At 63.1% G+C, this 56,430-nt stretch carries 53 protein-coding genes and 1 riboswitch (2 of these 54 only partly in view); of the genes, 30 read left to right on the plus strand and 23 right to left on the minus strand.

Annotated elements, in window-relative coordinates; translation table 11 throughout:
* Positions 1–348: the 3' portion of an amino acid ABC transporter ATP-binding protein gene (locus ACIQUB_RS28455; RefSeq protein WP_112435666.1), read on the plus strand. It extends 432 nt beyond the left edge of the window; 348 of the gene's 780 nt are visible here — the last part of the coding sequence; its start codon lies beyond the left edge, outside the window; the stop codon is at positions 346–348.
* Between the two features lie 105 nt (positions 349–453).
* A complete protein-coding gene (locus ACIQUB_RS28460; protein WP_018901630.1) occupies positions 454–1,635 on the plus strand; it encodes a M20 aminoacylase family protein in 1,182 nt (393 codons plus the stop codon).
* A 128-nt stretch (positions 1,636–1,763) separates the two neighbouring features.
* Here ACIQUB_RS28460 and ACIQUB_RS28465 read toward each other — a convergent pair whose 3' ends face one another.
* From ACIQUB_RS28465 to ACIQUB_RS28485, 5 genes are all read right to left on the minus strand, one after another.
* Complete coding sequence (locus tag ACIQUB_RS28465; RefSeq protein WP_018901631.1) at positions 1,764–2,201, minus strand: helix-turn-helix domain-containing protein; 438 nt, start codon at positions 2,199–2,201, stop codon at positions 1,764–1,766.
* Positions 2,202–2,368: 167 nt separating this feature from the next.
* The gene (locus ACIQUB_RS28470) at positions 2,369–2,653 is read right to left on the minus strand and encodes a membrane lipoprotein lipid attachment site-containing protein (protein WP_402934486.1); all 285 of its coding nucleotides are present in this window, start codon (positions 2,651–2,653) and stop codon (positions 2,369–2,371) included.
* Positions 2,654–2,792: 139 nt separating this feature from the next.
* On the minus strand, positions 2,793–3,953 hold the full coding sequence (locus tag ACIQUB_RS28475) for a fumarylacetoacetate hydrolase family protein (RefSeq protein ID WP_402934489.1): 1,161 nt from the start codon (positions 3,951–3,953) through the stop codon (positions 2,793–2,795).
* A 198-nt stretch (positions 3,954–4,151) separates the two neighbouring features.
* Complete coding sequence (locus ACIQUB_RS28480; protein ID WP_402934491.1) at positions 4,152–5,996, minus strand: IlvD/Edd family dehydratase; 1,845 nt, start codon at positions 5,994–5,996, stop codon at positions 4,152–4,154.
* Between the two features lie 132 nt (positions 5,997–6,128).
* Complete coding sequence (locus tag ACIQUB_RS28485) at positions 6,129–7,040, minus strand: helix-turn-helix domain-containing protein (RefSeq protein ID WP_402934494.1); 912 nt, start codon at positions 7,038–7,040, stop codon at positions 6,129–6,131.
* Positions 7,041–7,126: 86 nt separating this feature from the next.
* Between ACIQUB_RS28485 and ACIQUB_RS28490 the strand changes: the two genes are divergently transcribed.
* The 6 genes from ACIQUB_RS28490 (at position 7,127) to ACIQUB_RS28515 (ending at position 13,878) form a co-directional block, all read left to right on the plus strand.
* Positions 7,127–8,401: an ABC transporter substrate-binding protein gene (locus ACIQUB_RS28490; protein ID WP_112435662.1), complete on the plus strand. Its 1,275-nt coding sequence runs from the start codon at positions 7,127–7,129 to the stop codon at positions 8,399–8,401.
* A gap of 67 nt (positions 8,402–8,468) precedes the next feature.
* A complete protein-coding gene (locus ACIQUB_RS28495; RefSeq protein ID WP_402934499.1) occupies positions 8,469–9,329 on the plus strand; it encodes a carbohydrate ABC transporter permease in 861 nt (286 codons plus the stop codon).
* On the plus strand, positions 9,326–10,162 hold the full coding sequence (locus ACIQUB_RS28500; RefSeq protein ID WP_018901638.1) for a carbohydrate ABC transporter permease: 837 nt from the start codon (positions 9,326–9,328) through the stop codon (positions 10,160–10,162). Before ACIQUB_RS28495 ends, ACIQUB_RS28500 begins: the two co-directional genes overlap by 4 nt.
* A 14-nt stretch (positions 10,163–10,176) precedes the next feature.
* Entirely contained in the window at positions 10,177–11,262 is a 1,086-nt protein-coding gene (locus ACIQUB_RS28505) for an ABC transporter ATP-binding protein (protein ID WP_402934503.1), read from the plus strand.
* A gap of 56 nt (positions 11,263–11,318) precedes the next feature.
* Entirely contained in the window at positions 11,319–13,322 is a 2,004-nt protein-coding gene (locus tag ACIQUB_RS28510) for an aldo/keto reductase (protein ID WP_402934506.1), read from the plus strand.
* 202 nt (positions 13,323–13,524) lie between these two features.
* Positions 13,525–13,878: a DUF2147 domain-containing protein gene (locus ACIQUB_RS28515; RefSeq protein WP_402934509.1), complete on the plus strand. Its 354-nt coding sequence runs from the start codon at positions 13,525–13,527 to the stop codon at positions 13,876–13,878.
* Between the two features lie 2 nt (positions 13,879–13,880).
* Here ACIQUB_RS28515 and ACIQUB_RS28520 read toward each other — a convergent pair whose 3' ends face one another.
* A complete protein-coding gene (locus ACIQUB_RS28520; RefSeq protein WP_402934512.1) occupies positions 13,881–14,246 on the minus strand; it encodes a hypothetical protein in 366 nt (121 codons plus the stop codon).
* Positions 14,247–14,323: 77 nt separating this feature from the next.
* Here ACIQUB_RS28520 and ACIQUB_RS28525 point away from each other — a divergent pair, with 77 nt between their 5' ends.
* From ACIQUB_RS28525 to ACIQUB_RS28550, 6 genes are all read left to right on the plus strand, one after another.
* On the plus strand, positions 14,324–16,948 hold the full coding sequence (locus ACIQUB_RS28525) for an autotransporter domain-containing protein (RefSeq protein ID WP_402934515.1): 2,625 nt from the start codon (positions 14,324–14,326) through the stop codon (positions 16,946–16,948).
* 201 nt (positions 16,949–17,149) lie between these two features.
* Positions 17,150–18,181, plus strand: coding sequence for a Gfo/Idh/MocA family protein (locus ACIQUB_RS28530; RefSeq protein WP_402934518.1), 1,032 nt, complete (start codon positions 17,150–17,152; stop codon positions 18,179–18,181).
* A 1-nt stretch (position 18,182) separates the two neighbouring features.
* Positions 18,183–19,262, plus strand: coding sequence for a Gfo/Idh/MocA family protein (locus tag ACIQUB_RS28535; protein ID WP_402934521.1), 1,080 nt, complete (start codon positions 18,183–18,185; stop codon positions 19,260–19,262).
* Positions 19,263–19,404: 142 nt separating this feature from the next.
* Positions 19,405–19,668, plus strand: a complete 264-nt coding sequence (locus tag ACIQUB_RS28540; RefSeq protein WP_402934524.1) for a DUF2934 domain-containing protein — start codon at positions 19,405–19,407, stop codon at positions 19,666–19,668.
* Between the two features lie 179 nt (positions 19,669–19,847).
* Complete coding sequence (locus ACIQUB_RS28545) at positions 19,848–20,864, plus strand: diguanylate cyclase domain-containing protein (protein WP_402934527.1); 1,017 nt, start codon at positions 19,848–19,850, stop codon at positions 20,862–20,864.
* Positions 20,865–20,979: 115 nt separating this feature from the next.
* Positions 20,980–21,510 carry a hypothetical protein gene (locus ACIQUB_RS28550; RefSeq protein ID WP_402934530.1) on the plus strand — a complete coding sequence of 177 codons (531 nt, stop codon included), beginning with the start codon at positions 20,980–20,982 and terminating at the stop codon, positions 21,508–21,510.
* 25 nt (positions 21,511–21,535) lie between these two features.
* Here ACIQUB_RS28550 and ACIQUB_RS28555 read toward each other — a convergent pair whose 3' ends face one another.
* The 9 genes from ACIQUB_RS28555 to hutI form a co-directional block, all read right to left on the minus strand.
* Positions 21,536–23,029 carry an FAD/NAD(P)-binding protein gene (locus ACIQUB_RS28555; RefSeq protein ID WP_402934533.1) on the minus strand — a complete coding sequence of 498 codons (1,494 nt, stop codon included), beginning with the start codon at positions 23,027–23,029 and terminating at the stop codon, positions 21,536–21,538.
* Positions 23,030–23,116: 87 nt separating this feature from the next.
* Positions 23,117–23,971, minus strand: coding sequence for an ABC transporter permease subunit (locus ACIQUB_RS28560; protein WP_402934535.1), 855 nt, complete (start codon positions 23,969–23,971; stop codon positions 23,117–23,119).
* Positions 23,968–24,759: an ABC transporter ATP-binding protein gene (locus ACIQUB_RS28565; RefSeq protein ID WP_112533824.1), complete on the minus strand. Its 792-nt coding sequence runs from the start codon at positions 24,757–24,759 to the stop codon at positions 23,968–23,970. The genes ACIQUB_RS28560 and ACIQUB_RS28565 overlap by 4 nt, the downstream gene beginning before the upstream one ends.
* Positions 24,760–24,824: 65 nt before the next feature.
* Positions 24,825–25,838 (minus strand): taurine ABC transporter substrate-binding protein, encoded by a 1,014-nt coding sequence (gene tauA, locus ACIQUB_RS28570; protein WP_402934539.1) that lies wholly within the window; start codon positions 25,836–25,838, stop codon positions 24,825–24,827.
* 177 nt (positions 25,839–26,015) lie between these two features.
* A complete protein-coding gene (locus tag ACIQUB_RS28575) occupies positions 26,016–26,600 on the minus strand; it encodes a HutD family protein (protein WP_402934541.1) in 585 nt (194 codons plus the stop codon).
* Between the two features lie 172 nt (positions 26,601–26,772).
* Positions 26,773–28,458 carry a urocanate hydratase gene (gene hutU, locus ACIQUB_RS28580; RefSeq protein ID WP_402934544.1) on the minus strand — a complete coding sequence of 562 codons (1,686 nt, stop codon included), beginning with the start codon at positions 28,456–28,458 and terminating at the stop codon, positions 26,773–26,775.
* A 2-nt stretch (positions 28,459–28,460) separates the two neighbouring features.
* Positions 28,461–29,270, minus strand: a complete 810-nt coding sequence (hutG, locus tag ACIQUB_RS28585) for an N-formylglutamate deformylase (protein WP_402934547.1) — start codon at positions 29,268–29,270, stop codon at positions 28,461–28,463.
* A gap of 205 nt (positions 29,271–29,475) precedes the next feature.
* A complete protein-coding gene (gene hutH / locus ACIQUB_RS28590) occupies positions 29,476–31,011 on the minus strand; it encodes a histidine ammonia-lyase (protein ID WP_402934549.1) in 1,536 nt (511 codons plus the stop codon).
* On the minus strand, positions 31,008–32,270 hold the full coding sequence (hutI, locus tag ACIQUB_RS28595) for an imidazolonepropionase (protein ID WP_402934552.1): 1,263 nt from the start codon (positions 32,268–32,270) through the stop codon (positions 31,008–31,010). Before hutI ends, hutH begins: the two co-directional genes overlap by 4 nt.
* A gap of 122 nt (positions 32,271–32,392) precedes the next feature.
* On the opposite strand from hutI, the gene ACIQUB_RS28600 reads away from it, so the two are divergent.
* Both ACIQUB_RS28600 and hutC read left to right on the plus strand, forming a co-directional pair.
* Positions 32,393–33,754 (plus strand): formimidoylglutamate deiminase, encoded by a 1,362-nt coding sequence (locus ACIQUB_RS28600; protein WP_402934555.1) that lies wholly within the window; start codon positions 32,393–32,395, stop codon positions 33,752–33,754.
* Between the two features lie 70 nt (positions 33,755–33,824).
* Complete coding sequence (gene hutC, locus ACIQUB_RS28605; protein WP_402934558.1) at positions 33,825–34,544, plus strand: histidine utilization repressor; 720 nt, start codon at positions 33,825–33,827, stop codon at positions 34,542–34,544.
* 764 nt (positions 34,545–35,308) lie between these two features.
* Here the strand turns inward: hutC and ACIQUB_RS28610 are convergent.
* Positions 35,309–36,319, minus strand: a complete 1,011-nt coding sequence (locus ACIQUB_RS28610) for an iron ABC transporter substrate-binding protein (RefSeq protein WP_402934561.1) — start codon at positions 36,317–36,319, stop codon at positions 35,309–35,311.
* 298 nt (positions 36,320–36,617) lie between these two features.
* On the opposite strand from ACIQUB_RS28610, the gene ACIQUB_RS28615 reads away from it, so the two are divergent.
* Positions 36,618–37,013 (plus strand): hypothetical protein, encoded by a 396-nt coding sequence (locus tag ACIQUB_RS28615; RefSeq protein WP_113239800.1) that lies wholly within the window; start codon positions 36,618–36,620, stop codon positions 37,011–37,013.
* A 62-nt stretch (positions 37,014–37,075) separates the two neighbouring features.
* Positions 37,076–37,546 (plus strand): hypothetical protein, encoded by a 471-nt coding sequence (locus ACIQUB_RS28620; protein WP_402934564.1) that lies wholly within the window; start codon positions 37,076–37,078, stop codon positions 37,544–37,546.
* Between the two features lie 14 nt (positions 37,547–37,560).
* Here ACIQUB_RS28620 and ACIQUB_RS28625 read toward each other — a convergent pair whose 3' ends face one another.
* Both ACIQUB_RS28625 and ACIQUB_RS28630 read right to left on the minus strand, forming a co-directional pair.
* Positions 37,561–38,235 (minus strand): response regulator, encoded by a 675-nt coding sequence (locus ACIQUB_RS28625; protein ID WP_402934567.1) that lies wholly within the window; start codon positions 38,233–38,235, stop codon positions 37,561–37,563.
* Positions 38,232–39,563, minus strand: coding sequence for a sensor histidine kinase (locus tag ACIQUB_RS28630; RefSeq protein WP_402934570.1), 1,332 nt, complete (start codon positions 39,561–39,563; stop codon positions 38,232–38,234). Before ACIQUB_RS28630 ends, ACIQUB_RS28625 begins: the two co-directional genes overlap by 4 nt.
* A gap of 296 nt (positions 39,564–39,859) precedes the next feature.
* Between ACIQUB_RS28630 and ACIQUB_RS28635 the strand changes: the two genes are divergently transcribed.
* The 4 genes from ACIQUB_RS28635 (at position 39,860) to ACIQUB_RS28650 (ending at position 44,845) form a co-directional block, all read left to right on the plus strand.
* On the plus strand, positions 39,860–40,177 hold the full coding sequence (locus ACIQUB_RS28635) for a hypothetical protein (RefSeq protein ID WP_402934573.1): 318 nt from the start codon (positions 39,860–39,862) through the stop codon (positions 40,175–40,177).
* Between the two features lie 119 nt (positions 40,178–40,296).
* On the plus strand, positions 40,297–42,051 hold the full coding sequence (locus ACIQUB_RS28640; RefSeq protein ID WP_402934576.1) for a peptidoglycan D,D-transpeptidase FtsI family protein: 1,755 nt from the start codon (positions 40,297–40,299) through the stop codon (positions 42,049–42,051).
* Positions 42,052–42,174: 123 nt separating this feature from the next.
* Positions 42,175–43,938 (plus strand): tetratricopeptide repeat protein, encoded by a 1,764-nt coding sequence (locus tag ACIQUB_RS28645; RefSeq protein WP_402934579.1) that lies wholly within the window; start codon positions 42,175–42,177, stop codon positions 43,936–43,938.
* Positions 43,939–44,107: 169 nt separating this feature from the next.
* A riboswitch (yybP-ykoY riboswitch) is annotated at positions 44,108–44,203 on the plus strand.
* Between the two features lie 78 nt (positions 44,204–44,281).
* Positions 44,282–44,845 carry a manganese efflux pump MntP family protein gene (locus ACIQUB_RS28650; RefSeq protein WP_402934582.1) on the plus strand — a complete coding sequence of 188 codons (564 nt, stop codon included), beginning with the start codon at positions 44,282–44,284 and terminating at the stop codon, positions 44,843–44,845.
* A 32-nt stretch (positions 44,846–44,877) separates the two neighbouring features.
* Here ACIQUB_RS28650 and ACIQUB_RS28655 read toward each other — a convergent pair whose 3' ends face one another.
* The 3 genes from ACIQUB_RS28655 to ACIQUB_RS28665 all read right to left on the minus strand — a co-directional run bounded on the left by ACIQUB_RS28655 (position 44,878) and on the right by ACIQUB_RS28665 (position 48,513).
* Positions 44,878–45,840 (minus strand): VOC family protein, encoded by a 963-nt coding sequence (locus ACIQUB_RS28655; protein ID WP_402934585.1) that lies wholly within the window; start codon positions 45,838–45,840, stop codon positions 44,878–44,880.
* A gap of 106 nt (positions 45,841–45,946) precedes the next feature.
* Complete coding sequence (locus ACIQUB_RS28660; protein ID WP_402934588.1) at positions 45,947–47,005, minus strand: Gfo/Idh/MocA family protein; 1,059 nt, start codon at positions 47,003–47,005, stop codon at positions 45,947–45,949.
* A 17-nt stretch (positions 47,006–47,022) separates the two neighbouring features.
* The gene (locus tag ACIQUB_RS28665) at positions 47,023–48,513 is read right to left on the minus strand and encodes a GMC oxidoreductase (RefSeq protein ID WP_402934591.1); all 1,491 of its coding nucleotides are present in this window, start codon (positions 48,511–48,513) and stop codon (positions 47,023–47,025) included.
* Positions 48,514–48,641: 128 nt separating this feature from the next.
* Between ACIQUB_RS28665 and ACIQUB_RS28670 the strand changes: the two genes are divergently transcribed.
* The 3 genes from ACIQUB_RS28670 to ACIQUB_RS28680 all read left to right on the plus strand — a co-directional run bounded on the left by ACIQUB_RS28670 (position 48,642) and on the right by ACIQUB_RS28680 (position 50,282).
* Complete coding sequence (locus ACIQUB_RS28670; RefSeq protein ID WP_402934594.1) at positions 48,642–49,523, plus strand: sugar phosphate isomerase/epimerase family protein; 882 nt, start codon at positions 48,642–48,644, stop codon at positions 49,521–49,523.
* 82 nt (positions 49,524–49,605) lie between these two features.
* The gene (locus ACIQUB_RS28675; RefSeq protein WP_402934597.1) at positions 49,606–49,860 is read left to right on the plus strand and encodes a hypothetical protein; all 255 of its coding nucleotides are present in this window, start codon (positions 49,606–49,608) and stop codon (positions 49,858–49,860) included.
* Positions 49,857–50,282, plus strand: coding sequence for a hypothetical protein (locus ACIQUB_RS28680; RefSeq protein ID WP_402934600.1), 426 nt, complete (start codon positions 49,857–49,859; stop codon positions 50,280–50,282). The genes ACIQUB_RS28675 and ACIQUB_RS28680 overlap by 4 nt, the downstream gene beginning before the upstream one ends.
* 5 nt (positions 50,283–50,287) lie before the next feature.
* On the opposite strand, the gene ACIQUB_RS28685 is transcribed toward ACIQUB_RS28680, so the two are convergent.
* Together ACIQUB_RS28685 and ACIQUB_RS28690 are read right to left on the minus strand one after the other, a co-directional pair.
* Positions 50,288–51,163, minus strand: coding sequence for a sugar phosphate isomerase/epimerase family protein (locus ACIQUB_RS28685; RefSeq protein ID WP_402934602.1), 876 nt, complete (start codon positions 51,161–51,163; stop codon positions 50,288–50,290).
* Between the two features lie 85 nt (positions 51,164–51,248).
* Positions 51,249–52,076 carry a LuxR C-terminal-related transcriptional regulator gene (locus ACIQUB_RS28690; RefSeq protein ID WP_402934605.1) on the minus strand — a complete coding sequence of 276 codons (828 nt, stop codon included), beginning with the start codon at positions 52,074–52,076 and terminating at the stop codon, positions 51,249–51,251.
* 186 nt (positions 52,077–52,262) lie between these two features.
* On the opposite strand from ACIQUB_RS28690, the gene ACIQUB_RS28695 reads away from it, so the two are divergent.
* The 5 genes from ACIQUB_RS28695 to ACIQUB_RS28715 form a co-directional block, all read left to right on the plus strand.
* Positions 52,263–53,360: an ABC transporter ATP-binding protein gene (locus ACIQUB_RS28695; protein WP_402934608.1), complete on the plus strand. Its 1,098-nt coding sequence runs from the start codon at positions 52,263–52,265 to the stop codon at positions 53,358–53,360.
* Positions 53,361–53,383: 23 nt separating this feature from the next.
* On the plus strand, positions 53,384–54,547 hold the full coding sequence (locus ACIQUB_RS28700; protein ID WP_402934611.1) for a PotD/PotF family extracellular solute-binding protein: 1,164 nt from the start codon (positions 53,384–53,386) through the stop codon (positions 54,545–54,547).
* Positions 54,548–54,633: 86 nt separating this feature from the next.
* On the plus strand, positions 54,634–55,500 hold the full coding sequence (locus ACIQUB_RS28705; RefSeq protein WP_113176720.1) for an ABC transporter permease: 867 nt from the start codon (positions 54,634–54,636) through the stop codon (positions 55,498–55,500).
* Positions 55,500–56,327 carry an ABC transporter permease gene (locus ACIQUB_RS28710; protein WP_402934615.1) on the plus strand — a complete coding sequence of 276 codons (828 nt, stop codon included), beginning with the start codon at positions 55,500–55,502 and terminating at the stop codon, positions 56,325–56,327. Before ACIQUB_RS28705 ends, ACIQUB_RS28710 begins: the two co-directional genes overlap by 1 nt.
* Positions 56,324–56,430, plus strand: partial view of an SDR family NAD(P)-dependent oxidoreductase gene (locus tag ACIQUB_RS28715; RefSeq protein WP_402934618.1) — the 5' portion only. It continues 655 nt past the right edge of the window; only the first 107 of its 762 coding nucleotides appear in the window; it begins with the start codon at positions 56,324–56,326; the stop codon falls past the right edge of the window. Before ACIQUB_RS28710 ends, ACIQUB_RS28715 begins: the two co-directional genes overlap by 4 nt.

Consider the following 56,430-nt stretch of genomic DNA (forward strand, 5'->3'; position numbering starts at 1 on the left):
CTGTCGGAGAAGGCGAATGCCTATCCCCGCCAGCTCTCCGGCGGCCAGCAGCAGCGCGTGGCGATCGCCCGGGCGCTCGCGATCAAGCCGAAGCTGATGCTCTTCGACGAGCCGACCTCGGCACTCGATCCCGAACTCGTCGGCGAAGTGCTGTCGACGATGCGCGATCTCGCCAAGCAGGGCCTGACGATGATCGTGGTCACCCATGAGATCGGCTTCGCCCGCGAAGCGGCCGACCGGGTGGTGTTCATGGACGGTGGCGTCGTGGTCGAGCAGGGCAAGCCCGAGGATGTGATCGGCAATCCGCAGCATCCGCGCACGCAGGCCTTCCTGTCGCGCTTTCTCTGACGTCCAGCTCATCCGGCCGAGCGCCGCCCGTGATGCAATCGAAGACCCGGCCGGCCCTGTCATGGGGCCGGTAGCGGACCACGCATGCAAAGAATTGGAACGGACATGACCATCGACAACGATTTCGCCCGCCTTTCGGATTTCGAGCCCATGGACGCCGAACTGCGCGCCATCCGCCAGCATCTGCACGCCCATCCCGAACTGTCGTTCGAAGAGACGGAAACCGCACGCTTCGTCGCCGAAAAGCTCGAGGGCTGGGGCTATGAAGTGACCCGCAACGTCGGCGGCAACGGCGTCGTCGCCCGCATGACGCAGGGCGCCGGCAAAAAGAGCATCGCGATCCGCGCCGACATGGACGCGCTGCCGATCACCGAGCAGACCGGCAAGCCCTACGCCAGCCAGGTTCCCGGCAAGATGCATGCCTGCGGCCACGACGGCCACACGACGGTGCTTCTCGGTGCTGCCGAATATCTGGCGCGCACCCGCAAGTTCAACGGCACGGTCAACCTGATCTTTCAGCCCGCCGAAGAGGCCGGCGGCTTCAGCGGTGCCCAGGCGATGATCGACGACGGTCTGTTCGAGCGCTTCCCGTTCGACGCCATCTTCGGCCTGCACAACCACCCCGGCGCGCCCGAAGGCAGCTGGCTGATGCGCTCGGGTCCGCTGATGGCGGCTGCCGATACGGTCGAGATCAAGATCACGGGCAAGGGCGGCCACGCGTCGCGTCCGCACCTGACGATCGATCCCGTCGTCGTCGCCTGCAATCTCGTCGTCTCGCTGCAGACGGTCATCTCGCGCAACGTCGATCCGACGCAGACAGCTGTCGTCACGGTCGGCGCCATCCATGCCGGCGAAGTGGCCAACGTCATCCCGGAAAGCGCGAGCATGCTTTTGACGGTGCGCTCGTTCGATCCGAAGGTCCGCGAGATCCTCGAGAAGCGCATCCGGGCGCTGACGACGTCGCTCGTCGAAGGCTTCGGCGCCACCGTCGAGATCGACTACGCCTACGGCAACCCCGTCGTCGTCAACTCCGAGAAGGAGACCGAGTTCGCCCGCATGGTGGCCGAGGAACTCGTGGGCGAAGGCAATGTCGCGCTTTGCCCGCTTATCCCGGGCAGCGAGGACTTCTCACATTTCTTGCAGCACAAGCCGGGCAGCTTCCTGCGTCTCGGAAATGGAATGAACTCGGCGATCCTGCACAGCGCCAAATACGACTTCGCCGACGACAGCCTGACGGCGGGTGCGGCAATGTGGGCGCGTCTCACGGAACGCTACCTCGACGAGTAGTCGTCCGACATCGAATTCTCCCAAGAAACGAAGAAGGGGCGCTCGAAATGGGCGCCCCTTCTTTCATCTCATGCAGACTTTTATATCATGCGGGCCGCGGCGCCGATGCGCCGTCGGCCGAAATTCCACTACTGGTTGGACGAGGCGGCGGATTTGTCCGCGGCCACCTGCGTCTGCGCCATCGCTTTCACCAGCGCCACGATCTTTTCGCGCAGCTGCGTGTCCGTGATCTTGATGAACGCCTTGTTGAGCGCGAGCCCTTCCTTGGAATGCAGGAATTCCGCGACCGGATCGGTCGTTGCCGTCAGATCGAGACCGGCGAGCGACAAAGGCTCAGACGGATCCTGCTGAAAGAAGAAACTTGGCGTGGTGTTCAGAACCTCAGCGATACGCTGCAGCCGGCTGGCGCCGATCCGGTTCATTCCCTTTTCGTACTTCTGCACCTGCTGGAATGTCACGCCGATCTGCTCGGCCAACCTTTCCTGGCTTAGTCCCAGCAACTGCCTGCGCATCCTGACTTGGGAACCCACATAGCTATCGATTGCGTTCGGTGTCTTTGCATTCATCCTGTATGTCCTATGCCGGAATCAAAGCGAAACAGTCCCCGGCAAACCGGCCCTATCCAGCAACAACAGTTTGTCTTAGCAAGCGATCAAATTCAACCTCAGGATTATGACGATAAGGTGATCTGTCATTAAAAAGCGTTTAGATACCCTCTATACGTGCGGATAGTTCAATCTCTACCGCCGAACCGGATCGGCCGGACCACACGGTCGACAATCTTCAACGTGCGGTCGGGCTGGATCATGTAGGTCTCCTCGACCTGCTGCCCATACTGGTCGATGAAGTCGTGCGGGAAGGTCGAACCGATCGGCGACTTGGTGAGCTTCGTCCGGGGCTGGCCGCTATAGATGATGCTGCCGGGAATCGGCGTCAGGCCGGGTGCGGAATAGTTCTTTCCGCTCGTGCATCCTGCCAGAAGAACCAGGGCGACAATCCCAACCACAGTCCGTTTCATCGCACCCTCACATCTTCGCTTCGCTTGACCTGTGCATATATGGCCGCGGCCTGGAATGGACAGGCGGTGCTGGCTTATCCCGGATGTTTTTTGATGGCGGCCGCAGACGCCGCCATCAACAGCGACTCGCGCCGCGCGCCTAAAGCAGTCCGCGTTTCGCCAGATTGGTCATCAGCGCGCCGATGCCGAAGGTCCAGGGCGCGCAGTCGTTCGAGCGGCGCACCGTATTGACGAGCGAGCCGAGCCCGGCCGACGAAATCTCCACGACGTCGCCGATCTTGTGGGTAAAACCCTGGTTCGGCGCATCGCGGTCCTGCGTCGGGGCAAACAGCGTTCCGAGAAACAGCATGAAGCCATCGGGATATTGGTGATGCGCGCCGCAGGTCTGGCGGACGAGATCGGTCGGGTCGCGGCTGATCTTCGACATCGAACTCTTGCCATGAAGCACGAAGCCGTCTTCGCCGGTTACCTTCAGGTCAAGCTCGGCGCTGCGCACCGAATCGAGATCGAAGCTGTCGTCGAGCAGGCGGATGAAGGGGCCGATCGAGCAGGAGGCGTTGTTGTCCTTCGCCTTGCCGAGCAGCAGCGCCGAACGCCCCTCGACATCGCGCAGGTTGACGTCGTTGCCGAGCGCCGCGCCCCGGATCTCGCCACGACTATTGACCGCAAGCACGATTTCCGGCTCCGGATTGTTCCAGGTCGAGACCGGGTGCAGGCCGACATCGGCACCCCAGCCGACGGAGGAGAGCACCGGCGCCTTGGTGAAGACTTCCGCATCCGGGCCGATACCGACCTCGAGATATTGCGACCACATGCCTTCCTCGATCAGCGCCTGCTTGACCGTGGCTGCTTCAGGAGATCCGGCCTTCAGATTGTTGAGGCTTCCGCCGATCAGCGTGCTGACGCGCTCGCGGATCGCGGCCGCCCGGTCGGGGTTACCCGCCGCCTTCTCTTCGATCACCCGCTCGATCATCGATTGCGCGAAGGTGACGCCGCAAGCCTTGACCGCCTGCAGATCGACCGGCGCCAGCAGATAGGGGCGCGAGGCATCCGGCTTGCCGGTGCTGTTTGCGGCGATGTCCTCGAGCGTTCCGAGCGACTTGCCGTTAGCCGAGCGGACGAAGGCGACGAGATCGGGCCTCTCCAGAAGCGCGCTCATCGTCGCCACGTCCTTCGAGGTGATGTCGATCAACTGTTGATCGCGGATCGTCACGAGGCTGGGGCCTTCGGCGGCAGGGTTCCAGGCACGGCCAACGAACAGGCCACCCGAGGCGGCGGCGTCGAGAAGGGTATAAGGCATGATAATATTCCGTCACGCGAGCGATGGACGCGCTCTATGAGCCAGGGGATGCGCCGCCCTCCAACCCAGCGGCAGCAAAATCGATCACATTCGCCGACGCCGGGCAAGGCCGGAATGGCGGGGAATGATCGCCTATCCGCGAAAACGCTCATGGGCCGGCGCCTGTCCAGACACCGACCCATGATCGAAAGTCGCCGCTTAGTGGTTATCGCGCGGGATACCCTTGGTCTGGGCGATGCGCTGGTACTTCACCGCCGGCTCCAGCACCGCGCCAGTCTCCATCTGCCCGACATAGGAGCGCTGGATTTCCTGCCACGGCGTCTGGCTTTCCGGATAGACATAGCCGCCGGCGGCGACCAGTTCCGCGCGCCGCTTGGCGATTTCTTCGTCGCTGATCAGGATGTTGGCGGTTCCCTTCTTCAGATCGATGCGCACCTGATCGCCCGTCTGCAGGATCGCAAGACCACCACCGGCGGCCGCTTCCGGCGAGGCGTTGAGGATCGAGGGCGAGCCCGATGTGCCCGACTGGCGACCGTCGCCGACGCAGGGGAGAGACGAGATGCCCTGCTTCAACAGGTAATCCGGCGCGCGCATGTTCACCACTTCGGCAGCACCCGGGTAACCGATCGGGCCGGCGCCGCGCATGAATAGGATGGTCGCGGCGTCGATCGCGAGCGACGGATCGTCGATGCGGTGGTGATAATCCTCCGGCCCGTCAAAGACGACGGCGCGGCCGGTGAAGGCTTCCGGGTCCTCGGGATTGGAGAGATAGCGGTCGCGGAATTCCGGCGAGATGACGCTGGTCTTCATGATCGCCGAGGAGAAGAGGTTGCCCTTCAGCACGCGGAAGCCGGCGCGCTCCTTGAGCGGCCGGTCGAACGGCCGGATGACCTTCTCGTCCTCGATCATCGAAGCCGTGTAGTTCTCGCCGACCGTCTTGCCGTTGACCGTCATCGCGTTGGTGTCGAGGTGGCCATGCTTGATCAGCTCGCCCATGACGGCCGGGACGCCGCCGGCGTGGTAGTAATCCTCGCCCAGATATTCGCCTGCCGGCTGCAGGTTGACGAGCAGCGGGATTTCCTCGCCATGGGTCTGCCAGTCGTCGACCGAGAGTTCGACGCCGACATGGCGGGCAAGGGCGTTCAGGTGGATCGGCGCGTTGGTGGAGCCGCCGATCGCGGAGTTTACCTTGATCGCATTGATGAAGGCTTCCCTGGTCAGGATGTCGGATGGCTTCAGGTCCTCGCGCACCATCTCGACGATGCGCAGGCCGGTCTCGTAGGAGATTTCCTGGCGGTCACGGTAGGGGGCGGGGATGGCTGCGGCGCCCGGCAGCTGCATGCCGAGCGCTTCGGCAAGCGAGTTCATCGTGGTCGCCGTGCCCATCGTGTTGCAATAGCCGGTGGATGGTGCGGAGGAGGCGACGAGCTTGACGAAGCCCTGGTAATCGATCTCGCCGCGCGCCATCATCTCGCGGGCCTTCCAGACGATCGTGCCCGAGCCCGTGCGCTCGCCACGGAACCAGCCGTTCAACATCGGGCCGACGGACAACGCGATCGCGGGGATGTTCACGGTTGCCGCGGCCATGAGACAGGCCGGCGTGGTCTTGTCGCAGCCGATCGTCAGCACGACGCCATCGAGCGGATAGCCGTAAAGCACCTCGACGAGGCCGAGATAGGAGAGGTTGCGGTCGAGGCCGGCGGTCGGGCGCTTGCCGGTTTCCTGGATCGGGTGCACCGGAAACTCGATGGCGATCCCGCCCGCATCGCGGATGCCTTCGCGCACGCGCTTGGCAAGTTCGATGTGATGACGGTTGCAGGGAGACAGGTCCGAACCCGTCTGCGCGATGCCGATGATCGGCCGGCCCGACTGCAGCTCTTCCTGGCTGAGGCCGAAGTTCATGTAGCGCTCGAGATAGAGGGCCGTCATGTCGGGATTGGCCAGATTGTCGAACCAGGCCCTGGAGCGAAGCTGCGGGCCCCCGGTCTGCTCGTTGATTGCAGTGTCACTGGATGAGGGGGGTGTTTTCTCGACCACGATCATTTTCCTTGGTTTTGCTGCGGTATTGTCATGCGATTAGCCGATCGGTACCTCCAAGTATCATCGGCAACATGGCGGATTGTCGGCGCGCGAAACGGCTCAAGTTACTCCGGCAACGTTTACGGCGTTGCCTCCTCAGGCGGGAACGTACTGCGAGATGAAGCGCGAGTCGCGACGGAAATCGGATGGCGACATGCCGGCGATATGGCGGAAGGATTTGTTGAAGGCGCTGATCGAGCCAAATCCGCTATCCATCGCCACCTGCAGCACATTCGCCTCTTCGTTCATCAGCATCGCCTGCGCGCGCGACAGCCTGAGCAGGTTGACGTATTTGCTGAGCGTCATGCCCGTCGTCTTCTTGAAGAGGTTCATCGCATACTTCGGATGCAGGTCCGCGGCGCGGGCGATATCGACCGAATCGATCTCGTGCAGGAAGTTCAGGGCGATGAAGTCGCACATGCGCGCGACGCTACGCGACGATTGCGGATAGGCCTGCTCGACATCATCGGTCGCCGACAAGCCGTTTGGCGCCAACATCGAATAGGGCTCGAGCACGATGCGCTCGATGCGCAGAAGCATCTCCTCCACGGCGTGCTGCGCCTTGGCGGCATCGCCGGATTTCGCATAGGCCACCCAGCGCGGAAAGTTCTCGCTGTCGGCGGCATCGGTGGCGGACGTGAAGAGGATCTCGCCCTTCATCAGCCGGCTCGAAATGTTGATCGGCACGCGCATGCGGAAGAAATAGACCAGCGGCAGATGGCCACCGGCATAGATCGAATCATCGCTGCTCTCGTCCATCTGGTGCGGCTGGCCGCCCCAGAACAGGCACATGTCGCCGGCCTTCATGCTGATGTCGTGGCCGTTCATGCGGTAGTGCACCTCACCACGCATGATGTAGTTCAACTCCACCTGCACATGCCAATGCGGCATGAGCATTGGCGGCGGATGGTTGTGAAACATCTGGAGTGCCGTCGGCAATCCCTCGATGCTGCTCGCTCCCGGCTGATAGACAGCCCTCTGCTCAATCTTACTTTCCGCCAAATCCATATTCCCTTTTTAGGAGACAGCGGCTCCCTTGCGGTTAGTGTAGTCACGTTCGCTAAGGGACGGCAATTGAAAAGGGAGGATTTTCAATGCGCTTCAAACTTATCGGTGCAACCGCTGCTGTTGCACTTCTTGCATCCGGCTCCGCATTCGCGCAGTCCGCCAATCTCACCATCTGGAGCTGGAACGTCGCCGCATCGGCGCTGAAGTCCACGCTCGAGGGCTTCAACAAGCTCCATCCGGATATCAAAGTAACGGTGGAAGACCTTGGAAACCAACAGGTTTTCGACAAGATGCTGGCAGCCTGCGCCGCTGGCGGCGAGGGTCTTCCTGATATCGTCACCGTCGAAAACTTCGAGGCCGAAATCTTCTGGAATCGCTTCCCGGATTGCTTCGCCAACTTGAAGGATCTTGGCTATACGGCTGAAATCCAAGGGAAATTCCCTGAGTTCAAGCGCACCGAGCTTGAAGTGGGCGATGTCGCCTATGCCATGCCGTGGGATTCCGGCCCGGTCGCCGTCTTCTATCGTCGCGACTTCTACGAAAAGGCCGGCGTCGATCCGGCATCGATCAAGACCTGGGACGATTTCATCGCCGCCGGCAAGAAGATATCGGCCGCCAATCCCGGCGTCGTCATGGCCCAGGCCGACTTCAACGGCGACAGCGAATGGTTCCGCATGATCTCCAACGAGCAGGGCTGCGGCTACTTCTCGACCGATGGCCAGAACATCACCATCAACCAGCCCGCTTGCGTCGCCACCCTTGAGAAGGTCAAGGAGATGAAGGACGCCGGCACGCTGACGGCCGCCATCTGGGACGAAAAGATCCAGGCCAACACCGCCGGCAAGGCTGCCAGCCAGATGTATGGCGGCTGGTATGAAGGCACCGTGCGCTCGGGCTCGCCCGATCTCTCCGGCAAGTGGGGCGTTTACATGATGCCGAGCCTGACGCCGGATGGACCGCATGCGGCCAACCTCGGCGGCTCGTCGCTGGCGATTGCCGCCAACTCGGCCAACAAGGAGGCCGCCTGGACCTATGTCGACTACGCACTCGGCACCAATGAAGGCCAGGTCGCGATGTTGAAGTCCTTCGGTCTCGTTCCGTCGCTGCTGTCGGCGGTGCAGGATCCGTTCGTCAACGAGGCGCAGCCCTATTGGGGCGGCCAGAAGGTCTGGGCCGATATTCTCTCGACCCTGCCGAAGATCAAGCCGAGCCGCGGCACGCAGTTCCAGACGGACGCGGACGCGATCTACAAGGCAACGCAGACCAAGTACTTCGCCGGCGGCTATCCCGATGCGAAGACGGCGCTCGACGATGCTGCCAAGCAGATCGAGACCGCTACCGGCCTTCCCATTGCGGAATGAGTGACGATGCCGGGCATCCTGTGGGTGCCCGGCTTCCATCTCTCGCTTCGACTTTGAGGAGAATGAAATGCCGATCCGGAACCGGAGCGCATACTTTTTTCTTGCGCCCTATCTGCTCGTCTTCGCCACTTTCTGGCTATGGCCTATCATCAGTTCGTTTCTGATCTCGTTTCAGAACACGCGCGTAAATCCCTGGAATTTCAGCGCTTCCGTCAATTGGGGACGCCTGATCGGCGATCCCGCCTTCTATAATGCGCTCTATAACACGCTGATCATCCTGGTGATCCAGGTGCCCGTCATGATCGCGCTTGCGACGCTGATGGCCGTGCTATTGAACTCGCCGCTCCTGAAGGCGCGCCCGCTCTATCGCTTTGCCTTCTTCGCGCCCGTCGTCGTCGGCGAGGTGGCCTATGCCGCAGTGTTCCGGCTGATGTTCAGCATCGATTTCGGCATCGTCAACAAGCTGATCACCTCGGTCGGTCTGTCTCCGGTCTCCTGGTTCGACAATGCCAATGCAGCGATGGCGCTCGTCATCATCGCCGTCACCTGGCGCTGGGCGGGCTATAACGCCATCATCCTGCTCGCCGGCCTGCAATCGATCCCCGACGATGTCTATGAGGCGGCGACGCTCGACAAGGTGTCGAAGACCAAGCAGTTCATCCACATCACCCTGCCGCTGTTGAAGCCGATCATCCTGTTCTGCGTCATCCTGTCGGTCATCGGCACGATGCAGCTCTTCGCGGAACCCTTCCTGATCACCAATCGCGGTGGTCCCGGCGGCGGCACCGAGACGCTCGGCCTGCTGCTCTATCGCCAGGGCTTCCTCTCGCTGAACTTCGGCTACGCCTCTGCGATCGCCTACACCATGGCCATCCTCGCCATCACGATCTCGCTGCTCAATCTGTGGGTCGGGAGGGAACAGAAATGAAATCCAAGTCCCAATCCAAGATGCTGCAGACCGTGCTGCTGCATGTCGTGCTGACGCCGCTTGCGATCGTCTGGCTGTTTCCGATCTGGATGATGTTCGTCTTCTCGACCATGCCCGATTACGGCATCTTCAGCCCTGACATCGTGCTCTGGCCGTCGACGAACTTCGTCGAGAACTTCAAGAACCTGCAGGCCGACACAGACTTCGTGCGTGCCATGTTCATCTCGGTCGTGGTCGCCTCGGTCTATACCTTCCTGTCGGTACTCTTGACGTCGATGGCCGGCTGGGCGCTTGCGCGCTATCGCTTCGTCGGAAAGTCGATGGTCGTGGCCATCATTCTCGGCACCATCACGCTGCCCTTCGCCGTCGTCGTCATCCCGCAGTTCATCATGGTGGCGCGCGAGTTCAAGCTCGCCAACACCTGGGTGGCGCTCATCGTCCCGCCGCTGTTCAACTCGCTCGGCGTGTTGTTCATGCGGCAGGCCTTCTCGATGATGCCGGCTGAACTCTTCGATGCCGCGCGTGTCGAAGGGGTCAAGGAGCGGCAGATCTTCCTGCGGATCGCCTTGCCGCTGGCACGCCCGACGATGGCGGCGCTCGCAATCATCCTCTTCCTGGCGTCGTGGAACAACTACCTCTGGCCGCTGCTCATCAATTCCAAGCCCGGAATGATGACCGCGCCGGTGGCGCTCGGATCGCTGATCGGTCTCACCAAGGTTTCATGGGGCGGCATCATGGCCGGCGCCATGCTGCTCACCGCGCCGATCCTCGTGGTCTTCGTGTTCCTGCAACGTCACTTCATCGCCGGCATTTCGGCCGGCGCAGTCAAATAGTCGGGGAACGCCTGATGTCTGAACTTTCTTTGAAAAACGTGGTCAAGCGCTTCGGCGCGCTCGAGATCATCCATGGCGCCGATCTTGACGTGAAGGATGGCGAGTTCGTCGTCTTCGTCGGCCCGTCGGGTTGCGGCAAGTCCACGCTGCTGCGCATGATTGCTGGGCTGGAGGATATCTCTGGCGGCGAGATCAACATCGGCGGCAAGGTCGTCAACGATGTCGAGCCGGCCGATCGCGGCATCGCCATGGTCTTCCAGTCCTATGCGCTCTACCCGCACATGACGGTCGAGGAGAACCTGAGCTTCGGCCTGCGCATGAACGGCAATCCCAAGGCGGATACCGAAAAGCGCGTGAAGCATGCCGCCAACATCCTGCAGATCAACGAGCTGATGCAGCGGCGCCCGAAGCAGCTCTCCGGCGGCCAGCGTCAGCGCGTGGCCATCGGCCGCGCCATCGTGCGCGAGCCGCAGGTCTTCCTGTTCGACGAGCCGCTGTCCAACCTCGATGCGGAGCTGCGCGTGCAGATGCGCGTCGAGATCTCGCGGTTGCACAAGCAGCTGGGCACCACGATGATCTACGTCACCCACGACCAGACGGAGGCGATGACGCTTGCCGACAAGATCGTCGTGCTCCGGTCCGGCAACATCGAGCAGGTGGGCGCGCCGCTCGATCTCTACGACGATCCCGCCAACCAGTTCGTCGCCGGCTTCGTCGGCTCACCGAAGATGAACTTCCTGAAGGCCAAGGTGATCGAGACAGGGGGCGGAACGGCCACCGTCGCCATCGCCGGCGAGCCGGGCGTTCGCCTGACGCTGCCGGTCACCTCGGCGGTCGAGAAGGGCGCTGACGTCACGGTCGGCATCCGGCCGGAGCACTTCAGCGATGCCGGGCAGGGGGATACGGATCTGACTGTCTCCATCGACGTCGCCGAACACCTCGGAAACACCAGCTACATCTACGCCACCACGAAAGGCGGCGAGCAGATGATCATCGAGCGCCCGGAATCACGCACCGCCGCGGAGCGCGACACGCTGACCGTCGGGCTCGCCGCAAAACGCGTCTTCCTGTTCGACAGCGCCGGCAAACGCCTGCGCTGACCTGTTTTCCATCCCAAGACTTGCAACTGACTGACATGAAAGAAGAGGACTTTCCCATGAGCTCAGATCAACCGATCCGCTGGGGTATCATCGGCCCGGGCACCATTGCGCGCACCTTCGCCGATGGCATCGCGCATTCGCGCACCGGCAAGCTCGTCGCCATCGCCACCCGCAATCCCGAAAAGCCGAGTCTCGCTGAAAACTTCCCCGGCGCCCGCATCGTCAAGGGCTACGAGGCGCTGCTTGAAGATAGCGAGATCGACGCCGTCTACATCGCCGTGCCGCACACCGGCCACGCCGAATGGGCGATCAAGGCGATCCGGGCAGGCAAGCATGTACTGGTCGAAAAGCCGATCGCGCTGACAGCCTACGATGCCGACGCCATCTACCATGAAGCCAGGAAGGCCGGCGTTTTCGCGGGCGAGGCCTTCATGTACCGCGTCCATCCGCAGACGGCCAAGATCGTCGAGCTGGTGAAATCGGGCGCGATCGGCGCGCTGCGCATCATCCGCACCAGCTTCGGCTTCAACATGGGCACGTTCCGCCCGGAACACCGGCTGTTTGCCAACGAGACCGCCGGCGGCGGCATTCTCGATGTCGGCGGCTATCCGGTCTCGATGGCGCGGCTGATCGCGGGGGCTGCCGAAGGCAAGCCGTTCCTGGAGCCGGAAAAGGTCGCGGGCGTCGGCCATCTCGGCCAGTCGGGCGTCGATGAGTGGGCGTCCGCCGTGCTGCAGTTCCCCGGCGGCGTCATCGCCGAAGTCTCGTGCTCGATCATGGCGAACCAGGACAACACGCTGCGCATCATCGGCTCGGAAGGCCGCATCGAGGTCAAGGACTTCTGGTTCGCTTCGGGCCACAAGGGCGGCGTCGGCAAGATCGAGCTCTTCAAGGGCAACGAGCAGCAGACGATCGAGGTCAAGGAAGATCGCTGGCTCTATTCCTTCGAAGTCGATGCGGCAGGCGATGCCATCCGCGCCGGCCAGCAGGAATTCACTTCTCCCGGCATGGGCTGGGCCGATTCCATTGGCAATCTGCGCGTGCTCGATCAGTGGCGCGCGTCGATCGGCCTGGAATACAGCGTCGAGAAGGCTGCAAAGCGCGTAAGCAATCTCGCCGGCGACAAGGTCACGCTCGGCAACAGCATTCCCAAGCGCGCCATCCCCGGCATCTCCAAGCCCGCCTCTGTGGTCACGCTCGGCTTCGAGTTCTTCCCGAACTTCGCCGCCGCCTCGCTGACACTCGATGCCTTCTATGAAGCCGGCGGCAATGTCTTCGACACCGCCTTCATCTATGGCGGCGGCAAGACGGAGAGCATCTTCGGCGACTGGCACACCAGCCGCAATGTCAACCGCGAGGAGATCGTGCTGATCGGCAAGGGCGCACACTCGCCGCTGGTCTACCCCGATGTCATCGCCAAGCAGCTCGACCAGTCGCTCAACCGCCTGAAGACTGACTATGTCGACATCTACTTCATGCACCGCGACAACACGGACGTTCCGGTCGGCGAGTTCGTCGATGCCATGGACGCAGAGGTCAAGCGCGGGCGCATCCGCGGCATCTTCGGCGGTTCCAACTGGACCCGCGAGCGCATGGACGAGGCTGCGGCCTATGCTCAGAAGAACGGCAAGCTGGCGCCGGCTGCGCTGTCGAACAACTATTCGCTGGCCGAAATGCTCGACCCCATCTGGGCCGGTTGCGTGACGTCGTCGACCGACGAGTGGAAGACATGGCTCAACGAGCGGCAGGTGCCGAACTTCGCATGGTCCAGCCAGGGGCGTGGCTTCTTCACCGACCGCGCCGGCCGCGACAAGCACGACGACGAGGAAATCGTCCGTTGCTGGTATTCCGACCGCAACTTCGTGCGCCGCGACCGTGCGATCGAGCTCGCGGAAAAGCTTGGCCGCAGCCCGATCCACATCGCGCTCGCCTATGTGATCGCGCAGCCGTTCCCGGTCATTCCGCTGATCGGACCACGCACGATCGCCGAGCTGGAGGACAGCCTTTCGGCGCTCGATATCAAGCTGACACCCGAGCAAGTGAAGTGGCTCGAGGCATAATCCATCGTCTTCCATGATGATGTGAGAAAGCGGGAATTCGGGCGCCGGGTTCCCGCTTTTTTTCTGGCGTTCGCCGCCATTCGACCTATATCGGTCTCAGCGCTCCGACGAAGGGTTGGAGCAGCGCTCGGATGGGCGCAATTTCGCGCGATCGGCCGTTTGGCGACCCCGCGCTTAGGCATGAACGATACAGGAGCATCCCATGAAACCGCTCTTTTCAATCGCAGCGCCCCTGGCGCTCGTGACGCAGCTGGCGTTGACGCCTATGGCGTTAGCGCAGGAGCCGGTGGTCGGTGTTTGGAAGACGCAGGTCGGAACGACGGCGACGATTTCGGAATGCGGCAACGGCTATTGCATCACCATGAAGACCGGCGATCATGCTGGCCAGAAGATCGGCACGTTTACCGGCGAGAACGGCAATTTCACCGGCACGATCATCGAGCCCGACAGCAAGAAGACGTTTGACGGCGTGCTGACCGTCTCCGGTGACACCGTGAAGATGCGCGGCTGCACCATGAAGGTCATCTGCCGCTCGCTGATCTGGACGCGCCTCTAAAATTAGCGGCGCAGGCCCTCGATGACGGCCTGATATTCGTGGGCAAGCGAGATTGCCGCTTTTGCAACCACGGGATTGATCGAATTCCGGTCAATCGCCTTTGAGCATGTCTCGAACAGTCCGCGCAGCTCGCATTCGATCTCGGACAGTTCGGGATATTGCTGCACAAGCACGTGCGGAAGCAGTTTTGCTTTCGTTTTCATGGATTTGGAACCGATCCAGATATCCGGCGACGCAATCGTCGCGTTCAAGATGGCGGTTTCAAGCTGTCCGGTGGCACTCACGATGTCAGTGACCAAAGCCGTCATTCTTCCCTCCAAGCAAAGGAACCCCGAAGACGACGATGCATATCTCGTGCCAAGCGCCAATTGCCGCCCCCGGATCGGCTCGATAGCGTTCCGGGCGCCGATGCGCGGCAGCCTTCGAAATTTACCATCAGGACAAATTGGCATCCCCGCGCTGCGATTTCGGTACGCATCCATTAGACAATTCGCAAATACTTGCTTACGCTGAGATTCTGGGCAGAGGGGACACGTCCATTATCAATCGTTGGCGCTTATCTCGTCATCGCAACACTGGCCACCGCGAGCATATCGCCGGGGCGAATGCCCTCCGTTGCTTCCAAATTCCGCTGGCACTCCTGCTCTGCACCGCCGCCTTCGCTGTCCCGGTCCATTCGCAAGCACAAGAGCGCGTCCCGTACGACGTTGCACCGGGCACCACGCTATCGGGCGGGGCAGGGGGCGCGGGTGGTGCGGCTTCAGGCTCGCCGGGATCTACCGGCGGCGCCGGCGGTGCGGGCGGCCCTGGGTTCCTCGCAACTGTCCCGACCGCAGTCACGATCGGCGCAGGCGCTACGATCACCGGCGGCGCTGGCGGAGCCGGCGGGTCGGGCGGCCTCTTCGGCACGCCTGGGGCGGCGGGCGCGGGCGGTGTCGGCATCATCGGCCGGGACCTGTCGATCATCAACGGTGGCGCGATCAGTGGCGGCTTGAGCGGCGATGGAGCCACGCGCGCGGACGGCTTGCAGACCGGCGGCTCGACCTTTCTCGGATTTTCGACCGGCGCGACGCTGCTTGGCGGCATCCTGATTTCAGACGGCGAACTGGCCGTCGGCGCAAGCAACACGACCATATCCGGCGCGATCAGGGGCGGCGGCGCGCTGACGCTGCAAAGCGGCCTGCTCACCCTTGGCGGAGCGAACAGCTACACCGGAGATACGACGATCAGATCCGCCGCCACCTTGCAGGCGGGCGCGGACAATGTGCTTTCTCCAACGAGCGGCTTTATCGTCAACGGAAGCCTTGACCTCGTGGGACATGTGGCGACGATCGGCTCTCTCTCGGGCGCCGGAAGCGTCGGCACGTCGGGCGGTGCGGCGACGCTGACCATCGATACGGCGGCGTGGCGGCAAGTCGCGTTTATGGGCAGCTTCTCCGCCGGTCCGCTCGGTATCGTCAAGACCGGCGCCGGGACACAGGTCTTTTCGGGAACGGCGGCCTATACCGGTGCGACAATCGTCAATGGCGGTACTCTCGCCATCAACGGCATGGACCTGTCGAGCTCAAGCTCGCTCACCGTGAATTCCAGCGGCACGATCGCCGGCTATGACAGTACCTTGCCGTCGACGACGGTAAACGCGGGCGGCTTCATCTCGCCTGGCAGCACCGGCCACGACATCGGCGTGCTCTCCATCGCGGGCAATCTGCTGCTGGCTCCCGGCTCGACCTATAGGGCGGACATCGGCTATGCGGGTCTTGTGGGGACGAGCGATCTTCTTGACGTCACCGGCGTGGCCACGATCGGCGGTTCGTCGCTCGATCTCGTCGGCTCGTTCTTTCGTCCGGCCCGCTACACGCTGATCACGGCAACCGGCGGCGTTAGTGGCCTCTTCGCCAACACACCACAGCAGCTCCCGCTGGCCGACCTCGCCTTCGCCTACGATGCCTCCAGCGGTTATCTCGACGTGACCTATAACGGCCAGCCCATCACCTCCGCCATCGCGGCGCGGAGCTTCGCGCGGATCGGCACGGGAACCGGCGTGCAGTCATTGGGCTCGGGCAATCCCGTTTTCGACGCCATCGTGGGGCAGGTCTCCACGACCGCCATCGACACGGCCCTCGATCAGCTCTCCGGCCAGAGCTACGCATCCATCCGCTCCTCGATGATCGACGACAGCCGCTTCATCAGAGATACGCTCAACGACCGCCTCTATGGCACTGGCCAGACGGCGCGGAGCGAGGAGCCCGCAAACGGCCTCTGGCTTCAAGGTGTCGGCTCATGGGCGACCCGCGACGCAACCTCGGAAGCATCCGCTCTCGACCGCTCCATCGGCGGCTTCTTCCTCGGCGGCGATGGCGAAATGAGCGATACCGTCAGGATTGGCCTCGCCGGCGGCTACAGCAGATCGTCTTTCGACGATGACGGTCGCAATGCCCGCGCGAACAGTGACGACTGGTACATCGCGTTCTATGCCGGAGCGGACTTCGGCCAGGTCAGGGTTAGAGGTGGTGTTGCCTACACCTGGCACGACCTCGATACGACCCGCAACGTCGTCTTCCCCGGGTTCAGCGAAAGGCTCTCAGCCGATTATTCGGCGGCGACGGCGCAGATTTTCGGCGAGGCCGGATACGCGATCGACCTCGGTCAGGCAACGCTCGAACCATTCGCCGGCGCCGCCTATGTCAACGCGCGCTCCAATGGTTTCAACGAAACTGGCGGGGATGCCGCGCTAGAGGTGGGTGATGGCAACGACAATGTCGGGCTCACCACCTTGGGGCTACGAACCACGTCTGCCTTCTCAATCGAGGACGTTACGGTCGAAGCCAGAGGAATGATCGGCTGGCGCTATGCGTTCGGCGATCTCGCACCGGTCGACGTCGTCGCCTTTTCCGGCGGCTCGTCCTTCGGCGTGACCGGGCTCACAGCAACCAGGAACGCGGCGCTCATCGAGCTCGGCTTTGATGCGCTGGTGTCGGACAATACGAGACTCGGCCTGTCCTATAACGCAGCCTTGTCGCGCGACACCGTTGATCAGGGCGTGAATGCGCGGCTGATGGTGACGTTCTGACGCGGCCATTGCGTCAGTAAATAACTATTTAGATACAAAAGATTTCCATTTAAAAACAATATTATAGCCTGAATTAGAGCAATCCGACCGGATCGTCCGATCTTGACAGCATATCGCTTTCGCTGTCTGTCTTGTCACGAGGAGTGCGGTGAAGCCCGATAGATCTGGGCTTCGCGCTGCAAGTGAGGAGGACGCGTTTCTATGTTGAGATTTGCCGTTGTCGGGATCGACCATGGGCATACCTTCGATCACGTGAAGGGACTGCTGGCCGCCGGCGCCGAATTCGTCGGCTATTGCCCGAAGACATCCGTTCCGGCCATTCGCGAGATGTTCGAGAAGACCTATCCCGATGCCCCGCAGATCGATCGGGAGCAGTTGCTCGCCGATCCCTCGATCGACGTGATCTGCATCGCGGCGATCCCGGCCGACCGCGCCGATCTCGCCATCCGCGCCATGAAATCCGGCAAGGACGTGATGACGGACAAGCCCGGCGTGACGACATCGGCGCAGTTGCAGGCGGTCAAGGATACGGTGGCCGAGACGGGCCGTATCTTCTCGATCTGCTTTTCCGAACGCCATTGCGTGCGCTCGGCCGTCAAGGCCGGCAAGCTCGTCCAATCGGGCGCGATTGGCACGGTCATCCAGACGCTCGGCATGGGGCCGCACCGGCTGCAGCTTCCGACGCGGCCCGACTGGTTCTTCCACCCGGAGAAATTCGGCGGCATCATCGTCGATATCGCCTCGCACCAGGTCGATCAGTTCCTGTTCTACACCGGCTCGACATCGGCCACGGTTGCCGCAAGCTCGATCGGCAATTTCGGCATGCCCGACCGGCCGGCCTTCCAGGATTTCGGCGAGGTGCTTCTGCGCTCCGACAAGGGCTCCGGCTACATCCGCGTCGATTGGTTCACGCCCGAGGCCCTGCCGACATGGGGAGACGGTCGCCTGACGATTCTCGGGACCGAAGGCTATATCGAGCTGCGCAAATACATCGACATCTCCGGCCGTCCCGGCAAGGATCACCTCTTCCTCGTCAACGGCAAGGAGATGACCCACATCGATTGCAGCGACGAGAAGCTCGACTACTTCGAGGCGTTCCTGGCCGACGTGCGCGACCGTACGGAGACGGCGATGCCGCAGGCGCATGTCTACGAAGTTTGCCGGCTGTCGCTCGAGGCGCAGGCAAATGCGGTGAGGATCGGCCAAGGTCAAGCTCCGGTCGGGGGACGCTGAGATGAGCAGGAAGTTTCGCGTCGGCGTGATCGGCGCCGGCATCGCTGCGCGCCATTTGTCTGGCTTCAGCTGGAACAAGGAGCTGTTCGACGTCGTGGTCTTGTGCTCGCTCGACGCCGATCGCGGCAAGGCATTGTGCGAGGAGTTCGGGATCCCTGAGTACACGCAGGATGCCGAGGTGATGATCGCCCGCGCCGATCTCGATATCATCGACATCTGCACGCCGCCGAGCTCCCATTTCGATCTCTGCCGCAAGGCGATCGAGGTGGGCAGGCATGTGATCTGCGAGAAGCCACTGTTCGGCTCGATCGCCGAAGTGGACGAGATGGCCGGCATCGTCGCCAAGGCTAACGGCCCGAAGCTGATGCCGATCTTCCAGTATCGCTATGGCTCCGGTCTTCAGAAGCTGAAGATGCTGATTGAGCTCGGGCTCACCGGCGAGGCGTTCCTCACGACGATCGAGACCCATTGGTGGCGCGGGACCGACTATTACGCGGTGCCCTGGCGCGGCAAATGGGCGACCGAGCTTGGCGGCGGCCTGCTCGGCCACGCCATTCATGCCCATGACATGCTCAACTACATCCACGGCCCCTGCGCCGAGCTCTTCTCCTTCGGAGCGACCTTGGTCAATCCGATCGAGGTCGAGGATACGGCAGCGCTGTCGGTGAAGATGAAGAACGGATCGCTCGCCAGCCTGTCGATGACGCTCGGTTCGCGCGAGGAGATTTCGCGCCTGCGCTTCTGCTTCCGCGATCTGGTGGCGGAAAGCATCATCGAGCCCTACACGATGGGCCGCGATCCCTGGAGCTTCAAGGCGGGCAACGAGGAGCACCAGCGGAAGGTGGACGCGGCGCTCGCCCGCTACGAGGTCAAGGAGGACGGCTATACCCGCCAGTTCGAGCTCTTCCATCAGGCGCTGGTCCGCAACGAAGAACCGCCGGTGACGCTTGCCGACGCCCGCAATTCGCTGGAACTGGTCACCGCCGCCTACCACTCGCAGCGCACCGGACTTCCGACATCCCTGCCGATCCTTTCTGATCATCCCCTATACCGCTCCTGGCTGCCGGAAGACGCGCTTTAGACAGGAGAGACGATCGCGACGAAGCTTAACCGATAATATTGCGACGGGGACGACGAAAGTCGCGCCGAAGTAACGACTTGCTAAGCTCCATTTGTCAGCCTCGGATCTATTGATTTTCATAATCCGTTGTTCGAGGTCTTTCATGTTTTTGAGTAAAGACGATTGGATCAACCAGCGCGCCTATGCGCTGTGGGAAGCGGAAGGCCGGCCTGACGGGCGCGGCGGCGAGCATTGGCAGCAGGCAGCTCGCGAGTATCAGTTGTTGGAGCGGACGCGCGCCTCCGCCGACGGAAGCGACTTGATCGAGCGGTTGAAGACGATGGGCCGGATCATGCGCGAAGCGGACCGCGACGATCGAGCCGAGACACCGGGAAAATCAGCTTTGTCGCGCCGTTCGGCAAGATGACCCGCCATGGCACGAAGTCGTCATTTGGCTAAGCCGCGCGTTAACGCTTCCTTAGGCACGATCATCTGTTTCCATTATAATTTAGTGGGAAAACGATCGCTGGAGTACAACGTCAACCTTTGCTGAAGAATATGCAAAGTCGAAGGCATGATCGCCTTCTTGCATGGCAGAGGCGGCGAATGTTTTCATCGATAGTACGCGAAGTCAGGTCACGGCTTACGGGACGCCCATCCGCTCGTCCTGATTGCTCCGAGATCGGCGCCGACGCGTTTTCCGCCGATAAGTCCGCCGAACTCGTCCACCTGAAGAAGCTGTTCGACCACTCGTCGCGCGCTGCCCGCATCGGCGTGTGGGAATGCAATCTCCCGGACGAGACGCTGGCATGGACCGACATGGTCTATGAGCTCTTCGATCTGCCGATCGGCCACCCGCTCAGCCGCAACGAAACGGTCAAGCTCTATACCGAGCGATCGCGCATAGAGTTGACCATGCTGCGCGACCGGGCCATCAAGGAGCGATCCGGCTTCAGCCTCGACGCCGAGATCATCACGGCCAAGGGCAACCATCGCTGGATCCGCATCACCGCCACGGTCGAATGCGAGGGCGACCAGCCGGTCCGCATCTTCGGGATGAAACAGGACATCACGGCCGAGAAGAAGCTCTTCGACGAGATCCGCTATCTCGCCGAATTCGATCTCCTGACCAGCCTGCCGAACCGCGTCCAGTTCCAATCCTCCTTCGAGAGGTTGTGCGCGACCGAGACCTCCAGGCAGAGCGTGGCCCTATTCCTTATCGATCTCGACGGCTTCAAGCAGGTCAATGATCGGCTCGGCCATCAGGCCGGAGACCAATGCTTGCGCGTGGCGGCCAATTGCCTGCGATCCGTGCTCGGCGGCGCCGAGCTCGTGGCGCGCATCGGCGGCGATGAATTCGCCGTGCTCCATCGCTGTGGGTCGAGCGACGAGGCGGCCCGTATCGCCAGCTCCATCGTCAGCGCGCTTGCGGCATCCTGCGACGAGGATGGCCGCCATATCGGCATCGGCGGCTCGGTCGGTGTGGCGCTCGCCGCCAGCTATCTTGCGCCGAAGGACATCTTCGCGGCCGCCGACGGCGCGCTCTACGCCGCCAAGAGCGGCGGCCGCAACCGCTTCAGCGTAGCCCATCAGCCTTTCACGTCGCAGACCCACGCGGCTTAGGGCACGGGCAACTTTCTCCTGAATGTGTGATCATGCGCGGCCGCTTGTCGCTTTCCACGGCATGCGCTTTTGAGCTAACAGCTTGGCACCAACATGATCAAACGAGCACCGAGACATGAGCCATATTCCGCAGATTGATTACGACACCGCTTCCGAGGAAATCCGCTCCGCTCACGACGAGGAAGTCAGGGTTCGCGGCCGGATGACCAACATGAAGCGGACGCTGCTGCATTCGCCTCAAGCGCATCGCATCTACGCGGAATGGTTCACGCTGCGCGCCGAGCTGGCCGCAATCAGCGACCGGCCGATCTGGATTTTCTCCCATGCGATTTCGAAAGCCTGCAAGTCGAAGATCGCCATCACCTTCTTCCGCCGCGCGCTGATCAACAACGGCTTTGATCCTGATGCGCTGGAGCTCTCCGAGGAGGAGATGCTGCTCGACGCGTTCGGCAAGGCGATCGTGGCCGATTCTAACGCCATCCCGAGTGAAATCTGGGTTGCGCTGAAGCAGCGCTACGACGCCAAGACGCTGGTCGATCTCGTCGCTTTCGCCGGCATCATGATCGCCACCGCCGTCTTCAACAACGTCGTCGAAGTCGATTTCGACCCGGAACTTGAGGCTTTCGCCGAGGGTGCCGCTCGATAACGAAGCTATCGTTTATCAAGCGATATCAATCCTGTTCGAGATCTTTCTCGACTTTTCGATCAAGTTCGCTCGCGACGAAGACCGCGTGTTCGGTGATCTGCGGCAGACCCATCAGTTCGCCGAACGTGCCGCGCGCCAGGGGGCCCGAGATCAACAGCGTCGGGTCCGGTCGGCCATCGCCGGCAAGGGTTTCGGACGAGAGGTTGCAGGCGATGCCCAGCCCGGTCGGGTCCAGCGCCAGGTGGCCGAGATCGCGTAGCTTGGCCAGCCACGGCTGGCTGTTCAGGATGCCGCCGTGAGCCGGGCCGGTCGTGACGACGACCGCATCGTAGACCCGTTCCAGCAGCCCGCCGTTGCGCTGTCGCAACACGACGCCGATGTCATCGCCCTCGCGCCTGATGCTCGTAACGGAGGCGGCCAGCACTTCCATGCGGCCGTTGGCGACCGCGCGGTCCAGAACCTCCTCCACCTGTGGCGCGATGCGGAAGCGGTGCACGTCCCAGAAGGGGCGAAGGTGACGGACGATCCGGCGGCGTTCCGACACAGGCAGCGCCCGCCAGATCGCATGCCCGTGACCGCGCACCTGATCCAGCACCGCATGCCATGTGAGCCCCGCTTGTTCGGCCTCGCGGATGGTGCGGCGGACGAGGCGCAATAGCTGCGTGGCGCTCTCGACCGGCACCGTCTCGAACGCGCCAAACGGATCCTGTGCGACCGCCGGATGGCCCCGCGATCTCAAGCCACGTCGGGAGATCGACGTCACCGGGCCGCGATGTCCGGTGCTATCGAGCGACGCCACGACATCGGCCGCCGTCAGCCCGTTGCCGACGACGAGGAGACGATCGTCTGGGCTGATGACGTCGAGCGCGCCGGGCACGGTGGAATCGGCGACGAATTTCGGGTGACCGGCAAGCGCCATCAGTGCCGAGGGCGGAGAGGGCGAGGGGTGGCTTGTCGCGATCACCAGATAATCGGCAAAGGTCTGCCCGCCCTGGCTATCGGAAATCCTCCAGAAGGCGCCGTCGCGCTCGACATCGGTGACGACTGCTCGCCGGTGCCTGACGGCTCCGGTCTCGACCAGCGGCCGCAATGCCGATGCAACGTATCGGCCGAACAGCTCACGGCGCGGAAAGATCGCCCCATCGGCGCGGCGTGCGGCGAGATCGTCGGCGATGGCATCGTTGAGCTCGATCCATTCGAGGAAATCAGCGGGATGCTCCGGCAGAAGGCTCATTCTCGCCGCGGGCACGTTGATGCGGTGCGCGGGGTCGTTGGTGTCATAGGCGAGGCCACGGCCGAGCTCGGCGCGCGGCTCGAAGACGGTGATGGCCGGCGGGTGGTCTCGCCCCGCGAGCGCCAGGTGATAGGCAACACCCGCGCCCGAAATACCGCCGCCGATAATCGCGACCAGCGGCCGGCGGCGCGCGGCGCTCAGCTCAGCCGGGGAGGGGAAGGTATCGTCGACATTCACGATCTGCGGTCCATTTCGGTCTGTTCTGCGGCATCGCAATCTAGGCATCGGCCGGCCGTCTGGCAACGGCGGCCAAGGCTTGCTCACGGGTAGAGTACCCGATCCCCGCGAATGGGGGATGAACTGTCGCGATCGCTAGCTCTTCCCCTTCCACGGCACCAGCACGGCTTCCAGGATGCGGATGGCGGCGCTGAATGAGAAGGCGCAGGCGGCGATGATGCCGATGCCGACGAAGACCACGTCGGTTGCGAGAAACTGCGACGCCGACATGATCATGTAGCCGATCCCTCGCGTCGAGGCGATCAGCTCGGCTGCCACCAGCGTGCCCCAGCCGATGCCGAGCGCGATCCTCAGACCTGTCAGGATTTCGGGCAGCGCCGAGGGGAGCACGATGCTGACGAGGATCTGCCAGGGACGGGCACCGAGCGAGCGAGCGGCGTTGACGCGCTCGATCGGCAGCGAGCGGACACCGGCCTGCGCCGAAAGGCAGATCGGCGCGAACATGGCGAGCACCAGGAGCGTCACCTTCGAGGTCTCGCCGATACCGAGCCAGATGATCATCAGCGGCAGATAGGCCAGCGGCGGCAGCGGCCAGTAGAACTCGATCGGCGTATCCAGCACGCCCTTGACCCAGCGGTTCAGCCCCATAAGCAGCCCGACCGGAATGCCGACGACTGTGGCAATCGCGGCGGCGGTGACGATGCGGAACAGGCTTGCGGAGACGTGCTCGTAAAGCGAGGCGCCGGCATAGCCGTCATTGTAGATCGCGCCCAGCTGCGTCCACACCTCCTGCGGCGTCGGCAGGAAGAGATGCGGCACCAGCGCCAGTTTGGCCACGAGCCACCAGGCGGCGAGAAGCACCAGCGCGGTTGCGATGCTGATCAGCACGGTCGGCTTTTCGCCGGCGCCGAAGCCTTTCATCTTCACGAGCTTCGGCTGTTCTGCGGGCGAACCGATGACGACGCGGCCGGTTTCGGTGAAATCGCTCATTCGGCGGCACTCCTCAGTTCTTCCGATCCATGCAGGATGTCGCGGATTTCTTCCCGCAGATTGGCGAATTCGGGCGATGTCTTCACGGCCCTGGCGTCCCCAGTCTCGGCGAAGCGACGGACGAAATCGAGATCGAAGCGGGCAACGATGCGGCCCGGGCGTGGCGACATCACCACGACCTGGGTGCCGAGAAACAGCGCCTCCTCGATCGAGTGGGTGATGAAGAAGATGCGGGTATGCGTCTCCTTCCAGATCGAGACCAGCAGTTCCTGCATCTGCTCGCGGGTGAGGCTGTCGAGCGCGCCGAAGGGCTCGTCCATCAAGAGCACGGCGGGCTCGGTTGCGAGCGCTCTGGCGATGCCGACGCGCTGGCGCATGCCGCCGGAGAGTTCATACGGGAAGGCGGCTGCGAAATCCTTGAGGCCGACGAGATGCAACAATTGCTCGGCGCGCTCGCGGCGGGCGCCTTTCGGCACGCCGGCGAATTTCAGGCCGAGGGCGACATTGTCGATCACCGTCTTCCAGGGCAGCAGCGTATCCTTCTGGAACACGACGCCGCGATCCGCACCCGGCGAGGTAACGGGCCGTCCGTCCAGCGTGATCGCGCCTTCCGACAACGGCAGGAAGCCGGCGATGGCATTGAGCAGGGTGGACTTGCCGCAGCCGGACGCGCCGAGCGCGACGACGAAGCTGTTTTCGGGAATGGCGAGCGAGACGCGGTCGAGCGCATGAACCGTCCGGCCGTCTCGTGTCTGGAAATAGACGCTCGCGTGATCGACTTTGAGCATGTCAGGTCTCTTTGAAAATGAGGACGCCGGCGCGGTGTCGCGCCGGCGTTCCTGCCGGAAACGGCTTAGTTGCTCGGATTGGTCAGCGCATCAGCGGTGACGAAGGCAGCGTAGCTCGGCAGCACTTCGCTGACCTTGCCCTGCTCCTTCAGGAAGGTGGCGGTATCCTTGAGGATCTTGGCAGCACCTGCCTTTTCGCCGCCGCCGAGCCATGCGTCGGATGCCTGGACGTCGGGCGTCAGTAGCGTCAGGTTCTTCAGCGCCGCCGCCTGCTGTTCAGGCGTGCCGCCTAGCGCCTTGGCGAGCAGCTTGGCGTTCTCGCTATCGGCGTCCCAAGCCTTCTTGTCCTTGGCGAAGGAGGCGTAATAGGTGTTGATGACGCCGGCAAAGCCCTTCAGGAAGGCGGGGTTCTCATCGGCGAATTTCGAAGCCGCGACCCAGGCGGAGAAGGTCGGCACGCCCTTGTCGGCAACGTCCTTGGAGGTGACCAGCACCTTGCCCTTCTTCTTCAGTTCGGTCAGCGCCGGATCCCAGACGAAGCCGCCATCGATATCACCGCGATTGTAGCTGGCGACGATTTCGGGCTGCGGGATCGCGAAGACCTGCACGTCCTTCTCGCTGAGCCCAAGCGACTTGATCAGCGCCAGCAGCTGGTAGTGATCGGTGGAGACGGGCGCTGCGGCGAGCTTCTTGCCCTTCAGGTCATTGAGCGAGTTGATGCCCGAACCGTCGCGGACGACAAGCGCCTCGTCGATGCCCGAGATCGAGGAGAGGTAGAACGCCTTGACGGCGAGGCCGCGCGAGGTGGTGGCCGCAAACGGGCTGGAGCCGACATATCCGACCTGCACGTCGCCCGAGGCGATCGCCGCGAAGATTTCGGCGCCGGAATTGAACTTGCGGAAATCGATGTCGTATCCCGTCGCCTTGGCGAAGTCGCCATTGGCGATGGCGACCGAAGACGGCAGCGCGTCCGTCTGGTAGGCAACGACAACCTTCTTGTCGGCTGCCTGCGCGAGCAACGGCGCGGCCACGGTTGCCACGCCAAGTGTAAGTCCTGCGATAATGCCCTTGATATTCATGTTTCGCCCCCGAATGCCGCGCTTGAGCGTCGGCTCAACTTGTTTCGACGGGAAAACACTACGGCGGGCCATGGGCGGCACACAGATAAAACTATCTATTTTATAGAGTATAGCGACAATATTGTTTTGCGTCTGATTTGCCGGGCGGACAATTGCGGCTTGTCGGTCGTTGCCGCGTCAGGCGGCATCCATGGTTATGAGGTAGCAGAGCGCCTGGCCATCCATCTCGAGCGACATGCCTGCCGCGTCCTGCAGCAGCAGCGTATCGCCTTCGGTAAGCGACGCCTGGCCGTCCGTCCAGGTGAGATTGAGCGTGCCGCGATGGCAGAACACCAGCAGCGTGCCGGCCGCGCCGCCGAATGTGACCTCGCTGTCGACCACGACGCGCTCGACCCGGTGCCAGAGGCCACCGCGACGTGTCATGACGTTGAGATCGGTGATCTGCCCGGATTTGAGCGTTGCCGACACCGCGACATCGGCGGGGAAGGCGAGGGGCGCGCTCTCCTGCGTCAACAGCAACGGCGCGCGGCCGTCGATCGCAAGCGACATCCCTTCGCCATCGAGGATCGACAAGGTCCTGTCGATGCCGGGGAAGATCGAGAACGGCCCATCGGTCGCGACCGTCGCCATGCTGATCCGCCAGTCGAACTCGGACAGTGCGGCTCCCTCCGGCGAAATCGCAATCTCCACCGTCTCCCCGCCACCGTTCTTCCACGGCATGCGGCGATAGCTGCTGGCGGTCAGGATTGTGGCGCGGGGCATGGTATCTCCGGAGGTTTCAAATGGGAGGGGAGTAGGACGCCGTTCGATGACAAGCCAATCCTAACAGACAAGGAATGAGCGGGGATGTTACGCGAGGACGCTGATTGCAGCCTCTCGACCATCCTTCAATATCCGGGCCTCATACCATTCTGAGGCCCGGCGTCTCGCCCTATCAGTTCCCGAGAATCCCCGGCAGCCGCAAGCCCTTCTCCTTGGCGCAGTCCAGTGCGATGTCATAACCCGCATCGGCGTGGCGCATGACGCCGGTGGCCGGGTCGTTCCAGAGCACGCGCTCCAGGCGCTTGGCCGCATCGTCGGAGCCGTCGGCGCAGATGACCACGCCCGAATGCTGGCTGAAGCCCATGCCGACACCGCCGCCATGGTGCAGCGACACCCAGGTGGCGCCGGAGGCGGTGTTGAGGAGCGCGTTGAGGAGCGGCCAGTCGGACACGGCGTCCGAGCCGTCCTTCATCGCTTCCGTCTCGCGGTTCGGCGAGGCGACCGAGCCGCTGTCGAGGTGGTCGCGACCGATGACGACGGGGGCCGAGAGCTCGCCGTTCTTGACCATCTCGTTGAAGGCCAGCGCCAGGCGGTGGCGATCGCCGAGGCCGACCCAGCAGATGCGCGCCGGCAGGCCCTGGAAGGAGATGCGCTCGCGGGCCATGTCGAGCCAGTTGTGCAGATGCTTGTTGTCGGGCAGCAATTCCTTCACCTTGGCGTCGGTCTTGTAGATATCTTCCGGATCGCCCGAAAGCGCCGCCCAGCGGAACGGGCCGATGCCGCGGCAAAACAGCGGGCGGATATAGGCCGGCACGAAGCCCGGGAAGGCGAAGGCGTTTTCCAGCCCCTCGTCCTTGGCGACCTGACGGATGTTGTTGCCGTAGTCGAGCGTCGGCACGCCGGCATCCCAGAAGGCGACCATGGCTTCGACGTGCTTCTTCATCGAGGCGCGAGCGGCGGCCTCTACCGCCTTCGGATCGCTTTCGCGCTTGGCTTTGTGTTCGGCGACCGTCCAGCCGATCGGCAGATACCCATTGAGCGGATCATGCGCCGAGGTCTGGTCGGTTACGATATCGGGACGCGGGCCGCCGGCCTTCATGCGAGCCACGAGCTCAGGGAAGATTTCGGCGGCATTGCCGAGCAGGCCGACCGACTTGGCTTCGCCCTTCGCTGTCCATTCGGCGATCATGGCAAGCGCTTCATCCAGCGATTTCGCCTTGGCGTCGACATAGCGGGTGCGCAGGCGGAAATCGATGCGGGTCTCGTCGCTTTCGACCGCGAGGCAGCAGGCGCCGGCCATGACGGCCGCCAGCGGCTGCGCGCCGCCCATGCCGCCGAGACCTCCGGTCAGGATCCACTTGCCCTTGAGGTCGCCATTATAGTGCTGGCGGCCGGCTTCCACGAAGGTCTCGTAGGTGCCCTGCACGATGCCCTGCGTGCCGATGTAGATCCACGAGCCGGCGGTCATCTGGCCGTACATGGCGAGACCCTTCTTATCCAGCTCGTTGAAATGGTCCCAGGTCGCCCAGTGCGGCACGAGGTTGGAGTTGGCGATCAACACGCGCGGCGCATCCTTGTGGGTGCGGAACACGCCGACCGGCTTGCCGGATTGCACCAGCAGCGTCTCTTCTTCCGTCAGCGTCTTCAGCGTCGCGACGATCTGGTCGAAATCCGCCCAGGTGCGGGCGGCGCGGCCGATGCCGCCATAGACCACCAGCTCGTGCGGGTTTTCCGCGACGTCGGGGTCGAGATTGTTCATCAGCATGCGCAGCGGCGCTTCGGTCATCCAGCTCTTGGCGTTGAGCTCGGGGCCGACAGGGCTTCTGACTTCGCGGATGTTGTGGCGTGGATTATTCATGATCAGTTCCCCATTGCTTTGAGTTCGTGGGCCGCCGTTTCGATGCGGGCGAGAATAGTCTTCAGATGCGTCCTCAAGGCCGTCGCCTTCTCTTCGTCATAGGCGAAGGGCACTTGTTCGGTTTCAAGATAGGCCGATTGCGCCAGTTCCATCTGAATGGCGTGGACGCCGTTCGCGGGCTGACCATAGTGCCGGGTGGTCCAGCCACCCTTGAACCGTCCGTTGACGATGCTGGTGTAGCCGGCCGCATAACCGGCGATCTCGGCTGTGACGCGCTCAAACTCCACGGCACAGGTCTTGCCCATATCGGTGCCGATATTGAAGTCCGGCAGCTTGCCTTCGAAGAGGAAGGGGATGTGTGAGCGGATCGAATGGCAGTCGTAGAGGATGGCAACGCCGTGGATCGCCTTCACCCGCTCGATCTCGGCTGCAAGCGCCGCGTGATAGGGCGCGTGGAAATCGCGCAGGCGTTCAGTGATATCGGCTTCGTTGGGTGCGGCGCCGTCCTTCCAGATAGACAGGCCGTCGAAATCCGTCTCCGGAACGAGGCCGGTGGTGTTCTGGCCGGGATAGAGGCTGGCGCCGGATGGGTCGCGGTTGGCGTCGATGACGTAGCGGTGGAAGGTGGCGCGGACTGTGGTCACGCCATCGATGAGGCCGTCATAGAGATCGTGGATGTGCCAGTCGGTGTCGGCGAGCAGCTTGCCGTTGTCGTTCAGGCGGTCCCAGATGGCAGGCGGCACGTCGGTGCCGGTGTGGGGAAAGCCGAGGATGATGGGGGATGTGCCTTGGCGGGTTTCGTGGGTGGTCATTGGTTGAATGCTCCACGGGTTGCGGGTGGATTCCCCCCCTCTGTCCTGCCGGACATCTCCCCCACAAGGGGGGAGATCGGCTTGCGGCTAAGGTCTGTGCCAAACAACGAGTGTAAAGCGAGCGGGAGCGCCCAGCCAATCTCCCCACCTGTGGGGGAGATGCCCGGCAGGGCAGAGGGGGGCGCCACGAGTGCCGACATCACCATCACCCCTCCAGCACCGGCAGAATGCCCGAAGACACCGCCGCATTCAGCCCACCCGAGGCCACCAGATCGCTGGCCGCCTGCAGATCGCCCGCCATGTAGCGGTCGACTTCGAGCGTCGGCACCACCATGCGGATCGCAGCGATGGCGCTCGAAAGTTCCGGGCTGGTCGCGAGCGGGGCGCGGAATTCGACGCCCTGTGCGGCCGTCAGCGCCTCGATGCCGATGATCGAGAACAGGTTGTCTGTCATCTGCAGCAGGCGGCGGGCGCCGTGGCAGGCCATGGAGACGTGGTCTTCCTGGTTGGCCGAGGTCGGGGTCGAGTCGACCGAGGCCGGGTGCGACATCTGCTTGTTTTCCGACATCAGCGCCGCCGAGGTCACTTCCGCGATCATCAGGCCGGAGTTGAGGCCGGGCTTTTTGGCGAGGAAGGCGGGCAGGCCGTAGGAGAGGGCGGGATCGACGAGCAGTGCGATGCGCCGCTGCGAGATGGCGCCGATCTCGCAGACGGCGATGGCGATCTGGTCGGCGGCGAAGGCGACCGGTTCGGCGTGGAAATTGCCGCCGGAGACGACGGAATTGTCAGACAGCACCAGCGGGTTGTCGGTGACCGCGTTGGCTTCGATCTCAAGCGTTTTGGCGACCGAACGCAGGAGATCCAGGCAGGCGCCATCGACCTGTGGCTGGCAGCGGATGCAATAGGGGTCCTGGACGCGCTCGTCGCCCTCGATGTGGCTCTGGCGGATGACGGAATTGTCGAGGAGGGCGCGCAGCGCAGCGGCGGTGTCGATCTGGCCCTTGTGGCCGCGCAGCGTGTGGATATCGGGATGGAACGGGGCCGAGGAGCCCATGGCGGCGTCGGTCGACATGGCGCCGGTGATCAGCGCTGCCTGGGCGGCGCGGTGGGCGCGGAAGAGGCCGGCGAGCGCCAGCGCGGTGGAGGTCTGCGTGCCGTTGATCAGCGCCAGGCCTTCCTTGGCGGCGAGAACCACCGGGGTCAGGCCGGCCTTGTCGAGCGCTGCTGCGCCGGTCAGGCGCTCGCCCTCATAGAAGGCTTCGGCCTCGCCCATCATCACGGCAGCCATATGCGCCAGCGGCGCGAGGTCGCCGGAGGCGCCGACGGATCCCTTTTCCGGAATGACGGGGATGACGCCCTTTTCCAGCATGCCTTCGATCAGCCGCACCAGCTCCAGCCGCACGCCGGAGGCGCCGCGGCCGAGGGAGACGAGTTTTAGGGCCATGATCAGGCGGACGATGTTTTCAGGAAGCGGCGCGCCGACACCGCAGCAATGCGACAGGATGAGATTGCGCTGCAGGGTCGCGACATCGGCGCTGTCGATCTTGATCGAAGCGAGCTTACCGAAGCCGGTGTTGATGCCATAGACGGGCGCATTGCCGGCGGCGATCTCGGCGATGCGGGCGGCGGCCTTGTTGATGCCGGCGTCGAAGGAGCGGTCGAGCACGGCTGGCTCGCCGGTCCAGTAGATCGTTTCCAGATGTTTGAGCGATACGGAGCCGGGATGAAGAGTGATGGTCAACGGTCGATCCTTTTGCCCTTGAAGACGTGTGCGTGAAGCGGGTTGAAGCCGATGCGGTAGACGAGTTCGGCAAGGCTCTCGACATCCCAGATCGCGAAGTCGGCGGACTTGCCGGCTTCGAGCGTGCCGGTTTCGTCGATGAGCCCAAGGGCGCGAGCACCTTCCCGGGTGACGCCGGCGATGCATTCCTCGACGGTCAGGCCGAACAGGGTGGCCGACATGTTCATGGTCAGGAGCAGCGACGTCAGCGGAGAGGTGCCGGGGTTGCAGTCGGTGGCGATGGCGATATGGGCGCCGGCCTCACGCAGCGCCTTGACCGGCGGCTTCTGCTTTTCGTTGATGGCGTAGAAGGCGCCCGGCAGGAGCACGGCGACGGTGCCGGCCGCGGCCATGACGACGGCATCGTCGGCGGTGAGATATTCGAGATGGTCGGCCGACAGCGCCAGATAGGAGGCCGCGAAGCGGGCGCCGCCAAGGTTGGAGAGCTGCTCGGCGTGGAGCTTGACCGGGAGGCCCAGCTGCTGGGCGCGATCGAAGACGCGGCGCATTTCCTCGACTGAAAAAGCGATGCCCTCGCAGAAGCCATCGACGGCGTCGACCAGGCCTTCGGCATGCGCCTGCTCAAGGCCGGGCAGCACGACATCGGTAATGTAATCGCCGTTTCGTCCCTTGTACTCGACCGGCGTCGCATGAGCGCCGAGATAGGAGGTGACGACGCGGATCGGGCGAATATTGCCCAGTGCACGGGCGGCGCGCAGCATCTTCAGCTCGGCCTCGATGTTGAGGCCATAACCGGACTTGATCTCGATCGTCGTCATCCCCTCCGACAGCAGCGTGTCGAGACGCGGAAGCGAGGCGGCGACGAGGCCGTCGACGGAGAGGGCGTTGGTGGCCTTGACCGAGGAGACGATGCCGCCGCCGGCGCGAGCGACTTCCTCATAGGTGGCGCCCTCAAGGCGCATCTCGAACTCGCGGGCGCGGTTGCCGCCATAGACGATGTGGGTGTGGCAATCGACGAGACCTGGTGTCACCCAGCGGCCTTCGAGATCAGTGATCTCGGCGCGCTCGATCGCCAGAACCGGCAATTCGCTTTCCGGGCCGACATAGGTGATGCGGCCGGATTCGACGACAACGGCACCCTTTTCGATGACGCCGAGGCCATCCTTGCCTGGATCGAGTGTTGCGAGGCGGGCATTGCGCCACAAGTGCGGGCGAACCTCTGCGGAGGCTTGCTCGTCTGAAAAATTGTTCCCGTTCATCAGCTTTGCGCCTTTCCTTATGCCTCAACATGTATATACATAATAAACAGGTGACAAGGGAAAATTTGGGCGTATCTCTGGAAAAGAAAGAGATGCTTCCGCCAGAAGGAGAGAAATCGGTCATGGCACAAACCGTTGCGACGACACTCCACGCACGCGCAGCACTTCTGCCTGAGGGCTGGCGGGAGAATGTCCGACTGACACTCGCGGGCGGGCGCATATCGCGCATCGAGACAGCGGTTCAGCCAGAACCTGCCGACGAACGCCATCATACGCTCGTCCCGGCCATGGGGAACCTTCACAGCCATGCTTTCCAGCGCGCCATGGCGGGTCTTGCCGAGGTGAGGGGGCCTGCCAATGACAGCTTCTGGAGCTGGCGCACCGTCATGTACAAGTTCGCTCTGTCGATGACGCCAGAGCATGTCGAGGCCGTGGCCGCGCAGCTCTACATGGAGATGCTGGAGGCCGGTTTTTCTCGCGTCGGCGAGTTCCACTATCTGCATCATGACAAGGATGGGCGGCCTTATGCCAACATCGCGGAACTGGCCGAACGCATTGGCGCGGCGAGTGCCACAGCCGGCATCGGGCTGACCCTGCTGCCCGTCTTCTACGCCCATTCCGGCTTCGGCGTAGCCGAGCCGATCGAGGGACAGCGCCGGTTCATCAATTCGCTCGACAGCTTCGCGGCGCTGATGGACGGCTGCCGCACGGTAACGTCGCGGCTTGCCGGCGCCGAGCTCGGGCTCGCGCCCCACAGCCTGCGGGCGGCGACGCCGGAAGAGCTCATCAAGGTTGTGCCGATGGCGGGCGATGGGCCTGTTCATATCCACGTCGCCGAGCAGGTGAAGGAGGTCGAGGACTGCATCGCCTGGTCCGGCGCCCGACCGATCGAGTGGCTGCTCGACAATGCCGATGTCGATGGCCGCTGGTGCCTGATCCACGCCACCCACATGACCGACAGCGAAACGCGGGAGATGGCACGGCGCGGCGCGATCGCCGGTCTCTGCCCGATTACCGAGGCCAATCTCGGCGACGGCACCTTCCCGGCGCCGCTGTTTCTCGAAGAGGGCGGGCGCTATGGCGTCGGCTCCGATTCCAACGTGCTGATCTCGCTGCCCGGCGAGCTACGGCAGCTCGAATATTCGCAGCGTCTGGCGCTGAGGGCTCGCAACGTGATCGCCGCGTCTGGCGGCTCGACGGCGCGCAGCCTCTTCGATCATGCGATCACGGGCGGCGGTGCGGCGCTGAAGGCGCCGGGCGGGCTGGCGATCGGGCATCACGCCGATATTGTCGCGCTCGATACATCTGCCGTCCCCTATCTCGCCGGCGACCAGCTGCTCGACCACTGGATGTTTGCCGGTGGTGTCGCGGTCGACAGTGTCTGGGCGCTGGGCGAGAAGAGGGTCGAGGGCGGACGGCATATCGGCCGCGAGGCGATCAACCGGCGCTTCCTCAAGGCAATGAGCGAACTGCTGGCGGCCTGACGGCCTTTCCCGACAGTCTTTCCAGACTCAGGCAATGCCGATAGACCGAGAAGAAAAGCGGAGCGTGACGATGGATCATGGCAGGGATATCACCTTGCATCAGCGGATCGTGAACGACATCGAAGGCCGCATCGTCTCGGGCGAGTGGCCGCCGGGTCACCGCATTCCGTTCGAGCTCGAGCTCACCAAGGAATACGACTGTTCGCGGATGACGGTGAACAAGGCGCTCACCCAGCTCGCCAAGGCGGGCCTCATCGAGCGCCGCAAGAAGTCGGGCAGCTTCGTCACCCAGCCGCAGGCCCAATCGGCCGTCCTCGAAATTCATGACATCGCCGCCGAGGTGAAATCGCTGAACCTCGCTTACTCGTTTTCGGTTGCCAGACGCGCAAGGCGCAAGGCGGATGCCGACGATAACAGGCGTCTCGAGCTGCAGCCGGGTTCCTCGGTCGTCGAGGTGGTCTGCATCCATTTGGCCGGCGGTCGGCCCTTCTGTCTCGAAGAGCGCCTGATCAGTCTTGCCACCGTGCCGGAGGCGGAGGACGCCGACTTTTCGACCGTTCCTCCGGGCAGTTGGCTGATCAACCAGATCCCGTGGTCGAGCGCCGAGCACCGGATCCACGCGGTCGCAGCCGGAAGTGAGGCTGCGGTGTTGCTCGATATTCCCCGGAACACCGCCTGCTTGGTGGTCGAGCGTCGTACCTGGAGCAATGTCGGGCCGGTCACCCATGTGCGGTTTACCTATCCCGGCGACAAGCATGCGTTGGTGGCGCGGTTTACGCCGGCGTCTTGAGGTGGGGGGGCGTCGGGAACCTAGTCTGACGGCCGATTTTGGCGTTTTGCCGTGTGATACCCCCCTCTGCCCTGCCGGGCATCTCCCCCACAAGGGGGGAGATCGACTCGTGGCTTGCTCCCCATCCAAACGTTGAGGTCGGAGCGAGCGGGCAAGCCCAGCCAATCTCCCCACTTGTGGGGGAGATGCCCGGCAGGGCAGAGGGGGGTAACACACGGCACAACCTATCGACCGCCACGCTCATCGCTACCGACACACCAAAACCCCACGCCGCCCGAAAGCCCGTGTCTCCACCATGCACTTCACTCGGACGGGGCGCTGGAAATCACCTCGATTGAGTAAGTAGAATATGGCGCTTCCCAGCGCCCCGTTCGGCGGTTTATGCCCGCAACTCCGGTCTCTCTGCCTTCTCGCCCAACTTCGCGACGAGACCATGTGTGCCTCACAGGCACGTCCGGGCTCAACTCGGGCCTATCTCGCGATAGAACCCGCCGTCACCGGAGGGAGACCATTTTCTGCGAACCCCGGATGAGAGAGCTTGCGTCCTCCTCAAACACCCAGCGCCGATCCCGCCTCGCCGGCACGCCTGCCGGTGTATCCGATGACGGGACGACGTTATTCTAAGCCGAGGTTTTTCAAACGGGGAAAATTGAAGCAGAGAATTCGTGTAAGCTATTGGTTTTAAAAGCTCACGCCACGCACAGACGCAAAAAGCCGCGCGCCTTTCGACGCGCGGCTCTAAAGCCTTGGGAGGCTCAAAAACCTTAGAGCAGGCCGGCTGCGGTCATCAGTTCGACGACCTTCTTGTTGTCGAGTTTGGAGGCTTCGACCTTCGGTGCCTTCAGGTCGGCGATCGGGACCAGCTTAGCGTTGGAATCGCCGGCAACCGAGTATTCGAAGGACGTGCCGTTCTTCAGAACGTCCTGGCCAGCCTTGGAGGTGATCCACTTCAGCAGGGCCTGGGCTTCCTTCGGATGCTTGCTCGACTTCAGCACGCCACCGCCGGAAACGCTGAGGAACGCGCCCGGATCTTCGTTCTTGAAGTAGTGGAGGCTGACGTTCTTGCTGTTTTCGCCGGTCTTCGCCTGATCGCCGAACCAGTAATAATGGTAGATCACGGCGCCTTCGACTTCGCCGGCATTGACGGCCTTCATGGCAACGCTGTTGCCCTTGTAAGGCGTTGCGTTTTCCTTCATGGCCTTCAGCCAAGCCGTGGTCGCTTCCTCGCCCTTCAGCTGCAGCAGCGCGCCAACGATGGCCTGGAAGTCGGCGCCACCAGGAGATGCGCCCCAACGACCCTTCCAGGCCGGATCGGCGAGATCCATCATCGACTTCGGCAGCTTGTCTTCCGTGAGCTTGGTCTTGTCGTAGGCGAAAACGGTCGAGCGAGCGGCGATGCCCGTCCAGGTGCCGTCGGCCGGGTGGAACTGAGGCGGAACCTGGGCCAGCGTTTCCTTGTCGACCGGTGCGAAGAGGCCGGCGGAGGCGACCAGTGCCATGGCCGGGGAGTTTTCGGTCAGGAACACGTCGGCCGGCGACGCGTCGCCTTCCTGGACGATCTGGTTGGCGAACTGCATGTCGCTGCCCTTGCGGACGGTGACCTTGATGCCGGTTTCCTTGGTGAAGCCTTCGGCCCACTCAGTGCCGAGGCCCTCGTGCTGCGCGTTGTACACGACGATGCCTTCGGCATCCTGCGCGAACGCGCCGTTTACGAAGGCTGTCGCGGCAAGAAGCGCGGCTGCGGAGGCCAGCTTCAGGCTGATGGATTTCTTCATGTCAAACTCCTGATTGGAGCGAAACCAGGCCCGGATCGGCTCAAGTTTTCGGTCGCTATGAATTGGTTAGCAATGCGTCTGAATGCTCCGGCCGGCGCTTCCGGCTAAAACTATTCCGACGCACTCCACTTATCGTCTGCCGTTGGTCCTGACCATGGGGACTAAAGTCCCTATTGGCCGCCGTAGAGGGCCGGGGCCGCTAGGAAAGGCCGCCAAATCCGTAAGAATTGGTGGGACCCGACCGGCAGCATTTCACGAGATCGCAACCGTTCCGGCCGGAAAACATGGGAGAGTAGGCATGAAGAAGATCATCGTTCACACTTGCGTTACCGCCGGATCGCTGCTTCTGGCGATTGGCTCAGCCGGCGCCGCACCTCTGTCGCCGAATGCCGGCATCACCGCACTCAATCCGCCGGTGGCAATACTCGTGCGCCAAGGCGCCGACGATCTCGTCAAGCACAAGCGCCACGGTCGCGGGCTCGATGACGGCCCCGACCACGTCCGCCACAGCTCGTCCGCGTCGTCGGCATCCTCCTCCTCATCCCGTGGACGCGGCTCGGATGATTCCGCAAGCCATGAGCATCATGGGGCCGACGACCACGGTGGAGACCACCACGGCGGTGGCGGTAGCGACGATCACGGCGGACGTGGAGGTGGAGGTGGCGGCGGCGACGATCACGGCGGACGCCGCTGATCGCGATGCCAGTCATGTCCTGGCCCGTTGAGGGCCGGGACTACCGCTCAAGGAGATCGCTCGTGAACACCTGGCCGAAAATCGCCTGTACCGTCATTCTCTGCACGATTTCAGTCGTGGCGGGCCCGGTCTCCGCATGGGCGGACAAGGGAAGTGGTGGCGGTGGTTCGGGCGGGAGCGGGAGCTCGGGCGGTAGTGGCAGCGGCAGCTCGGGCGGCGGCGGATCGGGATCCGGTTCAGGATCGTCCGGTTCCGACCATTCCGGATCCTCCGGTTCGGGGTCTTCCGGCTCCTCGGGCTCAGGCTCATCCGGATCTTACTCGTCGGACGACGATGGCGGCAGCCGCTCGGGAAGTGGCCGGCATGGCGGCCGGGATGATCGCACCGGCTCGATATCCCCGCGCGAGGATCGCGCCTTTGATGGCGGCTGGCGCGAGCGCATAAGGAACGGCCGCTATGAGCTGTTCGATCCCGAAGGCCGCCTCGTCATCCGTCGCGACGCCAAGAAAACCGATATCGACCGCTTCCGCTAAGTAACCCGGACTGATCAGGACCGCGATCGCGCGTCGCGCAGGAACATCGCGGCTTCCGTGCGGTTGCGCGCCTTCAGCTTCTGAAGAATGCGCGTCATGTTGTGCTTGATCGTCTTTTCCTGAAGGCTGAGCTGGCGGGCAACCTCCTTGTTGCTGTTGCCGTCGGCGACCAATCCGAGAATCTGCTCCTCGCGTGGCGTCAGCAAGGCCAAAGCATCCTCCTGCGCATTGCGCGCCGGGGCAGGGTGGGACTGGGCGGCATCGCCCTTCATTTCCGTCAGGATGCGCGCGGCAAGGCTCGGAGACACATAGCTTTCGCCCGCCACCACGTTGCGGACCGCCGATACCAGCGTCGAGGCGTTGACCCCCTTGAGGATGTAACCCTTCGCGCCCTCCTTGAGCGCGTCGAAGAGATCGCTGTCCTCCTCGGAAGCCGTGAGCACGATGACGGTTGCGGCCGCGTCATCCTTGATGATCGCCCGCAGCGCGTGATGCCCGCCGCCGGGCATGGAGAGATCGAGAAGCAGCGCATCGGGCCGATGCTGGCTGAACAGCGCGATCGCATCGGCGGCGCTGGCGCCCTCGCCGACCACTTCGAAACCGGGCTCGTCGGAAAGGCTTCGCGCCAGGCCATTACGGAAGATCGGGTGGTCGTCGACGATCGCCACTCTCAGCGTGTTCGCAGTCATTCCGATGGTCTCCTCGGTAGCATCATCCGCAAAGTGGTCCCGGCGCTCGTATCCGACGTGATGTCGAGGCGCCCGCCGAGCCCGGCCAGCCGTTCCTCAAGCCCGGCAAGGCCAAGTCCGTGTTCGTCTCCAGACCTGACAAAGCCGGCTCCGTTGTCCTCGACCGTGATCGTGACATGGTGGTCGTCCTCGGATGCCGTCACCGAGATTTTCGACGCACCGGCATGCCGGGTGGCGTTGCTTAGCGCCTCCTGGATAAAGCGGTAGGCGCAAATCTTGGCGGCCTGCGCCGGGATATCGAGCGGCTCGACATTCGAGACGATCTTGCTGCGCGAATGCGTCTCGTGCGCCTGGATGGCGCGGCGAACGACATCATCGCCCGAGAGCTTTTCCAGCTCCGGCAGCGTCAGGCCGCGGCATATGTTGCGGATTTCCTGAATGGCCTCGGTGATCGAACTGCTGACGAGCGATTCATCGTCGCCCTTCGCCGTTCCCTTGGCGATCGCCTCCAATCGCAACGCGGCAAAGCCGAGCAGCTGTGCGGGGCCGTCATGCAGTTCGGCGGAGATGCGGCGCAGATAGCGTTCGTTGAGCGTCGCGGTACGTTGATTGGCCTTGTCGGCGCGCTGGCGCAGTGCGCGGTTGAGATCGAGCATCCGCGACAACTCGATGACCTGTGCGTCAAGCGACCGGCGTTGGACGTCGATCAGATGACTGCCTCGAGCAACGATGATGAAGAGCAGCGCGAGCATGCCGGCCGTGACGGTGCCGACCACCAGCCAGCTTTGCAGCCTGGCGACCGCGAGTTCGGAGCGCAGGTCGCTGGCGATCTCGTAGAATTCGGCGACAGCGATGATGTCGCCCGACCAGGGCTCGCGAATCGGGCTGTAGATTTCCAGAAGCGGCTGGCCGCTTTTTTGCTCGAGCTTGTTTTCCTCGCCCCTGAGGTCGTCGAACTCCGCATGCACCGAGCCGGCGAGCGCCGTCGCGAGCCCCTCGGTCATCTCGAAGTGCTTGCCGACAAGGCTGGGCTCGCTGCTGAAAAGCACCGTCCCATCGGGCCGCCAGATCTTGAACGAATAGAGCCTGCCGCGCAGCACACCCTGCTGCAGGGTTTCGGTGAGCGCCAGCTTGGCGCCTTCGCCAAGCGAGGTGCCGGAGGCGAGTTCCTGCGTGAGGGGTGCGATGATGCTGTCGACATAGAGCGCCGTGGCGCTCGCCGTGTTGCGCACCGCCGCGCTCTCGATGCGGTTCGTCACCCACAATCCGATCAGCACCATGCCGAGCACCAGCACCAGACCACCGGCGATGCCGAATTGCCACGCCAAGGTAAGCCTTTGGCGCGACATCCTGCGGGGTGGTTTGACCGAAACGACATTCATTGCGCCAGCATATCGATCTTTCCGGCTGAGAAGAAGAAGGACCAATGGCCGCTCCCCTGTCTTTGAGGAAGGGCCTTTTGCCACAATGAAAGCGGTTAAAGGGAGGCGCGTTGCCGAGAGGCTCCATGCGCGTCGTCTGAAATATTGAGAATTGGGTAAGGTTCTGGCGCTAGGCTGGTTAGCGTTAACGAAGCCTTACTCGGTAGAAGATGATTCGGCGCATCCTCATTGTTGTGATGATCATGCTGACCACGATCGGCAGTGCGCAGCTTTGCCTTCCGAGCGCTTCCTTCGCAGCACCCTGCCAAACCGAAGTCATCACTGAAGGCGATGCGCTCTCCAGTGACGACAGCCGCGACGTCAGCCATGTCCATGATGCCGAGCACTGGACGCGGCGGCCGCCTGTCGATGCCTGGCCCAGTGCCTGGGAACTCGCCGACGTAAGCTACCATCCCAATCTCCCGATCCATCTTGAAGGCCGGACGCTCGATCCCATGTATCGACCGCCGATCGGCGGCGGCGCTCTTTCCCGTTCCGATTCCCTAGCCAGAGCAGCCTGACGATCTCCTGATGATATCAGGGCTGCTCGAGAGAGAGCCCCGATGTTGTTACTCGCTGACGCACCCAAGAGCCTGCCTGCCTCGCCGCGATATCTCCGGATACCGGGAGCGCGCGCACGATGAGCCTCGTATCGAAAATCATCCTCGCGAAACGTCGCGGCCATCTCAATGTCTCGGCGCTCAACAGGGGGCGCCGTAAGAAGGTCGATCTCTACGGGCAGGGCAAGACGCGTGTGCTTCTGGTCGCGCTGGCGCTCGTCATGGGCTTTACGGCCAGTGCCGCTCGGCTTGTCGAATACGGGGCTCGCGATCCCGAGGCGACATCCGGCATCCTGCCATCCGACAAGCTTCTGGCCTCGCGGCCCGACATTCTCGACCGGCACGGGCAATTGCTGGCGACCGACGTTCGCACCGTCTCGATGTTCGCCGAGCCCAACAAGATCGTCGATGTCGATGATGCGGTGGAGAAGCTCGCCACCATCTTCCCCGATCTCGATCGGCGGGGGACCTACGCCAAGCTTTCCGTGAAATCGTCGCGCTTCGCATGGCTGCGCCGGCAGATCACGCCGCGCCAGCAGAGCCAGATTCTCGAGTTGGGCATCCCGGGTGTCGGTTTCCGGCCGGAGAAGAAGCGGTTCTATCCGGGTGGGAATACGGCCGCCCACGTGCTCGGCTATGTCGATATCGACAATCGCGGCGTGGCAGGGATGGAGCGCTACCTCGACCAGCAGGGGCTGCTCGACCTTCGCGCCGCCGGGCTGACGAGCGACATGCCGCTGGAGCCGGTGAAGCTCTCCATCGATCTGCGCGTGCAGAACATCGTGCGCGAGGTCGCCGCCGAAGCCATGGTCAAATACCGTGCGGAAGCAGCGGGCGCCGTCATTCTCGACGTGGAGACCGGCGAGGTCCTGGCAATGGCATCGGTGCCCGACTTCGACCCCAACCAGCCGTCGCGAACGCTTGCCAACGGCAAGGTCGACAAGGAATACGAGAAGGGCTGGTTCAACCGCATCAGCAACGCGACATTCGAAATGGGCTCGACCTTCAAGAGCTTCACGCTGGCGATGGGTCTGGATGAGGGCAAGATCAACCTGAACTCGATGGTCGATGCCACCCGGCCGATCCGCATGGGCGGCTTCATCATCAAGGACTTCAAGGGCAAGAACCGCGTTCTCTCGATCCCCGAGGTCTTCCAGTATTCCTCGAATATCGGCACCGCCGCCGTCGCCGACATGGTCGGTATCGACAGGCACCGGGAGTTCCTGACCAAGCTCGGGCTGCTCTCCAAAATGGAGACGGAGATGCCAGGCGTTGCGACGCCGACGCAGCCGCGAACCTGGAAGAAGATCAACTCGGTGACGATCTCCTTCGGCCACGGTGTCGCGACGACGCCGCTTCAGACGGCCGTCGCCGCCGCCTCGCTGATCAACGGCGGCAAGCTTCTTCCCCCGACCTTCCTGCCGCGCAGCTCCCAGCAGGCGGGGGATATCGCCAAGCTCGTTCTCAGCGACAAGACGAGCCAGGACATGCGCTACCTCTACACCTGGAACGGCATCAAGGGCTCCGGTCGCAGCGCCCAGGTCGAGGGCTTCAACATCGGTGGCAAGACGGGCACGGCAGACAAGGTGGTCGATGGCCGCTATGCGAGCGACAAGAATTTTAACGCGTTCGTCGCCGCCTTTCCGATGGACCGGCCGAAATACATCGTGCTGACGATCATCGACGCGCCGGAGACGGGCGAGCATGGCGGCCGGACGGCAGCATCCACGGCCGCCCCGATGATCAAATCCATCATCGGCCGCGCCGGGCCGCTACTTGGCGTCGCGCCACGCTTCGGAAGCCCAGATGCGGAGTATCTGCTGGCGGACTACTGAGCGTAGGAAGGTGCCTGGGGCGGGCACCGCGATGGATTTCGGGTGCTAGCGGATGTAGGATCGCGGCAGGGAATGCGCGCATGTCCATGCAACAATCTTGTCCTTGCAGGAGCGGCCGTCGCGATGGATCGAAAGCTTGCAGCCATCCTCTGCACTGATGTCGTCGGCTTCAGCAGGCTTGCCGCGCTTGACGAGGAGCGCACCCTCCAGTCGCTCCATGTTTGCCATGGGCATATCGCGGATTTGGTCGGCGAGCACGGCGGACGCGTCTTCGGTAGCGCCGGCGATGGGCTGGTCGCGGAGTTCCCCAGCGCGGTTCAAGCCACAAGGTGCGCGGTGGAGATCCAGCGCCAGCTTCTGCGCCATTTCGAAGGCCAGCCGACCGACCGGCGCCTGGAATTCCGCATCGGGGTCAACCTCGGCGACGTGGTGGTTGCAGGCGACGACCTCCTCGGCGACGGCGTCAATATCGCTGCCCGCCTGCAGGAGATAGCCGGCCCGTCGGGCATCGCGATTTCCGGCTCCGTCCGCGAGCATCTCGACGGCAAGGTGCCGTTTACGCTTGCCAGCCTCGGCGAGCGTGTCCTGAAGAACATCCCGAGGCCGATTTCGGTGTTTCGGGTGGACTGGTCGCAAGAGGTCGGTGACGATCAGGTCGCAACTTCGGCCTGGTCCGCCAACCGGCTCGACAAGGACCAGCCGTCGCTTGTCGTCATGCCCTTCGACAATCTCAGCGGGCCAAGCGACGGATATTTCGTGGATGGCGTCGTTGAGGAGATCACGGCGGCGCTGTCGCGTGTCCGGGACTTCTTCGTCATCGCGCGCCAATCCGCCTTCACCTACAAGGGCAAGTTCATCGACGTCCGTGACGTCGGCAGGGAGCTCGGGGTCGCCTACGTTGTCGAGGGCACCGTTCGCCGGGGCGGGGACCGGTTGCGCATTTCCGTCCAGCTGGTCGATGCAGAACGGCGGACCCAGCTCTGGTCGGAGCGCTATGAAGGCATGACCGAGGACCTTTTCGAGTTCCAGGACCGGATTGCGGCGCAAGTCGCGGGCGCGATCCATCCGGCCATCCGCAGCGCCGAAATCGAGCTGGCGAAGCGCAAGCCACCCAGTAGCCTGCGTGCCTACGACCTTGTCATGCGCGCCTGTCCTTATCTCTGGGGACACAACAAGGACGGCATCGCGCGCGCCATTCCGCTTCTTCAGGATGCGATCGCGGTCGATCCGGCCTACGGCCGCGCCCACGCGTTTCTGGCATGGTGTCACGCCCAGAACCTCGGCTACATCTGGACCGACGATCCGGAACGGGAACTCGCGCTCTCGCTTGCCGCGATCGACGCCGCATCGCGCGCGATCGACGATGACCCGACGGCCCTGACCGCGGTCGGCGGAGCAATCAGCCATTGCGGTGATCAGCCGCGCGCGGCGGTCTATCTGGAGAGGGCGTTGTCGCTCGATCCGAATAATTCCTGGGCATGGGCGAGATTTGGCTGGGTCGCAAGCTACAGGGGAGAGCCCGATCGCGCCAAGGAGCGCTTCGAGCGCGCGATGACCCTTAGCCCGGCCGATCCGCTTGCCTTCAACATGCGGATGGGCTTCGCACTGGCGCTGGCTCTTGCCGGCTCTCTCTCCGAAGCGGTGTCGATCGCCCGGGAGGTCGTCACCCGACATCCCGATGTGACCTGGCCCTACCGGATGATGACGGCCTGGGCGTCGATGCAGGGAGATGAGGAGACGGCGCGCTGGGCGGCTGAGAAGTTGCTGATTGCAGAGCCGGACTTCACGATCCAGCGCTATCTGACCCGGCCGGTTTTTCGGGCCGTGCCGCAGTGGGCGGATGAGATGGCTGAGGGATTGCGCAAGGCCGGTCTACCAGAGCGCTAAGTCAACCCTCTCTGGGCTGCCGCCACTATGCAGATGAACGGCCCATTCTGCGAATGCTTCGCAGCTGCATTAAAAACTGGAAGATGCACTTGCAAGTCATTGTTAAGTAGCGATTTTTTCTGTTTTCTTTCCCGCTTTTGTCGTTGACAGCAAGAGGCGGTTCGCCTACCCAGCCGGCATCGGGGAGTAGCCACCGCCTGAGGGCGGGAGCGTGTCAACATACTCGTGCGAGAGCACGTGGCGCGTTCGGCCGACGAGATCGGCTCGGCAAGACCGTGGCGGACGTCACCTGGCCAAAACAGGGTGAATTGGCTCAGCTACGAATCTCCTGAAGGGTTCAACCATGTCATTGCTATCGATCATCGTGCTGGCGTTCAGCATGTCCATGGACGCGTTCGCCGTTTCCGTCGGCCGGGGTGCCGCGCTTGGCCGCCCGCGTCTTGGCGAGACGCTGCGCACCGGCGTCGTCTTCGGCATCGTCGAGGCGATCACGCCGCTGATCGGCTGGGCGGCCGGCGTTGCCGCTGCCCGCTTCGTGACGGCGGTCGACCACTGGATCGCGTTCGGCCTGCTTGCCGCGGTGGGCATCAACATGCTTCGGGCAGCGATGAGCACCGAGCAGGAAGAAGAAAAGAAGCCAGGCATGTCCTTTGCCATGCTGATCGCAACCGCGATCGGCACCAGCCTCGATGCCATGGCCGTCGGCGTCTCGTTGGCCTTCCTGGAGGTCAACATTCTTGTCATCGCGGTGGCGATCGGCGCCGCCACTTTCCTGATGGCATCGGGCGGGATGCTGGTCGGACGCCTGATCGGCGAGCGCTTCGGCCGCTACGCCGAGGGTGTCGCCGGCGTTGCGCTGATCATTCTCGGCTCGACCATTCTCTACGAACACCTGATGGCTGGCTGAGGCGATCAGGTAAACGCGGCTAGTGAAGGGCGTCAGGCCTTGATCAGTCGGACCTCGGTTCCCCAGGGATCCATCGCGATATAGCCGCCGGGAACATGGCCGCCGATGCCGGCCGTGTTGAAGCGCTTGATCTGCTTTTCATAGAGCAGGGGTTCCGAGACCGTCAGCGAGAACCAGCTGAGGCCGGTCTTCGAGCTGTCGCGGCCGCCGGCGCCGGCGCTGCGCCATGTGTTGACCGCCACGTGATGGTGATAGCCGCCGGATGACAGGAAGGCTGCGTTGTCGCGCTCGGCGCTGGTGGCGGCAAGGCAGAGCAGATCGCGGTAGAAGCCATTCGCCTCGTCGATGTCGCCGACGCGCAGATGGATATGACCGATGCGCAGCCCCTCGGGTGCCGCGTCATAGGTGTCCTTCGACATGTCGGTCAGCGCGGCGATCGCGTCAATATCGAGCTCTTTCGTGCCCATGGTGACGACGCCGTCCTTCCATTGCCACTGGTCTCGCGGCCGGTCGGAATAGACCTCGATGCCATTGCCTTCAGGGTCGGTCAGGTAGATGGCCTCGCTGACGCTGTGATCCGCAAAGCCGTCGAGCGGGATCTTGGCGACGGCGGCATGCACCAGCCAGCGCGCGAGATCGACCCGCGTCGGCATCAGATAGGCAACGTGGAAGAGCCCGGCGGAGGTCGGATCCTCGAAGCCGGCGTCGGGTATGCTGGTCAGATAAAGCAGCGGTTCGTTCGCCACGCCGAGCATGACCTCCTCGGCACTTTCGGCAAGCACCTGGAGGCGCAGCGTGTCTTGATAATAGCGGCTCATGCCGGGGAGGTCGCGGACCCGGAGCGCCGCGCTTTTGATATGCGCGGCGGTGGTCACGCCATATGGCAAGGCGGCCGCCGGCATCGCGCCCGCTTCGGCCTTTACGGCATGACTGAATGCGGCTGCGAGCGAGCTCACGCCCGCGAGTTGCAGCATATGGCGGCGGCTGATGACCATTGAGACGATCCGGTGGCTGGCGTGTTTATTCCCCACCACCGCATCGGGCCTTCGGGCCGGTTCATCAAGTCAAAACTATGTGAGCCGGCCGTCAGTCTTCGAGGCGTCAGAGCTTGACGGCCTGGCCAGTGCGCACGCTTTCATCCGCCGCAAGGCAGATCTTCAGCGAGGTGACGGCGTCGTCCATATGGCGGGTGAGGTCGAGATCTTCCGTTATGGCGCGATAGACGAAATCCTGCTCGCGGTCACACAGCATCTGGTGGTCGGGCTCGTCGTGCATGTCGAGCCAGTCGTCGGACCGAGCGAAAGCGCCCTTAGCATCCGTCCCGGCGTGGTGGACGCGCAGGCGCGATGTCTTGGTGTGGGCGTCGAGGCTGGCGGAGCTTGCGCCTTCATCCATGACGATCGAGACCGAGCCGTTGGGCGAGATCACGTCTTTGACGAAGAAGGCCGTCTCCGACATCATCGGACCCCAGCCGGCCTCGTACCAGCCGACGCTGCCATCCTCGAACAGCACCTGGAAGTGGCCGTAATTATACATGCCCTTGGGCAGGCCCTGCGCCAGCCCGACGCCCATGCCGCGCACTTCGACCGGCTTGGAATCGGTGATCTGGCACATGACGTCGACATAATGCACGCCGCAATCGACGATCGGTGAGGTCGTCTGCATGATGGAGCGGTGAATGTCCCATGCGGCACCGCTCGATTGCTGATTGAGGTTCATGCGGAACACGTAGGGACCGCCGAGGCTGCGCGATTCGGCGATCATGCGCATCCACGAGGGATGATGACGCAGGATATAGCCGATGACGAGCTTGCGGCCATTGGCCTTGGCGGCGGCGACGACGCGCTCCGCATCCGCGACATTAGCGGCCAGCGGCTTTTCGACGAAGACGTGCGCGCCGCTTTCAAGGGCAGCGACCGCCATGTCGGCATGGGTGTTGGTGTGCGTGGCGACGGAGACGACGTCGGGCGAGAATTCCGCGAGCGCGGCGGCATAGTCGTTACGCAGCGGATAGCCGGAGAGCTCTTCCGGCAGCGTCGGTGTCGAGCGGTTGACGAGGCCGACGATCTCGAAGCCGGGATGCGCATGGTAGGCGAGCGCGTGGCTCTTGCCCATCTGGCCGAGGCCGACCACAAGGACTTTAAGCTTTGGATTTGTCATGACATTCGCCTCGTTTTTCAGGCCGCCGTCCGGCGCGCTTCGGCAATCGCGCGAGCACCGATGCTGGCTAGGGCGACCGAGAACAGGGTGGGATTGGTCGCGGTTGCGGTGGGAATGACGCCGTTGCCGGCGACGTAGAGATTGTCGAAGCCCCAGACCTTCGACGTCTTGTCGCAGACGCTGGTGCCATCGTCGGCCTCACCCATGCGGATGGTGCCCTGGAAGTGGAGCGACGAGCCCACCGGCTGCACGAAGGTGGCGAAGCCCGGAGCGGGCTGGCCGATGATGTTGGAAATCTTCACCGCGAGGCTCTTCGCGTCTTCGAGGCGCGCCTTGTCGCCTTCCGACTGACGCCACTGGATCGAGATGGCGGGCAGGCCGAGCCAGTCGGTGCGGGTGTCGTCGAAGGTGACGCGGTTGTCGGGGCTGATATCGGAGGAAACGAAGACGCCCATGCCGATCGGCTGTCCCAGAATGTCGCCCGAACGCGGCATGCTGTGCAGGCTGGCAGGCGCAATGGTGACCGAGTAGGGGAGTTCCTTGGTGGCCGGAATCCAGTTCATGGCCTTCATCGGCACATCGGTATCCATCTCGGAAATCTGCGAGACGATGTAGTGGTCGTTGAGGTTGCGGCCGAGCGCTTCCGGGCGGATGCCGGATGCGTAGAGAAGCTGCGGCGAATGGAGCGCGTCGCAGGCGACGACGACGGTTCCGGCGTTGACCACGAAAGTGTCGCCGGAACCCGTGCCGGCAAGCTCGACGCCGGTGACGGTCTTGCCGTCGTGGATGACGCGGCGGCAGGCCGTCTCCTTCAGGATGGAGAAGCGCTCGGCCGGCTCATCGACGAGATCGCCAAGCACGACGTCGGTGCCGTGATAGTGCAGGCCGTCGGGGCCGGGCGTGGCTGCGAGCGGCATCGGCTGGACGAAGCGGTCAGGCGTGCGGCCCGCGTTGAAGACGGCGCCGAGGCGTTCGCGAAGCGCAATGGCAGCGGGATCGCCGGCATTCGGATCGGTGTTGGTGCCGAGAAGCTTGGCGGAAGTAGCAAGTGCTGCCTGCATCTCGCCGGCTGGGATGAAGGGCACGAGCTCGATTTCCGACGGCACCGGCGTGCCGGTCGACCATTTTGTGCCCATGCCGCCGACATTGGCGGCCGAGAAGCCGGCGAACAGGTTTTCGTCCTGCGGGTCGCCGTCATTGGCGATGAACAGGCCCGAGCGGCGCAGCAGCGAGCCATCGAAACCACCGGCGCGGCGCGCTTCCCACTCTTCCTTGTTGATCGGCATGCGCGGGCTGCGGTCGCCGCCCTGGGCGAGGACTTCGAGCGCGCCGCGCTCGTCGAGATCGGCAACGTTGTCGAGATGTGCGCCTGTCTTCGGCAGGATCTGCGGTCCGGCCTCCACCATCACAATGCGCGCTTCGGGCCAGTTGTTGCGAACGACCCGGGCATAGGCCGAGCCAGTCGGACCGGTTCCCACAATGACGACGTCTGCGGACTTTATTACCATTCCTGCATGCTCCATGCACTTCATCTCTTTGATAACAAACAAGGATGTATCGCGGTGATTGTCAATCTCGATATTGACAGTCTCAACCGCGTTTCCGATGGTGGCGCCACTGATTGCGAGGAGTCCCCATGAAGTTCGGTTTGAGTTCCTACAGTTTCCGCCCGCTGATGTTGGATGGTTCGATGCAGATCGAGGACCTGTTCACCTGGCTCAGGGACAATGGCGGCGAGCACCTCGAGCTGGCGACGCTGTCGATCGCGCCAGGTGGCGACGACCTGAACTACGAGCTGATCAAGGATGAGGACAGCATCGAGCGCCTGCGCAAGTCATCCGCCGAGACCGGTATTCCGCTGTCGGGCCTCTGCATCGCCGGAAACTTCATCGGCGACGACCGACGGGCGCAAATCGACCGGGTAAAACGCTATGTCGAGCTTTGCGACCGCCTCGGCGTCCGCTTCCTGCGCCACGATGTCGTGCCGTGGTCGCTGCGGGCGACGAATGCCGCGCAGTTCGAAACGGCCTTCCCAATGATTGTCGACGGCTGCCGCGAGGTGGCCGACCATGCGGAGCGCCTTGGCGTCATCGCCAGCGTCGAGGATCACGGTTTCTTCATGAACTCCAGCGAGCGCGTCAAACGCCTGCTGAACGCTGTCGACAGCCCGAACTTCAAGATGACGCTCGATGTCGGCAACTTCCTCTGCGTCGACGAGAACCCGGTGACCGGCACGCGCGCGTCGATCGCGCATGCGAGCTTCGTGCACATCAAGGATTTCTACGTGCGCGCCGAGAGCCCGGGGCCGGGCTGGCTGGAGACGCTCAACGGGCAGTTTATCCGCGGCTCCGTCTTCGGCTTCGGCGACCTGCCGGTGAAGTCGATGCTGAAGAGCGTTGTGGATTCGGGTTACGACGGCTTCGTCTCGCTGGAATACGAAGGCAACGAACCGACGCTCTATGGCTGCCAGACCGGCCTTGCCAACGCCCGCAGGTTGTTTGCCGAAATCAAGGGCTGAAGCTGCGGGCGATGATCGGCGCGCCGCTTGACGAAATGTGTAAAATACGTATTTTACACATTGATGGGGAGACCAATGCGTCATGGCTCAAGCTTTGAAAGTGTCTGCGACCGAGTTCGCTCGTAAATTCACGACTTTCAGGGAGCGCGTGCAGTCGGAGGGGGTCATCGAGATCACCGCTCATGATCGCACGATCGGGGGCTTCCTGTCCGCCGCGGAACTTAGCCACTATCACGACATGGTAAGGCGTGAGCGCGAGGTGATACGGGTCAGCGACATGGATGACGAAACCATGGCGTTGATCATGAACTCCGAGTACGGAAAAGTTTCCGAGTGAGTTACCCGACGCCGGTTGCGGGCCTCGTCATCCGATACAATTACCTGTGGGACAAGGAAAAGAGCGAAGGTTTCGCTTTGGGCAGCAAGGACCGGCCTTGTGCCATTGTCGTGTACCACTCCCGGACCAATGACACGATTGTCGTGCCGATCACGCATTCACCACCCGAGCTTGGCGAGGAGGACCTCTCGATCGAGGTTCCGCCGGAACTTCGCAGCCAACTCGGCCTCGATGACGACGCCAACTGGATTCGCGTCAGCGAGGTCAATCGGTTCGAGTGGCCGGGTATCCATCTCAGGACGCTACCGTCCGATCCCAGCCGCTATCATTATGGTATGATCCCGCCTGAACTCTTCGAGCTGATCAAGGCCAAACTTCATGAGACGATGAAGAGGGGGCGGGTGGCTTTGGCCAAGCGCTAGAGAAATCAGGCCGGTGCGATCAACGCGGATATACGATCGACTCGCTCCTTGATCGCGGCCAGCCGATGACGATCGCCGCCGGGTACCTCGACGGAAGCCCAGCCGGAATAGCCGACTTCGGCGAGCGCGCGGTTGACCGCCGCCCAATCGCAGTCGCCATCGCCAATCTCGACCTCGAAGCCCTTCCACGGACCCTCGCTGTTCATCTTGTCGAGGCTGTATTCCTTGACGTCGATCTTGAGGATGCGGTGGCCGAGTGCCTCGATCCAGTCGGCGGGGCGGCCATAGCGCAGCACGTTGCCGACATCGAAATACCAACCGACCTTCGGATGATTGCAGGCATCGACGAAAGCGGCGGCCTCGAGCGGGCTGAGCAGGAACTCGTTCCACACGTTTTCGAGCGCGATCGAGACACCGGTCTTTTCTGCGTGAGGAGTGATCTTGGCGATTTCCTCCAGCGCGCGGGTATAGGCGGTCTTGTAGCTCGTCGGGCTGTTGCGAACGACGCCGGGCACTAGGAGCACTGTGTCGGCGCCGTAGAGCTTGGCATCGTCAAGCGCGGCAATCATCGAGTCCACGCAAGCCTGGCGGACCGCGGGATCGGCATCGGTCAGCGGGGTCTTCCAATGCATGGAGTTGACGAGACCCGGAATGGCCACGCCGGTCTTGTCGCGGGCATCGAGCACCTCGCGCGACGGCAGGTCGTTGGGGGAGTCGAGCTCGACGCCATCGAAGCCGAGGTCGCGCAGCAGCTGGAATTTTTCGAGAATGGACAGACCGTCCTCTTCGATCATCGACCATTTCAGGCTGATCTTCGCCAGCGGGCGAGGGGACTGCGATACTTTATGGGAAGGCGAGGCGGCGGGATTGGTCATGCTCATGTCTTTGTCTGGAAAATGGATGCGCGCGGCGCACTATGTCATTGAAGTCGCAAGCCATCAACGCCTGTTATGGTGAGCACGCTTTCTACTGGCTGAGCCCACCGAACGCCTTGAGATAGATCGCCAGCAGTTGCGTTTGCGAGGAGATCCCGAGTTTGCGGTAGACGTTGCGGCGGTGCACTTTCACGGTGCCGGTTGAGATGTTCAGCTTGAGCCCCACCGATTCCGAAGAGTGCCCTTGCAGCACCAGATCGACGATGGCGGTCTCGCGGCTGGTGAGGTTCAGATCCTGCCACACGGCGTCGGCGGGCTGGATCTCGACCTTGTCTTCGCCACGCTTGCGCGTGCGCCGCCTCGTCGATTGCGCCTGGCCATCGAAGCGCTCGGCGAGCCCGGCGAAATAGTGCTGCGTCAGCCGGGTGACGAGCGGCTCGGCCTTCTTCAGCAGGGCGATCTCCGCCGGCGGAAAGACGCCGGTCGCTTCCCGGCGCATCAGTGACAGGACGACGGTAATGTCGTCATCCTGTTCCACGAAGAAGCCGATCTCTTCGGCGAGGCCCGTCTGCACATAGTAGGTCCGGTAATATTCGCTGGAGAAAAAGCGGTCCGGCACGAGCTCGCGCATGCGGAAAACGCCGCTGCGGCGCGCGCGGGCGGTGTGGTAGAAAGGATCAAGCAGATAGGGGCCGGCCTGATAGAGCGTGACGAAGATGATGTGCTCCTTCGGATCGAAGGTGCTGTAGAGATCGATCGGCCTTTCCTTGCCGCGATAGGCGAAGACGACGACGTAGTCGAAGCGCACAAGGGATGCCATCATCTGGCGAAAGGTCTCGCCGAATTCGGCATCGCTCATGACGGGCTTGCCGACGGTGGCCTTGAAGGCCTGCAACAGCGCCTCCAGATCCATGCTCATGCCGAAAACCTCCCCATCGGGCCGCGGATATCCGCATACCCCTGTATATACCTTCCACGAAGCCGCAAGGCCTTAAATACCACTCTTGGGGTATATACCGTCAGGGAAGGGCGGGCTTAGTCTTTTCCCAACGCCGGTGGCAAAAGGCAGCGTAGACTGCCGCCAAACCAACCGCAGGGAACAGACGTGGCATCCGCTTCGACGAACGATATCGAATTCCGTTCGGTCACCAAGAATTATGGCTCCGTGACCGCCGTAACGGACATCAACCTCAATGTGCCCAAGGGCGCATTCCTGGCGCTGCTCGGGCCATCGGGCTGCGGCAAGACGACATGCCTGCGCATGATCGGCGGCTTCGAGCAGCCAAGCGACGGCACGGTGCTGATCGACGGGCGCGAGATGAACGGCGTGCCGGCCTATCGGCGGCCGGTGAACATGGTGTTTCAGCACTACGCCTTGTTTCCGCACTTCAACGTCGAGCAGAACGTTGCCTACGGGCTGCGGCAGATGCGGCCGAAGATCGCTGCCGCCGAGATCAACCGTCGCGTCGGCGAAGCGCTCGAAATGGTCCGCCTCGGCGGCTTCGCCAAACGCCGTATTCAGGAGATGTCCGGTGGCCAGCAGCAGCGCGTGGCGCTGGCGCGCGCCATCGTCAACCGCCCCTCGGTGCTGCTGCTCGATGAGCCGCTGGCCGCGCTCGACAAGAAGCTGCGGTCGGCCATGCAGATCGAGTTGCAGACGCTGCAGCGCGAGCTCGGGATTACCTTCGTTCTGGTCACGCACGATCAGGAAGAGGCGCTGTCGATGGCCGATATCGTCTGCGTCATGAGCGCAGGGCGCATCCGCCAGCTCGGCTCGCCGCAGGAGGTCTACGACCGGCCGGCGGATCTCTTCGTTGCCGATTTCGTCGGCAAGACCAACCGCGTCGATGCAATGGTCGAGACGGATGGCCGGACGCTCAGACTGGGCGACGGTTCGGCGCTGCCTGTTTCGGCGGGGCAGGGCGTTTTGTCCGGCCAGGCCATTGTCGCGATCCGCCCGGAAGCGATCAGGCTCACCCGCGTTCAGGCGGGCGGCGGTGCAAGCTTTAAGGGAACGGTCACGCACCGCATCTTCCTGGGATCTTCGGCGGAATATGCCGTGGCGGTGCCCGGGCTCGGCGACTTCCTGGTCACGGCCGATCGTCGTGACAGCCAAAGCGATCTCGTCGAACCCGGCGAGACGGTCTTCCTCGGCTTCGATCCGGCCGGGGCGCATGTTTTTCCAGCTTCCAATGCAGCATAAAACCACAAAAAGGGAACAGCATCATGAGCAAGGACTACAAGGATAATCTCCCCATTTCCGCCGAAGGATTCATGGACGAGTTCATGCGCCTGAAGCGCGGCTCCATCAGCCGCCGTCACTTCCTCGGCATCACCGGCCTCGGCCTCGCCACCGCCGTGATGTCGCGTTTCCCTGGCGCGCTGTCGACGCCCGCCTATGCCGCCGGCGAACTCGGCACGCAGATGTCGATCGCCACCTGGCCGAACTACCACGACCCCGCGACCTTCGAAAACTTCAAGGCCGCCACGGGCGTTGCCGTCGAGGTCAACGTCTTCGGCTCCAACGAGGAAATGCTGGCCAAGCTCCAGGCCGGCGCATCGGGCTGGTCGCTCTTCGTGCCGACCAACTACACGATCTCGACCCACCACAAGCTCGGCCTGATCGATGAGCTCGATCTCTCGAAGATCCCGAACTTCAGCCAGACGGCCGAGAACCCGCGCTTCACCAAGGAAGGCCAGATCGACGGCAAGACCTACGCCGTGCCGAAGAACTGGGGCACGACCGGCTTCTCGGTCAATACCTCGAAGATCAAGACCAAGCTCACCAGCTGGAAGGATTTCTTCGAGATCGCCCAGACCGAGGCCGATGGCCGCGCCATGGTGCACGACTACCAGCTGACAACGATCGGCAGCGCGCTTGTGTCGCTCGGCTACGACTTCAACTCGATCAAGGCCGACGAGCTCGCCAAGGCCGAAGATCTGCTGATCAAGGTCAAGCCGCATCTCTTCGCCATCAACAGCGACTACCAACCCGGCATGCGCGCCGGTGACGCCTGGATGACCATGTGCTGGACCAATGACGGCGCACAGCTCAACCGCGACATGCCGGAGCTTGCCTTCGTTCTCGGCAAGGACGGCGGTGAGATCTGGACGGATTACTACGCGATCCCGAAGGATGCGCCGAACAAGGCCGCCGGCTACGCGCTGCTCAACTACCTCATGGACCCCGCCAACGCCGCCAAGGAGCACATCGCCAATGGCGCGCCGGCTACCGACAGCCGCGTTATCGCGCTGCTGCCGCAGGAGATCACCTCCAACAAGATCGTCTATCCGGATGAAGCTTCGCTGACGCCTCTGGAATTCGGCGCCGCCGTGACGCTCACCGACCCGAGCCGCGCCGAACTGATGGCGCGCTTCAAGTCGGCCTGATCCATCGCCAAGGCACGTCGCCCTTAAAGGAGGCGTGCCTTGCATCGATCACACTGCCCCTTTCGCGAACGCTTCTCTGGACCAAGATGACCCTGACACCGGACACCAAGAAACGCCTTGTTACCGCCGCGCTGGTCGCGCCGGCGAGCGCCTGGCTGTTTATCTTCCTGGTGCTGCCCTTCATCGCCATCGTGGTGTTCTCCTTCGGCGAGCGGGCGCCGGAAGGGGGCTATCAGGCGGCCTTCACCTTCGCGCAGTTCGCCAATCTCGGCTCGCGCGCCGCTGCCTTCAAGAACACGCTGGTGCTGGCGCCGATCGGCGCCTTCGCCTGCCTGCTCGTCGCCTATCCCGTGGCCTATTATCTGGCCGTGAAAGCGAGCCCACGGCACCGCCTGCTTCTGGTTTCGCTGGTCGTGGTGCCGTTCTGGACCAGCCTGCTCGTGCGCACCTATGCCTGGATGTATATTTTGGGTGCGCGCGGCATTCCGCATCTGCTCGAATTCGTCGGCATCGAGAATGTCAGACTTTTGAACACGCCCGGCGCCGTTTTGCTCGGCATCGTCTACGGCTATCTGCCGCTGATGATCATGCCGATCTATGTCAGCCTCGAAAAGCTCGACCGCCGTCTGCTGGAGGCCTCGGCCGACCTCGGCGCCAAGCCGCTCTCGACCTTTTTCGGCATAACCCTGCCGCTCTCGCTTCCCGGCGTGATGACCGGGGTGGCGCTCGTCACCATCCTTCTGCTTGGCGAATATCTGATCCCGCAGCTGCTTGGCGGCGGCAAGGTCTTCTTCATCGGCAACGCGCTCGTCGATCTCTTCCTGCAGTCGCGAAACTGGCCCTTCGGCTCCGCGATCGCGGTTACGCTGGTGGTTGTCGTCGTCATCGTGCTGCTTGTCGCCATGCGCATCGCATGGCGCGTCGCCGGCACCCGACAGGTGGATCTCGTCTGATGCGCAGCCTCGTCACCGCCGTCTATCTGTTTCTCTATACGCCGATCGCGCTGGTCGTGCTGTTTTCGTTCAATGCCGGGCGCAACGCATCGGATTTCACCGGCTTTTCCACGCAGTGGTATGGCAAGGCGCTGTCGAATACCTTCCTGATGCAGGCGCTTGAGAACAGCCTGATCATCGCGTTCACCAGCGCGACGCTGGCGGCGATCTTCGGGACGATGGCGGCGATCGGCATGGAGCGGCTTGGCCCCAAAGCCCGCGCAGTGTTCGATGGTCTCTTCGCCGCGGCGATCGTCGTTCCGGGTGTGGTCATCGGCATTGCGACGCTGGTCGCATTGGTCGAGGTCTTCGGTATCCTCAATCCTCTGCTCGCCACCGTCTGGCCGGGCGAGCAGCCACCCAGGCTCCAGCTTGGCTTCGGCTCGATTATTGCAGCACACGGGCTGTTCACGATGGCGCTGGTGACGATGATCGTGAAAGCCAGGATCGCCAGCCTCGGCCGCGACATCGTCGAGGCATCGAGCGATCTTTACGCCACGCCGCTCACCACATTTCGCGAGATCGTCCTGCCGCAGATCCTGCCGTCTATCCTCGCAGGGTTCCTGCTCGCCTTCACCTTCTCGTTCGACGACTTCATTATCGCCTTCTTCGTCGCCGGCTCCAACACCACGCTGCCGATCTATGTCTTCGCGTCGATCCGCCGTGGCGTGACGCCAGAGATCAATGCGATCGCAACCATGGTGCTGGTCGCCTCGCTCGCGATGATCCTGATCGCACGGTTCCTGATGCGTGAAAAACAACAAAAGACATTAGGGGAAACACCATGATTCTCGCCAACCGCGTTGCAATCGTCACCGGTGCCGGTTCCGGCATCGGCAGGGCAGGGGCTTCGATCATGGCGCGGGAAGGCGCCCATGTCGTTGTCGCCGA

Source organism: Rhizobium sp. NPDC090275, assembly GCF_044772225.1.
Taxonomy (GTDB): domain Bacteria; phylum Pseudomonadota; class Alphaproteobacteria; order Rhizobiales; family Rhizobiaceae; genus Rhizobium.

Coding starts and splice junctions, on each gene's coding strand:
- ACIQUB_RS28460 (WP_018901630.1), top strand. CDS start 454: ATGACCATCGACAACGATTTCGCCCGCCTTTCGGATTTCGAGCCCATG.
- ACIQUB_RS28465 (WP_018901631.1), bottom strand. CDS start 2,201: ATGAATGCAAAGACACCGAACGCAATCGATAGCTATGTGGGTTCCCAA.
- ACIQUB_RS28470 (WP_402934486.1), bottom strand. CDS start 2,653: ATGAAACGGACTGTGGTTGGGATTGTCGCCCTGGTTCTTCTGGCAGGA.
- ACIQUB_RS28475 (WP_402934489.1), bottom strand. CDS start 3,953: ATGCCTTATACCCTTCTCGACGCCGCCGCCTCGGGTGGCCTGTTCGTT.
- ACIQUB_RS28480 (WP_402934491.1), bottom strand. CDS start 5,996: ATGATCGTGGTCGAGAAAACACCCCCCTCATCCAGTGACACTGCAATC.
- ACIQUB_RS28485 (WP_402934494.1), bottom strand. CDS start 7,040: ATGGATTTGGCGGAAAGTAAGATTGAGCAGAGGGCTGTCTATCAGCCG.
- ACIQUB_RS28490 (WP_112435662.1), top strand. CDS start 7,127: ATGCGCTTCAAACTTATCGGTGCAACCGCTGCTGTTGCACTTCTTGCA.
- ACIQUB_RS28495 (WP_402934499.1), top strand. CDS start 8,469: ATGCCGATCCGGAACCGGAGCGCATACTTTTTTCTTGCGCCCTATCTG.
- ACIQUB_RS28500 (WP_018901638.1), top strand. CDS start 9,326: ATGAAATCCAAGTCCCAATCCAAGATGCTGCAGACCGTGCTGCTGCAT.
- ACIQUB_RS28505 (WP_402934503.1), top strand. CDS start 10,177: ATGTCTGAACTTTCTTTGAAAAACGTGGTCAAGCGCTTCGGCGCGCTC.
- ACIQUB_RS28510 (WP_402934506.1), top strand. CDS start 11,319: ATGAGCTCAGATCAACCGATCCGCTGGGGTATCATCGGCCCGGGCACC.
- ACIQUB_RS28515 (WP_402934509.1), top strand. CDS start 13,525: ATGAAACCGCTCTTTTCAATCGCAGCGCCCCTGGCGCTCGTGACGCAG.
- ACIQUB_RS28530 (WP_402934518.1), top strand. CDS start 17,150: ATGTTGAGATTTGCCGTTGTCGGGATCGACCATGGGCATACCTTCGAT.
- ACIQUB_RS28535 (WP_402934521.1), top strand. CDS start 18,183: ATGAGCAGGAAGTTTCGCGTCGGCGTGATCGGCGCCGGCATCGCTGCG.
- ACIQUB_RS28540 (WP_402934524.1), top strand. CDS start 19,405: ATGTTTTTGAGTAAAGACGATTGGATCAACCAGCGCGCCTATGCGCTG.
- ACIQUB_RS28545 (WP_402934527.1), top strand. CDS start 19,848: ATGTTTTCATCGATAGTACGCGAAGTCAGGTCACGGCTTACGGGACGC.
- ACIQUB_RS28550 (WP_402934530.1), top strand. CDS start 20,980: ATGAGCCATATTCCGCAGATTGATTACGACACCGCTTCCGAGGAAATC.
- ACIQUB_RS28555 (WP_402934533.1), bottom strand. CDS start 23,029: ATGCCTAGATTGCGATGCCGCAGAACAGACCGAAATGGACCGCAGATC.
- ACIQUB_RS28560 (WP_402934535.1), bottom strand. CDS start 23,971: ATGAGCGATTTCACCGAAACCGGCCGCGTCGTCATCGGTTCGCCCGCA.
- ACIQUB_RS28565 (WP_112533824.1), bottom strand. CDS start 24,759: ATGCTCAAAGTCGATCACGCGAGCGTCTATTTCCAGACACGAGACGGC.
- tauA (WP_402934539.1), bottom strand. CDS start 25,838: ATGAATATCAAGGGCATTATCGCAGGACTTACACTTGGCGTGGCAACC.
- ACIQUB_RS28575 (WP_402934541.1), bottom strand. CDS start 26,600: ATGCCCCGCGCCACAATCCTGACCGCCAGCAGCTATCGCCGCATGCCG.
- hutU (WP_402934544.1), bottom strand. CDS start 28,458: ATGAATAATCCACGCCACAACATCCGCGAAGTCAGAAGCCCTGTCGGC.
- hutG (WP_402934547.1), bottom strand. CDS start 29,270: ATGACCACCCACGAAACCCGCCAAGGCACATCCCCCATCATCCTCGGC.
- hutI (WP_402934552.1), bottom strand. CDS start 32,270: ATGAACGGGAACAATTTTTCAGACGAGCAAGCCTCCGCAGAGGTTCGC.
- ACIQUB_RS28600 (WP_402934555.1), top strand. CDS start 32,393: ATGGCACAAACCGTTGCGACGACACTCCACGCACGCGCAGCACTTCTG.
- hutC (WP_402934558.1), top strand. CDS start 33,825: ATGGATCATGGCAGGGATATCACCTTGCATCAGCGGATCGTGAACGAC.
- ACIQUB_RS28610 (WP_402934561.1), bottom strand. CDS start 36,319: ATGAAGAAATCCATCAGCCTGAAGCTGGCCTCCGCAGCCGCGCTTCTT.
- ACIQUB_RS28615 (WP_113239800.1), top strand. CDS start 36,618: ATGAAGAAGATCATCGTTCACACTTGCGTTACCGCCGGATCGCTGCTT.
- ACIQUB_RS28625 (WP_402934567.1), bottom strand. CDS start 38,235: ATGACTGCGAACACGCTGAGAGTGGCGATCGTCGACGACCACCCGATC.
- ACIQUB_RS28635 (WP_402934573.1), top strand. CDS start 39,860: ATGCTGACCACGATCGGCAGTGCGCAGCTTTGCCTTCCGAGCGCTTCC.
- ACIQUB_RS28640 (WP_402934576.1), top strand. CDS start 40,297: ATGAGCCTCGTATCGAAAATCATCCTCGCGAAACGTCGCGGCCATCTC.
- ACIQUB_RS28645 (WP_402934579.1), top strand. CDS start 42,175: ATGGATCGAAAGCTTGCAGCCATCCTCTGCACTGATGTCGTCGGCTTC.
- ACIQUB_RS28650 (WP_402934582.1), top strand. CDS start 44,282: ATGTCATTGCTATCGATCATCGTGCTGGCGTTCAGCATGTCCATGGAC.
- ACIQUB_RS28655 (WP_402934585.1), bottom strand. CDS start 45,840: ATGGTCATCAGCCGCCGCCATATGCTGCAACTCGCGGGCGTGAGCTCG.
- ACIQUB_RS28660 (WP_402934588.1), bottom strand. CDS start 47,005: ATGACAAATCCAAAGCTTAAAGTCCTTGTGGTCGGCCTCGGCCAGATG.
- ACIQUB_RS28665 (WP_402934591.1), bottom strand. CDS start 48,513: ATGGTAATAAAGTCCGCAGACGTCGTCATTGTGGGAACCGGTCCGACT.
- ACIQUB_RS28670 (WP_402934594.1), top strand. CDS start 48,642: ATGAAGTTCGGTTTGAGTTCCTACAGTTTCCGCCCGCTGATGTTGGAT.
- ACIQUB_RS28675 (WP_402934597.1), top strand. CDS start 49,606: ATGGCTCAAGCTTTGAAAGTGTCTGCGACCGAGTTCGCTCGTAAATTC.
- ACIQUB_RS28685 (WP_402934602.1), bottom strand. CDS start 51,163: ATGAGCATGACCAATCCCGCCGCCTCGCCTTCCCATAAAGTATCGCAG.
- ACIQUB_RS28690 (WP_402934605.1), bottom strand. CDS start 52,076: ATGAGCATGGATCTGGAGGCGCTGTTGCAGGCCTTCAAGGCCACCGTC.
- ACIQUB_RS28700 (WP_402934611.1), top strand. CDS start 53,384: ATGAGCAAGGACTACAAGGATAATCTCCCCATTTCCGCCGAAGGATTC.
- ACIQUB_RS28705 (WP_113176720.1), top strand. CDS start 54,634: ATGACCCTGACACCGGACACCAAGAAACGCCTTGTTACCGCCGCGCTG.
- ACIQUB_RS28710 (WP_402934615.1), top strand. CDS start 55,500: ATGCGCAGCCTCGTCACCGCCGTCTATCTGTTTCTCTATACGCCGATC.